The 54,825-nt window shown below is 66.0% G+C and carries 58 protein-coding genes, 1 tRNA gene and 1 pseudogene (2 of these 60 running past the window's edge); 25 read left to right on the forward strand and 35 right to left on the reverse strand.

The window, feature by feature from the left end; all coding sequences use genetic code 11:
- Both C477_RS13125 and C477_RS13130 read left to right on the forward strand, forming a co-directional pair.
- Positions 1 to 334, forward strand: partial view of a hypothetical protein gene (locus C477_RS13125; protein ID WP_152423323.1) — the 3' portion only. It extends 53 nt beyond the left edge of the window; only the last 334 of its 387 coding nucleotides appear in the window; its start codon lies beyond the left edge, outside the window; its stop codon occupies positions 332 to 334.
- A gap of 6 nt (positions 335 to 340) precedes the next feature.
- On the forward strand, positions 341 to 547 hold the full coding sequence (locus C477_RS13130; RefSeq protein WP_008894984.1) for a helix-turn-helix transcriptional regulator: 207 nt from the start codon (positions 341 to 343) through the stop codon (positions 545 to 547).
- Positions 548 to 577: 30 nt separating this feature from the next.
- Here the strand turns inward: C477_RS13130 and mobA are convergent, their stop codons facing one another.
- From mobA to C477_RS13145, 3 genes are read right to left on the reverse strand one after another with little or no spacing between them, the layout of a single operon-like run.
- A complete protein-coding gene (gene mobA, locus C477_RS13135) occupies positions 578 to 1,240 on the reverse strand; it encodes a molybdenum cofactor guanylyltransferase (protein WP_008894985.1) in 663 nt (220 codons plus the stop codon).
- 59 nt (positions 1,241 to 1,299) lie between these two features.
- A complete protein-coding gene (gene yqeC / locus C477_RS13140) occupies positions 1,300 to 2,094 on the reverse strand; it encodes a selenium cofactor biosynthesis protein YqeC (RefSeq protein ID WP_008894986.1) in 795 nt (264 codons plus the stop codon).
- 47 nt (positions 2,095 to 2,141) lie between these two features.
- A complete protein-coding gene (locus C477_RS13145) occupies positions 2,142 to 2,846 on the reverse strand; it encodes a glycosyltransferase (protein WP_008894987.1) in 705 nt (234 codons plus the stop codon).
- Between the two features lie 167 nt (positions 2,847 to 3,013).
- On the opposite strand from C477_RS13145, the gene C477_RS13150 reads away from it, so the two are divergent.
- Positions 3,014 to 3,625: an HD domain-containing protein gene (locus tag C477_RS13150; RefSeq protein WP_083870285.1), complete on the forward strand. Its 612-nt coding sequence runs from the start codon at positions 3,014 to 3,016 to the stop codon at positions 3,623 to 3,625.
- A gap of 685 nt (positions 3,626 to 4,310) precedes the next feature.
- Positions 4,311 to 4,904, forward strand: a complete 594-nt coding sequence (locus tag C477_RS13155; protein WP_008894989.1) for a GNAT family N-acetyltransferase — start codon at positions 4,311 to 4,313, stop codon at positions 4,902 to 4,904.
- 468 nt (positions 4,905 to 5,372) lie between these two features.
- On the opposite strand, the gene C477_RS25035 is transcribed toward C477_RS13155, so the two are convergent.
- Positions 5,373 to 5,546, reverse strand: a complete 174-nt coding sequence (locus tag C477_RS25035; RefSeq protein ID WP_449404400.1) for a hypothetical protein — start codon at positions 5,544 to 5,546, stop codon at positions 5,373 to 5,375.
- A 212-nt stretch (positions 5,547 to 5,758) separates the two neighbouring features.
- On the opposite strand from C477_RS25035, the gene C477_RS13160 reads away from it, so the two are divergent.
- From C477_RS13160 to C477_RS13180, 5 genes are all read left to right on the forward strand, one after another.
- Entirely contained in the window at positions 5,759 to 6,745 is a 987-nt protein-coding gene (locus C477_RS13160; RefSeq protein WP_008894990.1) for a beta-ribofuranosylaminobenzene 5'-phosphate synthase family protein, read from the forward strand.
- Between the two features lie 266 nt (positions 6,746 to 7,011).
- On the forward strand, positions 7,012 to 7,848 hold the full coding sequence (locus tag C477_RS13165; RefSeq protein ID WP_008894991.1) for an RAD55 family ATPase: 837 nt from the start codon (positions 7,012 to 7,014) through the stop codon (positions 7,846 to 7,848).
- Between the two features lie 80 nt (positions 7,849 to 7,928).
- A complete protein-coding gene (locus tag C477_RS13170; RefSeq protein ID WP_008894992.1) occupies positions 7,929 to 8,846 on the forward strand; it encodes a hypothetical protein in 918 nt (305 codons plus the stop codon).
- Positions 8,843 to 9,322 carry a hypothetical protein gene (locus tag C477_RS13175; RefSeq protein WP_008894993.1) on the forward strand — a complete coding sequence of 160 codons (480 nt, stop codon included), beginning with the start codon at positions 8,843 to 8,845 and terminating at the stop codon, positions 9,320 to 9,322. The genes C477_RS13170 and C477_RS13175 overlap by 4 nt, the downstream gene beginning before the upstream one ends.
- Before the next feature lie 56 nt (positions 9,323 to 9,378).
- Positions 9,379 to 9,708, forward strand: a complete 330-nt coding sequence (locus C477_RS13180; RefSeq protein ID WP_008894994.1) for a transcription factor S — start codon at positions 9,379 to 9,381, stop codon at positions 9,706 to 9,708.
- Here C477_RS13180 and C477_RS13185 read toward each other — a convergent pair.
- Positions 9,699 to 10,112 carry a DUF5518 domain-containing protein gene (locus C477_RS13185; RefSeq protein WP_008894995.1) on the reverse strand — a complete coding sequence of 138 codons (414 nt, stop codon included), beginning with the start codon at positions 10,110 to 10,112 and terminating at the stop codon, positions 9,699 to 9,701. The two genes, C477_RS13180 and C477_RS13185, sit on opposite strands and share 10 nt — an antisense overlap.
- 240 nt (positions 10,113 to 10,352) lie before the next feature.
- Between C477_RS13185 and C477_RS13190 the strand changes: the two genes are divergently transcribed.
- Positions 10,353 to 11,105, forward strand: coding sequence for a cupredoxin domain-containing protein (locus C477_RS13190; RefSeq protein ID WP_008894996.1), 753 nt, complete (start codon positions 10,353 to 10,355; stop codon positions 11,103 to 11,105).
- Positions 11,106 to 11,197: 92 nt separating this feature from the next.
- Here C477_RS13190 and C477_RS13195 read toward each other — a convergent pair whose 3' ends face one another.
- A complete protein-coding gene (locus C477_RS13195) occupies positions 11,198 to 12,535 on the reverse strand; it encodes a 4Fe-4S ferredoxin N-terminal domain-containing protein (protein WP_008894997.1) in 1,338 nt (445 codons plus the stop codon).
- Between the two features lie 269 nt (positions 12,536 to 12,804).
- Here C477_RS13195 and C477_RS13200 point away from each other — a divergent pair, with 269 nt between their 5' ends.
- From C477_RS13200 to C477_RS13210, 3 genes are all read left to right on the forward strand, one after another.
- On the forward strand, positions 12,805 to 13,230 hold the full coding sequence (locus tag C477_RS13200) for a high-potential iron-sulfur protein (protein WP_049914528.1): 426 nt from the start codon (positions 12,805 to 12,807) through the stop codon (positions 13,228 to 13,230).
- Between the two features lie 91 nt (positions 13,231 to 13,321).
- Complete coding sequence (locus C477_RS13205) at positions 13,322 to 14,665, forward strand: DNA polymerase Y family protein (RefSeq protein ID WP_008894999.1); 1,344 nt, start codon at positions 13,322 to 13,324, stop codon at positions 14,663 to 14,665.
- A gap of 143 nt (positions 14,666 to 14,808) precedes the next feature.
- The gene (locus tag C477_RS13210; protein ID WP_008895000.1) at positions 14,809 to 16,080 is read left to right on the forward strand and encodes a J domain-containing protein; all 1,272 of its coding nucleotides are present in this window, start codon (positions 14,809 to 14,811) and stop codon (positions 16,078 to 16,080) included.
- Positions 16,081 to 16,186: 106 nt separating this feature from the next.
- On the opposite strand, the gene C477_RS13215 is transcribed toward C477_RS13210, so the two are convergent.
- From C477_RS13215 to C477_RS13230, 4 genes are all read right to left on the reverse strand, one after another.
- The gene (locus tag C477_RS13215; RefSeq protein WP_008895001.1) at positions 16,187 to 16,387 is read right to left on the reverse strand and encodes a DUF7534 family protein; all 201 of its coding nucleotides are present in this window, start codon (positions 16,385 to 16,387) and stop codon (positions 16,187 to 16,189) included.
- A gap of 100 nt (positions 16,388 to 16,487) precedes the next feature.
- Entirely contained in the window at positions 16,488 to 17,120 is a 633-nt protein-coding gene (locus tag C477_RS13220) for a uracil-DNA glycosylase family protein (RefSeq protein ID WP_008895002.1), read from the reverse strand.
- Between the two features lie 103 nt (positions 17,121 to 17,223).
- Complete coding sequence (locus tag C477_RS13225) at positions 17,224 to 18,540, reverse strand: TIGR00341 family protein (protein ID WP_008895003.1); 1,317 nt, start codon at positions 18,538 to 18,540, stop codon at positions 17,224 to 17,226.
- A gap of 213 nt (positions 18,541 to 18,753) precedes the next feature.
- Complete coding sequence (locus C477_RS13230) at positions 18,754 to 19,602, reverse strand: helix-turn-helix domain-containing protein (protein WP_008895004.1); 849 nt, start codon at positions 19,600 to 19,602, stop codon at positions 18,754 to 18,756.
- A gap of 186 nt (positions 19,603 to 19,788) precedes the next feature.
- Between C477_RS13230 and C477_RS13235 the strand changes: the two genes are divergently transcribed.
- Positions 19,789 to 20,280, forward strand: coding sequence for a metal-dependent hydrolase (locus tag C477_RS13235; RefSeq protein WP_008895005.1), 492 nt, complete (start codon positions 19,789 to 19,791; stop codon positions 20,278 to 20,280).
- A gap of 44 nt (positions 20,281 to 20,324) precedes the next feature.
- Here the strand turns inward: C477_RS13235 and C477_RS13240 are convergent, their stop codons facing one another.
- Positions 20,325 to 21,200 carry a COX15/CtaA family protein gene (locus C477_RS13240; RefSeq protein WP_008895006.1) on the reverse strand — a complete coding sequence of 292 codons (876 nt, stop codon included), beginning with the start codon at positions 21,198 to 21,200 and terminating at the stop codon, positions 20,325 to 20,327.
- A 182-nt stretch (positions 21,201 to 21,382) separates the two neighbouring features.
- Between C477_RS13240 and C477_RS13245 the strand changes: the two genes are divergently transcribed.
- Positions 21,383 to 22,495 (forward strand): M24 family metallopeptidase, encoded by a 1,113-nt coding sequence (locus C477_RS13245; protein ID WP_008895007.1) that lies wholly within the window; start codon positions 21,383 to 21,385, stop codon positions 22,493 to 22,495.
- Between the two features lie 57 nt (positions 22,496 to 22,552).
- Here the strand turns inward: C477_RS13245 and C477_RS13250 are convergent, their stop codons facing one another.
- The 3 genes from C477_RS13250 to C477_RS13260 all read right to left on the reverse strand — a co-directional run bounded on the left by C477_RS13250 (position 22,553) and on the right by C477_RS13260 (position 26,207).
- Complete coding sequence (locus C477_RS13250; RefSeq protein ID WP_008895008.1) at positions 22,553 to 23,251, reverse strand: helix-turn-helix domain-containing protein; 699 nt, start codon at positions 23,249 to 23,251, stop codon at positions 22,553 to 22,555.
- Positions 23,252 to 23,370: 119 nt separating this feature from the next.
- On the reverse strand, positions 23,371 to 24,459 hold the full coding sequence (locus C477_RS13255; RefSeq protein WP_008895009.1) for a glutamate--cysteine ligase: 1,089 nt from the start codon (positions 24,457 to 24,459) through the stop codon (positions 23,371 to 23,373).
- A gap of 155 nt (positions 24,460 to 24,614) precedes the next feature.
- On the reverse strand, positions 24,615 to 26,207 hold the full coding sequence (locus C477_RS13260) for a fatty acid--CoA ligase (protein WP_008895010.1): 1,593 nt from the start codon (positions 26,205 to 26,207) through the stop codon (positions 24,615 to 24,617).
- A gap of 408 nt (positions 26,208 to 26,615) precedes the next feature.
- Here C477_RS13260 and C477_RS13265 point away from each other — a divergent pair, with 408 nt between their 5' ends.
- Entirely contained in the window at positions 26,616 to 27,149 is a 534-nt protein-coding gene (locus C477_RS13265; RefSeq protein ID WP_008895011.1) for a DUF7282 domain-containing protein, read from the forward strand.
- A 156-nt stretch (positions 27,150 to 27,305) separates the two neighbouring features.
- Here C477_RS13265 and C477_RS13270 read toward each other — a convergent pair whose 3' ends face one another.
- The 3 genes from C477_RS13270 to C477_RS13280 form a co-directional block, all read right to left on the reverse strand.
- Positions 27,306 to 27,899 (reverse strand): hypothetical protein, encoded by a 594-nt coding sequence (locus tag C477_RS13270; protein ID WP_008895012.1) that lies wholly within the window; start codon positions 27,897 to 27,899, stop codon positions 27,306 to 27,308.
- Positions 27,900 to 28,102: 203 nt separating this feature from the next.
- Positions 28,103 to 28,834, reverse strand: a complete 732-nt coding sequence (locus C477_RS13275) for a fibrillarin-like rRNA/tRNA 2'-O-methyltransferase (protein ID WP_008895013.1) — start codon at positions 28,832 to 28,834, stop codon at positions 28,103 to 28,105.
- Complete coding sequence (locus C477_RS13280) at positions 28,827 to 29,714, reverse strand: NOP5/NOP56 family protein (RefSeq protein ID WP_008895014.1); 888 nt, start codon at positions 29,712 to 29,714, stop codon at positions 28,827 to 28,829. Before C477_RS13280 ends, C477_RS13275 begins: the two co-directional genes overlap by 8 nt.
- A 226-nt stretch (positions 29,715 to 29,940) precedes the next feature.
- Here C477_RS13280 and trkA point away from each other — a divergent pair, with 226 nt between their 5' ends.
- Positions 29,941 to 31,275, forward strand: coding sequence for a Trk system potassium transporter TrkA (trkA, locus tag C477_RS13285; RefSeq protein WP_008895015.1), 1,335 nt, complete (start codon positions 29,941 to 29,943; stop codon positions 31,273 to 31,275).
- A 1-nt stretch (position 31,276) separates the two neighbouring features.
- Here trkA and C477_RS13290 read toward each other — a convergent pair whose 3' ends face one another.
- The 5 genes from C477_RS13290 to C477_RS13315 all read right to left on the reverse strand — a co-directional run bounded on the left by C477_RS13290 (position 31,277) and on the right by C477_RS13315 (position 36,600).
- The gene (locus C477_RS13290) at positions 31,277 to 32,824 is read right to left on the reverse strand and encodes a TrkH family potassium uptake protein (RefSeq protein ID WP_008895016.1); all 1,548 of its coding nucleotides are present in this window, start codon (positions 32,822 to 32,824) and stop codon (positions 31,277 to 31,279) included.
- Complete coding sequence (locus tag C477_RS13295) at positions 32,821 to 33,579, reverse strand: potassium channel family protein (RefSeq protein WP_008895017.1); 759 nt, start codon at positions 33,577 to 33,579, stop codon at positions 32,821 to 32,823. Before C477_RS13295 ends, C477_RS13290 begins: the two co-directional genes overlap by 4 nt.
- An 8-nt stretch (positions 33,580 to 33,587) precedes the next feature.
- Entirely contained in the window at positions 33,588 to 33,890 is a 303-nt protein-coding gene (locus C477_RS13300; RefSeq protein ID WP_008895018.1) for a hypothetical protein, read from the reverse strand.
- A 311-nt stretch (positions 33,891 to 34,201) separates the two neighbouring features.
- Entirely contained in the window at positions 34,202 to 35,749 is a 1,548-nt protein-coding gene (locus tag C477_RS13310; RefSeq protein ID WP_008895020.1) for a TrkH family potassium uptake protein, read from the reverse strand.
- Entirely contained in the window at positions 35,746 to 36,600 is an 855-nt protein-coding gene (locus C477_RS13315; RefSeq protein ID WP_008895021.1) for an NAD-binding protein, read from the reverse strand. Before C477_RS13315 ends, C477_RS13310 begins: the two co-directional genes overlap by 4 nt.
- 297 nt (positions 36,601 to 36,897) lie before the next feature.
- Between C477_RS13315 and C477_RS13320 the strand changes: the two genes are divergently transcribed.
- Positions 36,898 to 37,641, forward strand: coding sequence for an Lrp/AsnC family transcriptional regulator (locus C477_RS13320; protein WP_008895022.1), 744 nt, complete (start codon positions 36,898 to 36,900; stop codon positions 37,639 to 37,641).
- A gap of 213 nt (positions 37,642 to 37,854) precedes the next feature.
- Here the strand turns inward: C477_RS13320 and C477_RS13325 are convergent, their stop codons facing one another.
- The gene (locus tag C477_RS13325) at positions 37,855 to 38,070 is read right to left on the reverse strand and encodes a hypothetical protein (RefSeq protein ID WP_008895023.1); all 216 of its coding nucleotides are present in this window, start codon (positions 38,068 to 38,070) and stop codon (positions 37,855 to 37,857) included.
- 198 nt (positions 38,071 to 38,268) lie between these two features.
- On the opposite strand from C477_RS13325, the gene C477_RS13330 reads away from it, so the two are divergent.
- Complete coding sequence (locus C477_RS13330; RefSeq protein ID WP_049914539.1) at positions 38,269 to 39,807, forward strand: TrkH family potassium uptake protein; 1,539 nt, start codon at positions 38,269 to 38,271, stop codon at positions 39,805 to 39,807.
- Positions 39,808 to 39,826: 19 nt separating this feature from the next.
- Here the strand turns inward: C477_RS13330 and C477_RS13335 are convergent, their stop codons facing one another.
- The 3 genes from C477_RS13335 to C477_RS13345 form a co-directional block, all read right to left on the reverse strand.
- Positions 39,827 to 40,771: a glycoside hydrolase family 43 protein gene (locus C477_RS13335; RefSeq protein WP_008895025.1), complete on the reverse strand. Its 945-nt coding sequence runs from the start codon at positions 40,769 to 40,771 to the stop codon at positions 39,827 to 39,829.
- Positions 40,772 to 40,854: 83 nt separating this feature from the next.
- Positions 40,855 to 41,979: a DUF63 family protein gene (locus C477_RS13340; RefSeq protein ID WP_008895026.1), complete on the reverse strand. Its 1,125-nt coding sequence runs from the start codon at positions 41,977 to 41,979 to the stop codon at positions 40,855 to 40,857.
- Between the two features lie 146 nt (positions 41,980 to 42,125).
- Positions 42,126 to 42,950: an inositol monophosphatase family protein gene (locus C477_RS13345; RefSeq protein WP_008895027.1), complete on the reverse strand. Its 825-nt coding sequence runs from the start codon at positions 42,948 to 42,950 to the stop codon at positions 42,126 to 42,128.
- 180 nt (positions 42,951 to 43,130) lie between these two features.
- Between C477_RS13345 and C477_RS13350 the strand changes: the two are divergent.
- Positions 43,131 to 44,090: pseudogene (locus tag C477_RS13350) on the forward strand (formate/nitrite transporter family protein); the annotation flags it as partial.
- A 146-nt stretch (positions 44,091 to 44,236) separates the two neighbouring features.
- Here the strand turns inward: C477_RS13350 and C477_RS13355 are convergent.
- The 4 genes from C477_RS13355 to C477_RS13370 form a co-directional block, all read right to left on the reverse strand.
- Complete coding sequence (locus C477_RS13355; protein ID WP_008895029.1) at positions 44,237 to 44,452, reverse strand: dodecin family protein; 216 nt, start codon at positions 44,450 to 44,452, stop codon at positions 44,237 to 44,239.
- A gap of 257 nt (positions 44,453 to 44,709) precedes the next feature.
- Positions 44,710 to 46,059 (reverse strand): ribonuclease J, encoded by a 1,350-nt coding sequence (locus C477_RS13360; protein WP_008895030.1) that lies wholly within the window; start codon positions 46,057 to 46,059, stop codon positions 44,710 to 44,712.
- A gap of 200 nt (positions 46,060 to 46,259) precedes the next feature.
- Entirely contained in the window at positions 46,260 to 46,670 is a 411-nt protein-coding gene (locus tag C477_RS13365; protein WP_008895031.1) for a universal stress protein, read from the reverse strand.
- Between the two features lie 148 nt (positions 46,671 to 46,818).
- A tRNA-Leu gene (locus C477_RS13370) sits at positions 46,819 to 46,901 on the reverse strand.
- 105 nt (positions 46,902 to 47,006) lie between these two features.
- Here C477_RS13370 and C477_RS13375 point away from each other — a divergent pair.
- Positions 47,007 to 47,234: a DUF5795 family protein gene (locus C477_RS13375; RefSeq protein WP_008895032.1), complete on the forward strand. Its 228-nt coding sequence runs from the start codon at positions 47,007 to 47,009 to the stop codon at positions 47,232 to 47,234.
- A gap of 132 nt (positions 47,235 to 47,366) precedes the next feature.
- Here C477_RS13375 and C477_RS13380 read toward each other — a convergent pair whose 3' ends face one another.
- The 3 genes from C477_RS13380 to C477_RS13390 form a co-directional block, all read right to left on the reverse strand.
- Positions 47,367 to 47,828 carry a hypothetical protein gene (locus C477_RS13380; RefSeq protein ID WP_239641877.1) on the reverse strand — a complete coding sequence of 154 codons (462 nt, stop codon included), beginning with the start codon at positions 47,826 to 47,828 and terminating at the stop codon, positions 47,367 to 47,369.
- Between the two features lie 60 nt (positions 47,829 to 47,888).
- Positions 47,889 to 48,200 (reverse strand): DUF4242 domain-containing protein, encoded by a 312-nt coding sequence (locus C477_RS13385; protein WP_008895034.1) that lies wholly within the window; start codon positions 48,198 to 48,200, stop codon positions 47,889 to 47,891.
- A gap of 79 nt (positions 48,201 to 48,279) precedes the next feature.
- Entirely contained in the window at positions 48,280 to 49,113 is an 834-nt protein-coding gene (locus C477_RS13390; RefSeq protein WP_394295432.1) for a UbiA family prenyltransferase, read from the reverse strand.
- 209 nt (positions 49,114 to 49,322) lie between these two features.
- Here C477_RS13390 and C477_RS13395 point away from each other — a divergent pair, with 209 nt between their 5' ends.
- From C477_RS13395 to sucD, 3 genes are all read left to right on the forward strand, one after another.
- Positions 49,323 to 49,907, forward strand: coding sequence for an Rrf2 family transcriptional regulator (locus C477_RS13395; RefSeq protein ID WP_008895036.1), 585 nt, complete (start codon positions 49,323 to 49,325; stop codon positions 49,905 to 49,907).
- A 221-nt stretch (positions 49,908 to 50,128) separates the two neighbouring features.
- A complete protein-coding gene (gene sucC / locus C477_RS13400; RefSeq protein WP_008895037.1) occupies positions 50,129 to 51,277 on the forward strand; it encodes an ADP-forming succinate--CoA ligase subunit beta in 1,149 nt (382 codons plus the stop codon).
- Complete coding sequence (sucD, locus tag C477_RS13405; protein WP_008895038.1) at positions 51,277 to 52,149, forward strand: succinate--CoA ligase subunit alpha; 873 nt, start codon at positions 51,277 to 51,279, stop codon at positions 52,147 to 52,149. Before sucC ends, sucD begins: the two co-directional genes overlap by 1 nt.
- A 492-nt stretch (positions 52,150 to 52,641) precedes the next feature.
- On the opposite strand, the gene C477_RS13410 is transcribed toward sucD, so the two are convergent.
- A complete protein-coding gene (locus C477_RS13410) occupies positions 52,642 to 53,466 on the reverse strand; it encodes a hypothetical protein (protein WP_152423324.1) in 825 nt (274 codons plus the stop codon).
- A gap of 454 nt (positions 53,467 to 53,920) precedes the next feature.
- Positions 53,921 to 54,604 carry a J domain-containing protein gene (locus C477_RS13415; RefSeq protein ID WP_008895041.1) on the reverse strand — a complete coding sequence of 228 codons (684 nt, stop codon included), beginning with the start codon at positions 54,602 to 54,604 and terminating at the stop codon, positions 53,921 to 53,923.
- 183 nt (positions 54,605 to 54,787) lie between these two features.
- On the opposite strand from C477_RS13415, the gene C477_RS13420 reads away from it, so the two are divergent.
- Positions 54,788 to 54,825: the beginning of a DUF3054 domain-containing protein gene (locus tag C477_RS13420; protein WP_008895042.1), read on the forward strand. It continues 394 nt past the right edge of the window; 38 of the gene's 432 nt are visible here — the first part of the coding sequence; its start codon is at positions 54,788 to 54,790; the stop codon falls past the right edge of the window.

Consider the following 54,825-nt stretch of genomic DNA (forward strand, 5'->3'; position numbering starts at 1 on the left):
CGTCGGAATATTCGGGGCCAGCGAGGCCAACGCGTCGCTTGCACTGGGCGGCGGGATCGTCGGCGCGGCGGCCCTCGGATGGCATCAACATGGAAGTGCCAATCGCGAGAACGACGAACGGCAGATGGCGATTCACTATCGCGCCGGCTACGTTTCCTTCTGGGCGCTGTACTGGTTCCTGTTTATCTTCGCGATAGCTGGTATCGACGTGACCGAGAGCGGCGATATGAGCTACGCGCTTCCGACGTGGGGGTATCAGGTCGTGCTGACGTCCTGGATACTCGGGACCGTCTCGATGGCGGTAACGAGGCTGTGGTACAAACGACAGTTCTGAGGACCCATGGAAAATAATCTCAAGGTCTGGCGGGCGAAGGCCGACGTCACGCAGGCCGAACTCGCCGAGGAGGTGGACGTCTCCCGACAGACGATCAACGCCATCGAGCGCGGCCGGTACGATCCGAGCCTCGAGTTGGCCTTCGAACTGGCCCGCTACTTCGACTGCCGAATCGAGGACATCTTCACGTACGACCCCGCAGACGGCGACTGACGGCCGATTCAGTTCCGAACCCGACGATCCTCAGCTCTCGGACTCCTCGAGCCAGCCTTCCGCCTCCGCGAGCGCCTCTTGGGTGTCGATCCCCTCGAACGTCCGCTCCGAGACGCCTTCGAGGGCCTCCTCGCCGACTTCCGCGACGTCGATGCGCTCGAGGGCGGCGACGATCCGCTTGTCCTCGGAGTCGAGGGTCTCCGCGCAGGCCTGGGCCATCGCGTCGGCCCGGTAGACCGCCTGGGTCGTCTGGTACCAGCCGTCCTCGAGGCGGACCACGGCCCCGTCGCGACCGCGGGCGCGCTCGCGGAGCGCCTCGAGCAACGCGGGATCGACGAAGGGCATGTCGCAGGCGACGACGGCCGCGTACTCGCGGTCGACGGCCTCGAGGCCGACCTGAATACCCGCGAGCGGCCCCCTGTCCGGGACGGGGTCGGTCGCGTACCGGGGCTCGAGGTCGCTGCCCGCGAGCGCGTCTTGAATCGCCTCGAGCTGATCGTCGCGGCAGTTGACTACGAGGTCGTCGGTCACGGTCTCGAGTCGGTCGACGACCCAGCGGATCATGGGCGTTCCCGCGAGGTCGGCGACGGCCTTGTCCGACTCGCCGAAGCGCGTGGAGTAGCCGCCGGCGAGGACGACGCCGCCGAGCGAGCGTTCGCTGGTCACGGTCGGCGATAGGACCAGCGATCCCATAAACTACGCCCTCATTCCGTCGCAGCTGGGGACTCGAGGACGGGGCGGGATCGGCGGCGTCACTCGAGGACGTCGACCAACGGCTCGTCGGCGATCATGCTCGTCAGGACGACACGCGGGATTCGACCGTGTGCGGCCTCGCTGGCGTCCGCGCTCCGCTCGAGAATCCGCGTCGCGATCTCGCGGGCGACCGCGCGGTCGTCGGCGTCGTCGACCATGTTGAGAACCGGCACGTACGTCGCGTCCGGCGGCACGTCCTTCAGCCCGCCGTCGGGGCTGGTGAGGATCGTCGCGACGTCGTCCGGACGGATGATCTCCCCGATCTCACGGCCGGTGACCGCGGCGACGCGTTCCGGCCGGTGGACGGCCCCCTCGTCGAGGGGTCGGCCGACCGCGTCGACGCTGGCGATCGCGAGCACCGTCTCCGCGGCCGCGGGCAGTTGGGGCTCGCGCTCGTTCGGCGCCTTCAGCAGCCGCGTTCGCGCCCCGTCGGCCTTGACGAGGACGTGATCGACGCTCGAGGACGCCGCGATCCGATCGACGACGTCCGTGTCGTACCCCAGGTAGCGATCGTCTCGCTCCTGTTCCGGGACCAGGCCCAGCGGCCACTCGAGGTCGTCCGCGGCGCCGTCGGGCTCGTCGGCGTCGGCCCGCTCGAGCAGCGAAATGGGGTCCTCAGTGACTCGCACCGCGGCGACCTGCCGGTCGAAGATCGGAATGCGGACGGTCGCCGTCACGACGGCGCGCTCGAGGTGACCGGCGAGTTCGTACAGCGTCGATTTCTTGCCCCCGGCGCCGACGACGCAGGTGAGCGAAGCGTCGGCCGCGAGGGCGTCGACGAGATCCGAATCCATAGCCGTCGATACGACGACCGACGAGAAAGAGCCGGCGGTCGGCCCCGCTACGAGAAGTGGTCTCGCGTCGGGGACCGGTTCGGCAGCGCGTACTCGAGGTAGCCGACGAGGTACGCCAGCAGGAGCGGGAGATACCCCTCCCGCTCGTGGCGTCGAACCGACGTCCGAACCGGGCAGTCGGGGTCGTAGACGACGGATCCCGCCTCGCACAATCGCAGGGAAAGGTCGGTATCCTCGAGGAAGGAAAGCGACTCGTCGAAGCCGTCGATCTCCTCGAACGCCGACCGGCGCACGCTGCAGTTCGGCCCCGGCTGCTGGACGAAGCCGACGGGCCAGCTGGCCCGGTACCACCAGTCCGAGAGGAGTCGGAATCGGAAGCGGTGGGCCAACCCGCCGGCGAGCGGCCGGAGCGGGCCGCCGACGCCGACGACTGCCGTCGTCGCGTAGTGGCGCCAGTGGCGTCGCACCCACGTCGGCGGGACGACCGTGTCGGCGTCGGTAAACAGCAAGACGTCGCCGGTCGCGGCCGCTGCGCCCCGGTTGCGTGCCGCGCCGGGACCGTCGCAGCGGTCGTCGGCGAGCACGCGGTCGACCGCCCCGTGTTCGCGAGCGACCCTGCGGGTCGCCGTTCCGCTGGCGACGACGATTACCTCGAGTCGCCCGTCGAACGACTGCCGGGCGAGGGACGCCAGCGTGCGCTCGAGGCGCTCCCCTTCCTCGCGGGCGGGGACGACGACCGAGGCGGTGTCCATGCGTAGCGACTGTCGACGCGATCGATATAACAGTGCTCTTTACTCGTGATATGAAGTGAGAGTGAGTCTCCAGATTCGATAACTACGTCTGCGAACGTACCGGAAATGCGTTTGCCACTCGGCAGGCTGTAGTCGTTAACTTGAACTGTTAGCCGGCGTTCTACTCGATAATGGCTGATGAGCTCTCTTTCCTGCTCGAATGGTTCGAGCTGAAAGATGAACTCCGTACAGGATGGGTTCTCCGGAATATCGATTCACCGGAGTCCGTCGCGGCACACACATGGGGAACGGCGATACTTTGTCTGCTGTACGCCGAGCGAGAAGATGTTGATCGCCAGAAGGCAATGACGATGGCATTGGTCCACGACCTCGGCGAAGCTCGCACAGGTGACATCGCCACCCGTGCGGAAGATGGTCGTCAGACCGTTACCACCTCTGAGAAGGAAGCAGCCGAACGGAGCGCAGTAACCGATCTCGTTGCGCCCTTCGATAACAGTGACCTGCTGTTGCTGTGGGAGGAGTACGAAGCCCGTGACACACCGACTGCACAATTTGTCAAGGACATGGACCTGGTTGACAACTGTCTTCAGGCGCTCAAATACGAACGCCAGAACCGGTACGACGATACCAAAACGAACGACCACTTCTCCGAGTTCGAGAATCTAGACGAGTTTTTCGCTACGGCCGCACCACGCTTCCACACGGAGCTCGGGGAGGAGTTATTCAAGCAAATCAAAACGGAATACGAGCGAGAAATCGGAAGACCCTGTCAACTCTGAATGTCTCTCCACCCTAATGGCCAATCAGGTCGGTGTACGCTCTGAACGTAACGATAGCCTCGCTCTGCCGATCAGCGAAAGCTAACCAGCTTACATCGGGCTGCATACTTATCGAAAATCGCGTAGGCGTAGATACACTCCACTGAAAAGGAAAATTGTTGCCACCAGCAATAGACCACCGCTCAGCACGTCTCTAAGGACTCCGGAAACTCCGGGATTTTCAACAATGCCAAAGGTGCCTTGAAACACTACCGACTGAATTACCAAAGCTAGTCCTCCAATCGATATCAACAGTCGTGAATTCTCCACCTTCCGATCGGTACTCATACCTCTAAAATAGAGGGTGAGATGGTAAAATTTTGTAGTGTCACTCCGTTCGGTTAGCCCCCATACTTGTCGTGGGTCTCTTGTATGGTTAAAGAGAGAAATTCCGTTACGCTCTCCTGTGACTCCAGTTCTGCAGTACCTCGCGGGTCGAACTCGACAGACGCTTCTAAGTCAGGATCGACGGTATCGTACCTTTTCGAATTCGTCGACCCTCGCTTCGATCAGATCAGAGTCCTCGAGTCTACGCAATTTGTTAAGTATGAGTGCCTATTGATTGGATCATTCAATCAGGATAGTCTGCAACAAAACGGGGCCGCTATATACCGGAATTATTGCTTCCGACAGCGGATGATACAGTATGTTCCCTGAGCGCATCGAGACAGACCGACTCACCTTCGAACGAATTTCGCACGACGCTGTCGATGTATTCGCTCTTCACGAACTCTACTCCGATGGAGACGAGACGGAGAGAATGTTCGAGTATTGGGATTCGTCGCCCCATGAGACGGTGAAAGAGACATATGATTACGTAGACGAAGCTGAGGAATTATGGGACGATGTCGAGGGTGCGAAATACGTGATTCGACCGGATGAGGGGGAAGACGGGGCAGGCGTCATCGCTGGAACGACAGGACTGTATCCACATTGGGAAAAACGGTCCGCCAATCTTGGTATCCTTCTTGACGAGCAATTTTGGGGGCGCGGATATTCCGCTGAGCGAGCTGATGCCTTCCTCTCCGTGGCATTTGACCGTCTTGATCTTGAACTCGTCGTTGCCGCCCATATCGACGGGAACAAGAAGTCACGACGGGCAATCAACAAGTACGTCGAACGGTACGATGGCCAATACGAGGGACTTCTGCGGAATTGGCTTCCGCTGGACGATACTGTTGCGGACGTGCATAGATATACGATTTCACGAGAGGAATACTTCGAGGCGACCGAACGTTAGGTAGCACACCTGTATATAACACTCGCCGCGGTCAACATAATCGGTACGCGGGCCATTCTATGACACCCTCTTGTTTTCTTTTCCCAGTGACAGAGTAACTTCACCAGCCGTTGGTTTTATTCACAAAGGAAGCTCCGAATTATGGGTGTTGGGGACTCGTGTATGATACACCCTGTGAATGGATTATTCGAAGATGAAGTGTGAGTTCTTCTCTATGAGGGGCCACGAATTCACAGATCGGGCAGGTGTACTCTTGTTGATTGGGCATCCTTACTTCGGATGCTTCTGAACTCAGTAGTAGTCCAGAATTCGTGGTTTCACCGGAATACTGGGACATCATTCTCATACTTGGAGCTTAGTAATATGTCTGCTTCTAGGAGGATTGTGTATTGGTCTATATCAGTACTGAACGGTATAGCCCATAGATCGTGTCATACGAATTGAACGGTCGATAGAAGGAAAGTTTGGCTAGCAGTAGTAGACCCAGAAGGAATGTTCGTTCGAACACTCGATTTCCGTGTGCTCGCCGAACGCGGCGACATACGGGCTAACTTTCAGCTCCACGTCCTGTTCTGGGACTGGAACGCTACTGTTCTCCCCGCATTTCGGACACGCGACTTCCCGAGTTTCTTGGATTTGCATCAGCACTGATCGTGGACTCTACGTCACGAGTGGTAATGAATGACACCCGTCTTTATTTGATAGACTCACGGGCACTATATTCCCTGTACTGAGCGCCACATTCACCAGAGACATTGAAGAATTAATCAGTTTACTGTCTGTCAATACCGTCTGCGACGACAGTCGTTGCCAGCGTCGAAACCCCCTTCCCGGGGGCCTTCCTACGGCCGGGCATGACGACCGCGACGGTCAGCGCGGGAGCACGACTCCACGTCGGCTTCCAGAACCTCTCGCTCGCTCGCAGACGACTCTACGGCGGGATCGGCGTCGGACTCGAGGAGCCCCGCGTGACGGTCACCGCCGAACCCGCGTCCGGCGTCGAGAGCGACGATCCGCTGGGCCGGGAATACGCCGCCCGCGCCGTCGAGGCTCTCGACGTTCCGGGGATCGCGGTCACGATCGAGGAGCGGCTTCCCCGCCACGTCGGCCTCGGAAGCGGGACCCAGCTGGCCCTCTCGGTCCTCACCGCGACGGCGCGGGCCCACGGCCTCGAGCCTCGAGTCCGGCCCCTCGCGCCGGCGATGGGCCGGGGCGGGCGCAGCGGCGTCGGCGTCGCGACCTTCGAGGACGGCGGCTTCGTCGTCGACGCCGGCCATCCGACCAACCGCTTTACCACCGAGCCGCCGGCGGAAGGTGACTGGACGGTGCCCCCGGTCGTCGCCCGCCACGACCTCCCCGAGGATTGGCGCTTCCTCGTCGCGGTTCCCGACGCCGACCCCGGCCGCAGCGGCGACGACGAGGACGCGAGCATGCGCGCCGTCGTCGAGCGCGCCGACCCCGCCGTCGCGGACGAGATCGCCGGCGTCGTCACCCGCAAACTGCTGCCCGCCGCCGCGGAAGGGCGCCTCGAGGCCTTCGGCGAGGCGGTCGCCGAGATCGGCCGCAAGAACGGCGCCTGGTACGCCGACGCGCAGGGCGGCGTCTTCCGCCCGCCCGCCGGGACGCTCGTGGAGGCCCTCGAGGACTGCCCGGTGCTGTCGGGCATCGGCCAGTCGTCGTGGGGCCCCGTCGTCTACGGCGTGACCGACCGAAGCCATGCTGCCGAGGCCGAGTCGGCGGCCCGCGATTCCCTTGCGGACAACGGGCTCGAGGGACGCGTTATTCTATCGAAGCCGGCAGCGGAAGGCGCTCGAGTGCTGTCCGATGGCGAGCGATCGTAGCCGCGACCCGCGCGAGCGAGTATGCAGCGGCGCGCGATGTCGATCGTATCCGAGCAGTGGCGAGGATCGATCGACGATATCGCGCGAGGGATGAGCGAACACAGTGAGCGAATCGGGTGGGGAGGACGTGGCAATTCCCCTTGCCAGCGTCAGTAGCGTAGCCGTCGTGATCGACCGTGTAATCCGGTCCAAACCGTGATCGACGCCTCTTAGAAGTCGCTCGGATCGCCATAATACGTAAACGGGCACGCTTCGACTGGCGCGATATGAAACGACTTCCTCTCGGAATCTCGAGGCTCGACCGGATGATCGGCGGGGGCGCACCCGCCGGCAGCGTCGTGTTGCTCGCGGGCGAAGCCGGGGCCGGAGCGCGGGAGTTCGCCTACACGAGCGCGGTGTTGAACGGCCTCGCGGATTCGGCGCCCGGCGAGTTCGATCGCTACTATGGCGACCTCGAGTCGGGGACCGAACTCCCCGGCGCGGTCCACTACATCTCGTTTACGGACGAACGGGCGGCGATCGTCGACGAGATGGGACTGGTGATGGACGCCGACCTCGTCGACGCGGGGATGGACGCCGTCTCCGTCGTCGAACTCGCGGAGCCGTACTTCCAGCTGACGCCGGTGCCGACGGACTGGTACGCCGAGCGCGCGACCGACATCACCGAACTCGGCAACCGGACCGATCGCAGCGACGTCCTCGAGGCGCTTGGCGAGTACCTGACCGAGCACGCGGCGGGGAGCCTCGTCGTCGTCGACTCCGTGACCGACCTCGTCGCGACGGCCGACGACCGGCTGGCCTGGGCCGATCTGACCGTCCTGTTGAAGGGGCTCAAACGCGCCGCCCACCGCTGGGGCGGCGTCATCCTGCTGCTGGTCAACGCGGAGGCCCTCGAACCGACGGAGCTGGGGCGCCTGAAGGAGGCCACCGACGGGACCCTGCTGTTCGAGTGGGAGAGCGGCGGCTCCGAGCGCGCGCGAACCCTCGTCGTCGAACAGTTCCGCGGGGTCCTCTCGCGACTCGAGGACGAGGACATCGTCCGGTTCGAGACGGCGATCAACGACAGCGGATTCGACATCAGTAACGTTCGAAAAATCCGCTAACAGGCCCTCTACCGCGCGTATCGAACGGTGAGTCCGAACCAACCCTTAAGCCCGCTTCGACCGAACCGTAGATCGAACAAATGTCGAGCGAAGACGACGGCGGTATCTCGTTCGCCCCGCCCGGCGAGGTCGACGACTGGCTCGCCCGAGAGGCCAGCCGGCGCGGCGAGAGCCGCGACGACGTCTGCCGTCGTCTGGTTACGGCGGCCCACGCCGTCGCGACCGACGACGACATCGAGCCGAGCGATCTCGACGACCTCACTGCCGTCCAGGCCCGGATCGACGCCCAGCGCGACGAGTTTATGGAATTACTCGAGGACGTCCGGAGTCGCGTCGTCCAGGTCAAACGCGAGACCGACGCCAAGGCGCCCGCCGACCACGACCACGCCAACTACGTCGGCGAGGACGAGTTCGCAGCCGTCCGGGAGGAACTCGAGACCCTCGAGGCGACCGTCGACGACGGCTTCGAGAACTTCGAGACCGTCCTCGAGTCCCTCGTCGACGAGACGGCGGCGCTCGACGATCGGACGACCGCGCTGGCCGACGCCGTGCTGGACCTCCGCGACCGCCGAGACGCCGTCGCCGAACGGGAGCGCCGCCGGGCGGCGGCCGATCGGCTCAAACGCGCGGCCAACCGGCTCGGAATTCGCACCGCCGTCTGCGACGCCTGCGACGCCGCGGTCGACCTCGCGCTGTTGACCGAGCCGGCCTGTCCCCACTGCTCGACGGTGATCACGGACGTCGCCGAGAAGACCTCGTTCTTCGGTTCCCACACGCTCGTGACCGGCGAGCCGCCGGCGCTCGATGGACGGGTCGACGACGCGCCGTCGTCACCGGCGTCGGCGGAACCGACCTTCGACGCGCTCGAGGCGGACCCGGCGGACCGCGACCGAACCGAACGGGACGGTGCGGACCGCGAAGCCGAGGGAAACGAACGGGCTGACGACTCGAGCGCGTCGTCGACCCTCGACTTCGATTCGGAGGAGACGATCCGATGACCGAGGATGCGCCGTCGGACGGGGCGCTCGAGTCCGACCGGTCGATCGAACTCGAGCCGGACGCCGCGGACGGTTCGACCCCGTCGGAAGCCGACGGTATCGACCGAACCGGCCCCCTTAGCGATCTAGCTGCGGCGGTCGACGAGCGACGGGACGCGGCCGGAGACGACGACGCCGAGATCGACTTCGACGAACTGTTCGACCGCGAGGACGCCACGGCTCTCGACCGCGACCGACTCTGGGAGCGCCTCGAGAACGACGACGCGCCGGGGGCGCCCCCTCGCGACGAGGAGCGAACGATCCGCGAGATCGAGACGGACGGCTACTGCCACCGGTGCGAACACTTCGCGTCGCCGCCGACCGTCGCGTGTACCCGCGAGGGAACCGACATCCTCGAGATGCCCGTGCTGGGTCGGTTCCGGGTCGCCGACTGTCCGGTCGTCTTGGAGGACAAAGCGCTCGAGGGCCGCGAGTAATCGCCCGCGGGCCCGCGAGAGATGCACTTTTCCTGCTCGATCCGCTACACCCGGTTATGCAGTTCTGCGACGATTGCGGCTCGATGATGAAAGCTCAGGGCGATCGCATGGTCTGTACGAACGACGACTGCGGCGCCGCGAGCGAACGCGACCGCGAGCAGGAGGACGCGTTCGTCACGACCGAGTCCCAGACCGACGACGACGTGATCGAGTCCGACGAGAACGCCAACTTCGAGGGGAAGCCGAAGGCGACGGACGTGATCTGCGACGAGTGTGAGAATCAGGAGGCGTGGTACACCCTCAAACAGACCGCCTCGGCCGACGAACCGCCGACGCGCTTTTTCAAGTGTACCGAGTGCGGCCACCGCTGGCGCGGCTACAACTGAGTCCGCGATCGGTTGGATTCGCTCTCGAGGACGGTCCCGATCACCGCGCCGACGATACTCAGGACGAGGGTGTACGCCGCGATTCCAAGCAGGAAGAGGACGATCACGGCCCCGAAGCCGCCGGGTCCCAGAATCCCGAGAAACCAGAGCGCGACCAGTCCGAACAGCAGTTTCGGGACGAGCATGACGAGCCCCGCAAGCGCGCCGACCCGCAGTCCCTCGTCGGTCCCGCCGCCCTCGAGGTAGCCGGCGACCGCTCCGCCGAGAACGGTCGAGCCCGGGAGGAACGACAGCACGATCCCGACGCCGCCGCCGAACATGGCGTTGACGATCCGGTTCGAATCCGAGCTCGCGTCCGAGTCCGTCCCGTAGGAGTCGATCGGCGGCGGCGTGTCGGAGTCCATACCGCGCGATACTGTTGCCGAGGCAAAAAGTGTTCGCCGACGATACGACCGCGCGGGATCGAGCTCGGACCCGCGGTCGCGCCGCTCGACGACTCCGTCGGACCGCCCGCCGGTGCGGATTTCGCCCCGCGAATCGACGCGGGAGTAATCTCCAACTGGAGATGACGGTTTCTCCACAAGAACCGTTTATCAGCGCAATGTCACCTCATAACTAATCCGGAATGGGGGCAGGTGGCCGCCATGGATCGCAGACAGATCCTCAAGGCGGCCGGCGTAACGTCGACGATTCCCCTCGCGTCCGGGCTCGGCGCGGCGCGCAGTGGCGAGCACAAGCGGGGCAACGGTCGAGATCGCGGACAGGCGCGACGGGAGTGTGCCCAATCGCAGTGTATTCACCCGGTGCTCGGCTACTCGGGTCTCGAGGGCGAGGAACGGGTGCCGTCGCCGCTCCAGCCCGAGTACGAGGTCGATCTGATCACGCGACCGCCGGAGGAGGGAGGGGGACGGCCGCTACCGGAGTTCTTCTTCCAACCGACCGGCCTCGCCGTCGAGCCCGGCGACGTGGTCCGCTTCAACCTGGAGACGCCCGACCACACCGTCACCGCGTATCATCCGCAGCTCGGCCGGCAACGCCGCGTTCCCGAAGGGGTCCCGGCGTTCTCGTCACCGGTCCTGGGCACGGGGACGTTCTGGCTCTACCGCTTCGATAAGCCTGGCGTCTACGACGTCCTGTGTGCGCCCCACGAGATCTTCGGGATGGTCGCGCGGATCGTCGTCGGCGACCCGCCGGCCGAACCGGCGTTCGGTCCGTCGGGACCGGTCGAGATGAACGGCGAGGAAGTCGAGCTTCGACCGCCGGCGCTCACCGCGGGACTGGTGTACGAGGATCCGCTATTGGAGCCGTCGACGATCGTGCAGCGAGGGAGCGTCAGTTGGGACGAGCTCGCAGCGGAGAGCAAAGAGGTATTGGTCGAGTTCCCCGAAGAAGAGTAGTCGACTCGAGGCGCGATACCGGGCCGGTATCGCGCCGTCCCGCCACGGCTCGTCCCGTCTATTTCACCGCTCGAGCGCGCTTCGAGCGCCGGTCAGTCGGGCAGCTCGAGTCCGACGGTCCCCTGGTCGAGGACGTCCTTTCGGTTGTCCACGTGGCCGACCTCGTCGTAGTCGATCGGCCCGTCGACCTGGTGGGCATCGGCGCTCGGCTCGTCCCCGATATAGACGATGTTCGGTTCGGTCCCGATATCCTCGAGGAGCCGGAACGTCGACTCGGCGGTGCCGGCCTCGGCTCGAACGAGCGTTCGCGCCTCTTGTTCGGTCAGTCCGTCGTCGCCGTCCCCGGCCGGATCGGTCTCGCCGGTGAGGACGGCGATCGCTTCCTGCAACTCGTCCTCGGACGGGTTCCGCGCTCGCACGCGAGCCAGTTCGGGATCCTCGAGGTACCGTCGCGTGTCGCTTTCAGGGTCGTTCATGTCGCCGAACTGGATCGCCTCGGGCGGACAGGCGTCCTCGCAGGCGGTCCGACCGACGAACTCCTCGCCCTTGGTGCCGTCTTGGCGGGTCGCACAGAACGTACACTTCTCCATGACGCCCCGCGGCGCGCGGCTCCCGACCGGGCGCCCGCGGGCGTCGTAGACGTGATCGTCCTCGAGTTCGTCCGCCGAGACGCCCGGATCGTCCCACTGGAAGTAGTTGACGCCGTAGGGACAGGCGACCTGACAGTACCGACAACCGATGCAGACGTCGTAGTCGGTCAGTACGAGGCCGTCGCTGTCCCGCGTGTGCCGAGCGGTCGTCGGACAGACCTTCTCGCAGGGCGCGTCCGTGCAGTGTTGGCAGGGTCGAATGAGCCGGTTGTGGCCGTCGGACGCGCTGTCCTCGTAGTCGAGGACGTACATCCAGTTGGCCCCCCGCTCCCAGTTGTGTTCCTCGGCGCAGGCGACGACGCAGGAGAGACAGCCGTCGCACTGCTCGAGATCGAGCACCATCCCCCACTGCGTCCCCTCGTCGTCACCCTCGGGTGCCTCCGCCTCGGTCGCCGACGGCGCCGGATCGTCGTCCGCCGTCGCGGCCCACGCACTGAGTCCGACGGCTCCCGCCCCGGCGCCGACCTTGCGCATCACGCTGCGACGCGATTCCTCGTCGACGCCGAACGGCGAATCCGTCCCCGCGTCGCGCCCGTCGTCCGGCCGCTCAAGCGGTCGGTCGTCCTCGCCGAACTCCGCGACCACGGCCTCGTGGTACCGGTCGTAGAACTCGGCTTCCGAGAGCTTTCCCGCCGTGACTCGCCGGGCGTCCCGCGCCATCTCGAGCCCGAGCTCCGCGTCGTGGTCGGCGTCCTCGAGCATCCGTTCGAGTTCCGTCCGTCGGTCACCCTCGGGCCATCGGCTCGGCCCGTCGTCGGTTGCGTTCTCGTTGTCACCCATCGTAGCCACCCACCGTTGTGTGGTTCCTGATCGCGTTTCGTGCTAGCTAACACCACGAATACGGCTTGGGATGGAATAACGGACGCCCTTGTACTCGCCGGGGCGTCGAGACGGGGCGACGATTTGTTCGGGGAGGGGACGGTATCGCACGGGTTTCGGGTCCGTCTCGAGCGCGGTGTCGGACTCGAAGGGTCGGAACCGCCCGGCGCGACGGAATGTCCGAATCGCCGTACACCGAACTTTTGACGTGGTAACACATAGCAAATAGTATGGCAGACGGGGAATCAGGGGAGTCGCGGCGCCGGGTGCTTCGGGCCACGGGATGTGGATCGGCGATCGTGCTCGCCGGGTGCGTGTCCGTGGGCGAAGACACCAGTCAGGCGGGCGGCGAACCGGCGCGCGACCGACCGGCCGACTGGTGTTTCGACCGGTTGGACGATACCGTCCCGGACGTGGAGGCGAACGCGGTGAGTATCGACGGGGTCGAGCGGAAGCCGGAGGGCGAGTTAGCATCGAAGGAGGAAGCCAGCTACCAGTGCGGGCCCGCGGACGGGGACCACTGTGGCACCTGTACGTACTACATCGACGACCGTGACGGCGACGCAGTCGGGGCGTGTACCGAAGTTGCAGGCGAGGTCCGGTCGGCGGACTGGTGTGCGCTCTGGGCGCCGCGGGAGGAGCTCCAGGACGAGTAACCGCGATCGGCGCCCGCGTGTCGCCGACCGGACGACGGACGAGCGCGGACACAACGTTCACAACGATTCGCGCGAACCCCCCAGTAGACGAATGTCCGAGGGGCCGCGGCTGCCGGGCGTCGAGGCGGACGAGGACGAGGAGGACCGCATCGTCTGTCACGTCGACGCCGACTGCTTCTACGCCTCCTGCGAGCGACTGCGCGAGCCCGAACTGCAGGGCGAACCCGTCGTCGTCGGCATGGGCTACGAACCCGGCGAGACCGTCGGCGCCGTCGCCACCGCCAGCTACGAGGCCCGCGAGTTCGGCGTCGAGAGCGCCCAGGCCATCTCGACGGCCCTCGAGAACCTGCCCAGACGCGCCGCCTTGGATCCGGACGCCGCGGACCACGACCCCGATCTCACCCGCGAGGAGACCGGCTTCTACCGCCCCGTCGACATGGACTACTACGAGTCGGTCGCGAGCGAGGTCCGCGAGATCCTCCACGACTGCGCCGACGTCGTCCGGGAGGTGAGCATCGACGAGGCCTATCTCGACGTGACCGAGCGCACCGCCTGGGAGGTCGCCGACGGCTTCGCTCGCCACGTCAAGGACCGTATCCGCCGGGAGGTCGGCGTCACCGTCAGCGTCGGCGCCGCGCCGACGATGAGCGCGGCCAAGATCGCCAGCGACTTCGACAAGCCCGACGGCCTCACGGTCGTCCGCCCCGGAGAGGTGCGGGAATTCCTGGCCCCGCTCGAGGTCGACCTGCTCCACGGCGTCGGCCCCGTCACGGCCCGCGAGTTACGGGCGATGGGCCTCGAAACCGCGGCCGACGTCGCCGCCGCCGATCCGGAGCCGCTGGTCGAGGCCTTCGGCGAGCGCGGTCGGGAGCTGTACGACCGCGCCCGCGGCGACGACGACCGTCGGGTCGAGCCGAAGGGCGAACCCAAGAGCTTCTCGCGCGAATCGGCCTTCGCCGACCCCGTCTCGGAACCCGAGCCGAAGTACGAGCAGATCGAGACGCTCGCGTCGGCGGTCGCCGACCGCGCCCGGCGCGAGGGGGCGCTGTACCGTACCGTCGGCGTCAAAGCCGTCCTGCCGCCGTACGACGTCAACACGCGTGCGAAATCCCTCTCCGGGCCAGTCGACGACCCCGACCTCGTCGAACGCATCGCTCGCGACCTCTTCGCCGAGTTCGAAACCGACCCCGTCCGCAAGGTCGGCGTCCGGGTCGCCAACCTCGAGTTCGCGGCCGCCGATCAGGCCAGCCTCGACGGCTGGGAGCGACGCGCCGACGAGCAGCGCACCGACGGCGGCGGGGCGACCGACGACGACTCGAGCGACGGCGCTGAATCGACGCCCGACTCGAACGACGGCGACGAACCGGCGTCGCCGGACGCCTCTCGAGACCTCGAAGACGGGCAGTCCTCGCTGACTGATTTCGCGAATCGGTGAACGTCTCCAGTCCAGACAGGTCACCGCAGCCGAAATAATCAATTAGGTGGAGCGACGAGAGATACCATCCTGCACCGAACGACACGATAATTATATGCCGAGCCGACAACTCACACCAGATAACACGATCCCGTGACTCTCACATGACTGAGGATTTCTACGACCTTCTCGACGTTCCTGACGACGCCTCCCAGGACGAGATCAAGACCGCCTACCGCGAGCAGGTGCGCGTCTACCACCCCGACCACAACGACGACGACCGGGCTCGAGCGCAGTTCACGGCGGTCAAGAAAGCCTACGACATCCTCGGGGATCCGGTCGAGCGCCAAGCCTACGACCGCCTCGGTCACAAGGACTACGTCGCGAAACGAACCAGCGGCCTCCCCTCGGCGGACGTCTGGCGGTCGAGCGACTCGGACGACGAGGCGTCGGACGTCGAGGAGGAACCGCAGCGAGCGACGGCGACCGCGGGTGCGGGCGCGTCGGCGGCCGGAACGAGCGGGTCGACGACGAACTCGCGCTCGAGCGCCGGCTCGAGTTCGGGCACCGCCTCGAGCGCGTCGACCGCGAGCGCGGGCGCGACGTCGAGTTCGAGCACCGCGGGAACGAGCGGGACGACCGGAACCGGTTCGACCGGGACGAGATCGGCGGGCCGAACGACGACGGGAACGACGGAGTCCACGGGAACGTCCGCATCGAACGCCGACGCGAGCGCGGAGTCCGAACCCGGCGGGGTCGGCGACAACGCCGTCGTCCGCTGGTGGCGCCGCCAGAACTTCTCGTTGCCGTTGATCTGGCTGTCGGTCTTCGTCTACCTCTCCGGGCTCGGCCACTTCGCGTCCGCCAACCGGTCGGCCCTCGAGGCCCTGCGAGCCGAACTGGCCGCCGCCGGCACCGATCCCGACGCCCTCGCGACGACGCTCTCGAGCGGGCGCTACGGGATCGACTCGAGCGTCGCGTATCTGACGGCGTTCGAACTCGTCGCACCGCCGCTCGCGGAGCCGCTGTGGTACGCCGCGCTGGCCGGCGCGGTCGGCCTGACGCTCTTGGCGCTGCTCGGCGTGCGCGCCTATCGAGACGGCGACACCTGGGGGCCGGTATCGATCGACGAGACGATCGTGGTCGCGCTCGCGGTCACCGCGACGACCGTCCCCGTCGGCGGGCCGCTGCTGGCCGGCGCGGTGCTCATGCCGATACTGTTCGCCGTGATCGTCCGCCACACCCGGCGCGGTCCCGGCTGGAAACCGTCGTACCTGTACGTCGTTCCCGTGCTCGCCCCGCTGGTCGGCGTCGGGCTCGCGGCCGCGGACGCAGCGACGCTAGGGAGCGATCTCGTGGCGCTCGTCGTCCTGCCGATCGTCGGCGGCCTGGGGCTGCCGCTGCGGGCGACGATCCGGAAGCACTTCGGCTGGTGACTCGAGCGGTCGATCCGTTCGCTCGAGTACCGACGTGCGAACCGTTCCGTTCCTCGGTCGGTATCCACCGAATCCGCTCTTGTTCGAGCCTGCGAACGGGCTCCGGTCACCGATCCGTTCGGAGAGCGTCGAACCCGTCGCCGTACGTGAGGAGATACGAGATCGCTGGTGCGAGTAGCAACAGCGGAACGGCGTACAGAAGCATCGTGAACGGGTCCGGCGGCGAAAGCAATCCTGCGATCAGGACCGCGAACAGACACAGTGACAGCGTCGTCTGGAGAAATCGAACGAGAACGAGCGCTCCCATACGCCCACTGGTGTAACTGGAATGATATTTGTTACGATCCGCGCTCGCGCAGTCCGGATCGGACGTCTCTCAGAATCCGCGACCGATGAACGAACCGTCCTCAGCCGACCAGCGTCGCGACGCCTTTCGTCTGGCGATAATCGCGTCCCAGGATCGCCTCGAGTCGCGCGACGATCGCTTCGTCGTCGGTGTCTTCCCACTCGGTCGGCTCTCGAACCGGGACGATCAGGAAGCCCCTGCCGCGGATCTCGGTGGCGTGGAGGGCGGCCATATCGAGGTCGAGTCGGTGCCGTTGCGTGGTGTATTCCCGGAGGACGTGATCGGTCACCCGCTCACCGACCGGTAGCAGGATGTGGGCGTTGATCGCCCGGAGTTCGGCGTCGAAGAACCGCTCGAGGTCGGCGTAGGATTCGTCGCTCGGCGTCTCTCCGGGCGGCAGACAGCACATGTGGATGTAGCTGCAATAGAGGTTCTCGAGGTCGGGGCGGTCGAACGGGCCGCCGGCGAAGTCGACCGCGCGAGCGACCTCCTGAATCCCGACGCCGGACTCGGTTTCGGTGAACGGCACGCCGGTCGACCGCCCGCCGTGGACGCCGGGGTGGTCGCCGATCAGGTGGAAGTCGGCGTTGGCGTCGCCGTAGCCGAAGACGGCGGTCCGCTCGTCGGGCCCGGTCCGATCGAACGGCGGTCGTAGTCCGAACGGGTTGCTCGTCCGCTCTGTGACGTTCTTCACGCCTATCGAAAGCTCATCGAGCGGCTTAACCGCCCCGGTTACTCGCAGGCGATGCCGCAGGCTCGATCTCGAGAGCGTCCCTCGCGGCGCGAGCGCATCGAATCTATCCCCGCGGAATGTAGTAGACGACCACCTCGGCGCGGTGGGCGTCGACGAGCGGCCCGGTCGGCAGGTGAAACGCCGACTCGGCGCGGACGCTCCCTCGGGATTCGATTTCGTCGCTGATCCGTGGCGGCTCGGTGCCGACCGGATAGCCGACCCGAACGACGACGCGTTCCGGCTGGCGGAGCGGGACCGGATCGGTGTACTCGACCGTGACGTCGATGAGCGTGAGTTCGGCGTATTCGGGCGAATCGAGCACGGCCGCCACGTCCTCGTTGACGTTCCCCTCGTAGACCCCGGTTCGGTAGGTGTCGTAGGTCACGGCGCCGAGAAATCCCGAAAGGACGACGATCGTAACTGCGAGTGCGACGGCGCGTTTTCTCGTGGCGACGCGGGCTTCGTCCTGTTGGAACCAGCTGTCCGGCCGATACCCCTTGTACCGGAGCACAGCGAGACTGGTGATGTTGATCGTGAAGATGTTGACGAGGACGAGGACGCCTGCAGCAAGCGCGACCTCCGGAAGCCCCCACGCGAGACCGATGCCGACGACACCCAGTGGCGGAACGAGCGCTGCAGCGATCATGACGCCGACGAGGGCGGCTGACGTGCCGGCGGTGAGCGTCCACGCCCCCGCGACGCCGGCGCCGGCCGCGATGACGAGCGAGAGCATATCGGGGGTGAGACGCCCCTGAATCTCCGAGATTTCGAAGACGTCGAGCATCGGCGAGACGAGTCCGGTCGTCCGAGCGACGAACGCGAAGGCGGCGGCAGTGACGACGCCGACGCCGAGTCCGAGCACCTGAAGCTTGATCCCGCGCCGGAACAGCGCGCGGTCGTTGATGACCGTGCCGACGCTCGCGCCGAGCGCGGGACCGATCAGCGGTGCGATCACCATCGATCCGACGACGACCGACGGCGAATCGAGTAGCAGACCGGCGGTCGCGACGAGCACGCTCATAATCGTCATGACGAGGTACGTGCTGAACCGAGGGGTGAGGTCCTTCGCTTGGGACTGCAGCTCCTCGCGAGAGATCCGGGCGGTGTCCTGGGCGTATCGCTGTTCGAGTTCGTCGTACCGTTCGGAGACGACGGTTTCCGCCTCGACGATCACGGTGTAGGAATCCTCGTCGAGTCCCGCGTCCCGCAGTTCGTCGAGGACGGATTCGACCGCGGGCGCGGGTAACGGGAACGTGATGACGACCGAGGGGTCGTCGCGGCTCTGCTCCTCGACGAGAGTGAAATCGAGACCTTCGTTCTCGAGCGTCTCTTCGACGGTTTCGCGCTGTTGCTTCGGAATAAGTACTTCCACGAGCCGCATGGGGTCACGTCCATCATACCGTGGATAAACGTTCGTCCTCCGACCGGCCGCAGCGACGCGGAACTCGAGGGGAGATCGGAGACCGCTGCACCCCTGCGGACGCGGATACGGACGTCGCCGAACGCCTGCTTCACGACGATCCGAGCCGAAGAACCCGCGTTCCGCCGATGGGACAGCGGCGGCGAGACGGCCGCCGCCCGCTCGAGTTGCGAGTCACGGATCCGACTGCGTTTCGACCTCGAGTTCCTCGTCCAATCGACGCGAGAGCGACGCCGTTTCGTCGTCGGCATCGACCGCGATGGTCGAGCCGATGAGCGCCGCGAGGCCGCGACGCAACCGCTGTGAGACCGCCGAATCGGACACGTCGAGTCGGTCGCCCAGTTCGACCAGCGTGGTTCGCCGCGGGACGTCGAAGTAGCCGGCCTCGTAGGCGGCGACCAGCAGTTCCCGCTGGGCCGTCGTCAATCCGAACCCGCGATCGCCGCTCGGTTCGTCCGTCTCGTGGAGGCGGACGAGTTCGATCGAGATATCCCGCTCGAGGCAACTGCTGTAGAAGGCCGACAGGTCCTCGGAGGACGGAAACCGAAGGCGGAACGTCCAGCGGGTCTCCGTGCCGACGGCGCTCGTGACGATCACGTCGCGCTCGCGGATCGTCTCGAGGACGCCGTCGACCCGATCGTTCCACGCGATCTTGACGAGGACGTGATCGTCGATTTCGTCGACGATCGAGACGGCGGCGACCGTCCGTTCGGACTCGAGGGTGGCGACGATCGAGTCGGCGACGTCGGCCGGCGCCCAGACGTACGGGACGACCGACTCGCTGGTCGGGACCGTCGTCTCGACGGTCAGCGTCACGTCCTCGTCCATGTCGAGCAGCGACCCGAGCGGGAACTCTGCCGCCGGAACCACGACCGTCGCGACGAGACTCATCGTTCGCTCCGCACCGCTACCGACGGGCCGACGCGGCCGGTACGGTCCCGTCGTCGAACTCGATTCGGCTGCCTCGATGCGCTCGCCGCCCGTCCGGTAGCAGGGTACATGGAGGGATCGTCGGTGAAACATCCACAGGTGCTTACAAGAATTGGCGGGTTTGCTATCGAAGCGGTTTAAATGACGGTAGCTATCGGACGGAGGCTCGAGGCGATTAGCGGACGGATCCGTCGGTCGCGATCGAATCTGTCCGAAAACGGCGGACGAGAGCCCTCGCAGCGGTGTGTTTATTGTTCGTCGCGGAATGTCATCGAATATATGTATCAGGTCGGCCATTACGGGACGGCGCTGCTGGCGTACGCGCCGCTTGGCACCGCCGTCGCCCTCGCCGGACACGAGACGGCGGCGCTACTCGGCGCGCTCGCCTGCGTCGCGCTCTCGACGCTCCCCGATTGCGACCAGAAAGTGCCGCTCGTCGAGCACCGCGGCCCGACCCACTCGCTGGTGTTCGCCCTGTTAGTCGGCGCCGGGCTCGCCGGGATCGCCGCGACGTTCGCCGGCAGCGGTTCCCCCCTTCTCGGTGCCGGCCTCGTCGGTTTCGCCTTCCTCGTCGGCGCGCTCTCGATCTGCTCGCACCTCTTCGCGGACGCGCTGACGCCGATGGGGATCCGTCCCCTCTGGCCCCTCTCGAGTCGCCGCTACACGCTCGCGGTGACCCGGACGGCGAACCCGCTGGCCAACTACGTTCTGTTGGGCCTCGGGGTCGCGGCGGTACTCGTGGGTGCGGGAATCGTCGCGACGCTCGGCTGACGGCGTAATGTGGCGACGAACGGCAGAACGAATTGTGAACGCCGTTATCGGGACGCCGGCGTCCGCGACGTCCTCGAGGCGCGGCGCGTCAGGCCGACGCCCGCGAGGAACGCGACGAAGAGCAGTCCGGCGCCGACGGCGTAGAGGGTTTCGAACGCGGGGTTGACGGCCTGTCGGCCGAGGTAGGCGACGGCGAGTGCGAGCACCGCCGTCGCGCTCAGGAACGCGGTCAGCCGCCTCTCGTCGAACCGGCGGCGACCGATGATCGTGGCGACGATGACGGACGCGAGGATGACGAGCGTGACGCCGTACTGGAACATCTGCATCGACGGTCCGTACGTCGTGACGTCGCTGATCACCGTCGGACTGATCACCACGTGGGCCGGGAGCGCGACGGCGCCCACTACGAGCGCGCCGGTGACGTGATCCGCCGTCAGCCGCGGCGCCCAGACGAGGACGGTCGCGACGGTAAACACCACGAAGATCGAGATCGCGGTCCAGAAGTGAAGCCCGAGAATGTCCATCGTGTACGTCGTGACGGTTTCACGACCGAGGACGACCTGAATCGGCGTCAGCACCAGTCCGGCGACGACGAGCCCGGCGACGCGACGGTCGACGTCCGGCAGGCGGACGGCGGCGATGGCCGTCCCGATGATCGCGAAGCCGGCGAACATGGCGACGAAGCGGTGGAACCACTCGTAGAAACTCGGGAGGTTCGCCGGGAACAGGTTGTACGGGCCGGCGTCACACTGGGGCCAGTTGGCCTGGCAGGCCAACCCCGACCCGGTCGCCTTCGCGGCGATGCCGAGCAGGATCGTCGCCGCGACCATCACGAGCGTCACCGCGAGCAGATGCGGAAAGCCGAACCGTTCGATCAGCGGACGAACTACCGGACGAGAGGTCTGACTGTTGGTCGACACGGACGTTCGACGATGGCTTAGGACGGCCCGTACTTAGGTTACCCGAGTCGTTCTTACCGCGCTGGAATCGAGCCGCTGACCCCCGGGCGGATTCGATTTACGGCGCCCGCCGAACGGACGCTCGCCGCAGCCGACGGTTTCGCGTTCGCCGCATTCAAGAGTCGGCCACGCCAGCACTCGACATGGAGAAACGCGAGCGCCTCGAGACCTACCTCGAGTCGAACGACCTCGATTCGGTCTGGTTCGCCCGGCCGAACTCGTTCGCCTGGCTGACCGGAGGGAACAACGTCGTCGACCGCGAGACCGACGCCGGCGTCGCCGCCGTCGGCTACGACGGGACGACCCTCCGGATCGTGACGGACACCATCGAAGCCGATCGAATCACCGCCGAGGAGCTGCCGGACCTCGACGCCGACGAGGTGTCGATCGAGCAGTTCCCGTGGCACGACTCGTCGCTCGAAGCGGCCATCGCCGCCCGCGTCGGCTCCGACGAACGGGCCGCCGCGGACGTCGACGTGCCGGGCGTAGAGCGCGTCGATCCGACGCCGCTCCGGCAGCCGTTGACGAAACGGGACCGCGAGCGCTACCGGCGGCTGGGACAGGAGACGGCCGCCGCCGTCGAGTCGGTCTGTCGGGAACTCCGGGCCGAGGACACGGAACACGAGGTCGCGTCGGCCCTGCGGGTCGCCCTCTCGGCCCGCGACGTCGAGGCGCCCGTCGTCCTCGTCGGCGGTGCCGAACGCGCCCAGCAGTACCGCCACTACACGCCGACCGAGGCCGAACTCGGCGACTACGCGCTCGTCTCGGTGACGACCCAGCGGGCCGGCCTCCACGCGAGCTGTACTCGGACGGTCGCCTTCGACCCGCCGTCGTGGCTCGAGGAGCGACACGCGACCGCGGCTCGCGTCGAGGCGACGGCGCTGGCGGCGACGCAAGCGGCGGTCGGCGACGACGGAGCCGGGGCGACGGCCGGCGACGTTTTTGCGGCGATTCAGGACGCCTACGACGCGCTCGGCTACGCGGGCGAGTGGGAGAAGCACCATCAGGGTGGCGCCGCCGGCTTCGCGGGCCGGGAGTGGATCGCGACGCCCGACCACGAGGCCCCGGTGACGGCGCCGATGGCCTACGCCTGGAACCCGACCGTCGAGGGCGCGAAGAGCGAGGATACCCACCTCGTCACCGCGGACGAGGTCGAGTCGCTGACGGACACTGACAACTGGCCGACGACGACCGCCAGCGCCGTCGGATTCGAGCTGGAACTCGAGCGACCGGCCGTGCTGACGCTCGAGGGCTGAGCCGAGAAATCGAGAGAACCGGGGCGACGAGTGGCCGGTGACGGTTTCGCGCCGTCGTTACGTCTCGGAATCGGGATCCGACGACGACTCGGTCGCGTCGTCTTCGTCGGCCGAGTCGGCGTCGCGCTCTGTGGAGGTAGTGTCCTCGGATTCCGAGCGCGCCGTCTCGGACGCTTCGGTCGCGGCGGGTTCCGGTGGCTCGGTGTCGTCGACGGTGATCGTCACCGGTTCGTTGGCGCCCTCGAGACCGGGATCGGACGCGCCGTGGCGATCCAGGAGCCGATCGAGCGTGAAGATTGTGTTCAGTTCCTGCTGGACCTGATCGACGACGCCGCCGACGAGTTCGCTCGGCTGAATGGCCGTGTACTCGTAGGGGTTGTTGCCGGCGCCCTCGCTGGCGCGTTTCTCCCGGTTCACGCGCTCCTCCTCGTGGAGTTCCGCGAGAGCTTCTCGAACCGTGCTCGGATAGAGGCCGGTTCCCGTGGCGACCTCCTCGGAGGTGCTGCCCGGATTGGCCAGCAGGTAGACGTAGATCTTCGCGCGGGTCTCCGTATCGAGGATCCACGAGAGCAGATCGACGATCCGGCCGTCGACCTCCTCGACGGCGGCCGTTCGATCGCTCTCGTCTCGAGGCACAGCCAGGTCGTCCGCGCCGGACTCGAGGGGCGATTCGTCGAACTGATCGTCCGATTCGTCGCGCTGCGGGCGGCCGCTCTCGTCGCCTCCCCGGCGCTCGTCAGTGTCATCTGAAGCCATATGTCCTCTCGTCCGGGACGAGGCTTCCCACAGGGGTAAACCTTTGCGGGAATCACTATCACGAACTGTTTCCGGTCGATACGAACGGTCGAATCGGGCACAAACGGGCGGCGGCGCGCTCACTCGGTTCCGAGCAGCAGCGACTCGCAGAGGGCGTCGGGACCCTCCTCCTCGAGCAGGCGCCGCTGTCGCTCGGCGCCGCTGTCGCGCTCGTAGACGCGCTTGATGCCGTCGATCCCCAGGCGCTCGCACTCGCGGTCGACGAGTTCGCCGAGATCGATCGTCCCCTCCATCTCGCGGTCGATGAGGGTTGCCTCGTGACCGTGGCGGATCGCCCGCCACTTGTTCTCGTCGAGCAGTTCGCGCCGGTGGTCCCGACCGTAGCCGTCGGCGCCGTCCTCGTACTCCTCGGCGAGCGCTTCCACGAGCGCGTGGGCGTACTCGACGAACGCGAGGACGATCTCGGGATCGGCCTGTCCGTCGGGCGTCCGCAGTTCGACGGTCCCGTGGGCGGTATGGGGCCGCACGTCGTACCAGAGTTCGCCCCGGTCGCGGATCGACTCGGTCTCGAGCATCCGTCGTTCGAACCGGTCGAAGGCCTCGTAGTCCTCGAAGTAGGTCGGCATCCCCGTGTTCGGCAGCGCCTCGAAGATCTTCGCGCGGGCCGACTGGAGCCCGGTGTCGTACCCGTTCCAGTACGGCGAGTTCGCGGAGAGCGCGAGGATGATCGGGACGAACCAGCGCAGTTCGTTGGCGATCCAGACCGCCTTATCGGCGTCGTCGACGCCGACGTGGACGTGGACGCCCGCCGTCGTGTTCCGGTGTTGCGGGTACTGGATCCGGTCGAGTTGCGACCGATACCGCGGCTTCTCGGCGTGCTCGAGCTCCTGCCACTTCGCCAGCGGATGCAGCCCCGCTGCGGCGATCCGGTAGCCGTGGTCGGTGGCGTGATCGACCAGCGCCCGGCGAATCTCGAGCAGCGTCTCTCGGGCGTCGGCGGGATCCTCGATCAGCGGCGTCTGAGTCTCGATGACGAACTTGAACAGTTCGTGATCGAGCCGTCCCTCGAGGATCTCGGGCGGGTCGTACTCGTAGACGAGATCGTCGGTGCCGCTCGTGGGGCGACCGTCGTCGTCGACGACGAAACACTCCTCTTCAATCCCCAGCGTGCCCATGCGCGTAAACGAATCCCGGGACCCGCGTTCCATCGTCTGCCGTTTTCGCCCGCGACGGTAAATACCGTACGGACTTGAGAGCGTCGGTCCCTGCCGCCGTTCGAACCGCGCAATTCGCAGATCAGCGGCGACTGCGGTCTCGAGACGTCCGTTCGATTCGTCTCGAGTCGCCCACCGTCACGCGTCGATCACGACGCCACGGTCTCGCTTTCGGGATCGACGTCGGCCTCGTCCTCGCGGAGCTTGAACTTCTGGATCTTGCCGCTTGGGTTCTTGGGCAGTTCGTCGACGAAGTAGTACGTCCGCGGCCGCTTGAAGTCGGCGAGCCGATCGCTCTCGAGGACGAACTCGTCGAGGGCGGCCGCGTCCCCATCGTCGGCGACGACGTACGCGACGACCCGTTCGCCCCACTCCTCGTCGGGTTCGCCGACGACGGCCGCCTCCTCGACAGCGTCGTGATCGAACAGCACGTCCTCCACTTCCGCGGGGTAGACGTTCTCGCCGCCCGAGACGATCATGTCGTCCTTCCGGTCGACGACGAAGAGGTAGCCGTCGGCGTCGCGGTAGCCCAGGTCGCCGGTGTAGTACCACGTCGTCCCGTTGGCCTCGCGTAGCGACCGCGCGGTCGCCTCGGGGCGGTTCCAGTACTCGCGCATCGCACACGGACTCGAGATCAGGATCTCGCCGATCTCGCCCTCGTCGACTTCGGCGTCCGGATCGGCGTCCGGTTCGACCACGCGGGCGCGGTGGTTGAGCGCGGGCAGGCCGGCCGAGCCCTGCTTCGGAATCTGGTCTTCCGGCGGCTGGAAGACCCCCGCGGGACCGATCTCGGTCATCCCGTAGGCCTGGACGTAGTCCTCGCAGAGGTGGTCCATGCAGTTCTCGAGTACCCGCTCGGGCATCGGCGCCGCGCCGTAGAGGCCGATCCGGAGCGAGGAGACATCGACGTCAGACTCGGCGGCGGTCAGCGACAGCGCGTTCCACGCGGTCGGCGCCGCGAAGAGGACCGTGACGCCGTGGTCTTCGATCGCCTCGAGGGCCGCTTCCGGTTCGAACTCGTGGTGGATGACGTTCGCCGCGCCGCGGTGGACCCGCGCGAACAGGCTACAGTGGAGTTCGGCGCAGTGGTACAGCGGCATCACCGACAGCCCGACGTCGTCGCGGGTGAGGTCCAGTTCCGTGATACACAGCAGATCGTGTTCGACCATGCTGCGGTGCTCGTGGACCACGCCCTTCGGCCGCCCCGTAGTCCCCGAGGTGTAGATGAAGGCGTAGACGTCGTCCTCCTCGACGACCGCGTCGGGCCGCTCGGCGGTCCCCGACTCGAGGAGGTCGTAGAGCCCCGTCGCGTACTCCGGGACCACCTCGCGGTCGTCGTCGATGAACACGTACTCCGCGACGGTCTCGAGGCTCGGTCGCGCCCCCTCGACCGCCTCCCGTGTCTCGGATTCGAACAGTACCAGTTCGGCTTCGGCGTCGTTGACGATGTACCCGATCTCGCCCGCCGGCAGGCGGAAGTTCAGCGGCGTGAAGACGGCGCCGAGCTTCGCGCACGCGTAGACGGCAAGGGCCATCTCGGACCCGTTGTACAGGACCGTCGCGACCCTATCGCCCTTCTCGATCCCGAGATCGCGAAGCGTGTTCGCCAGCCGGTCGACGCGCTCGTCGAACTCGGCGTAGGTCCACCGCTGGTCCTTCCGCGGGTAGACGATCGCGTCGCGGTCGGGATAGCGCTCGACCGTCTGCTCTAAGGTGTCGCCAATTGTGGGGTGCTGTGACATACCACGGAAGCGTACAACGAAATCGCTTATATTCTTTGTCGGATACGCCACCGTTCGCCGCCGTGACCGGGCGACCGCGCTCATCGAGGGCGCAGTACTCCCGAACTCGGTGCGTCCCGACGCCGCGCTCTCTCAGCGATCACGGGGCCGATCGGAACGCCCGTGAGTTCCGCCGGAGGATACATGCCACTCCTGACCCACTCAAACCCGTCTCGAGCGCTGCTGTGGATTCGAGACTCCCTCGAGGCGTCTCCGCAGTAGAACCCGATGTTACGCTACTGATTGCGAGACTAACGGTCGGAACAGCCCTCTTACCTCGATCGTCCCGTCGGGCGAATTCGGACGTTTCCACTCGTGAAACGCTCGAACGAAACGTCCGGTTTTTGTCGAATTACGACGGTGACATCGATGATTCCGATGCCACGTACACGAACGATCGGCGTCGCGGTCGTCGCGGCGCTCGTCCTCCTCTCGGGGGCGAGCCTCGCGTTCGCCGCGACCGACGCCGGCACGATCCAAGAGAACGAGACGGAGAACGAAACAGCCACAGTGACGTTCGAAAACCAGACGTCGAACGGGACGGCGGTCGTGGTCAACAACACGACGCTGCCCGAGGGCGGCTTCGCCGTCATTCACGCGGCCGCGCTCACCGACGGGGACGAGAACGAGACCGTCACGAACCTCTCCGAGGAGTACGAGCCCGGAGCGGTCCTGGGTAACTCCACCTACCTGGACTCCGGCGAGCACGAGAACGTGACCGTCGAACTCAACGAGTCCATAGAGGAGAGTCAGGTGTTGATCGCGATGGCCCATCAGGACACCAACGACAACGAGACGTACGAGTTCCCCGAGGCCGACGATCCCTACACGAGCGACGACGAGCCGGTGATCGACGACGCGATGATCACGCTCGAGGACGAGATGAACGAGACGTCCGAGTAACCGAGAGACGTCGAAGCGAACGAGACGAGGGATCGCAACTCCGCTCTCGTTCCCGTTCGCCACTGGGAGCGGACGCGATAGCTGTTCGGTCGGGATCGGACGATCGATTCGCGGTTACCCGGTGTAAGACCGTTCGAACGGACCGGTTCGCTCGTCTCAGTCCGGACCTCGACCGTACCGGACGTCCCACGGACACGGGAGCGTATCGGCGACCGACTGGGTAGCCGAGATTCCGTCGTCGCTCACCGTGACCGACCCGTCGAAGTGCGAGTCGCCGATCCGAAACCCAAATTCGTCCGTCGCTTCGTGTCCCGTCAGCGCTCGAGCCGTCAACTCGTAGCTTCCGAACGCGTCGGTCGCCTCGAGTTCGCACGTTTGTCCCGGCTCGAGCGAAACGGTTTCGGCGACGATGGTCTCGCCGTCATCGGCGGTCAACGCGACGCGTCCCTCGTGGTCGCGTTCGGCTCCGTTACTGACGCTGATAACTGCGGGCTCGGGCAGCCTGACGACGTCGACCGGCTCGAGTTCGAGCGTCGCCGTCTCACCGTCCGCATCGACGCGAGGATCGTAGGGCGCGTCGTCGACGACGAGAAACGACCGCTCGGGATCGACGGCGTCGTCGAACAGGAGCGCGTCGGACTCGTAGCGGCCGTCTTCGAGCGCCGAGTCGACCGCCGATCGGATCGCGTCGGGAAGCGACTCGTGGTCGACGGAGACGAGGTGGCACCGTTCGAGTTCCGCTTCCGTCACCTCCGCGGGTCCGTCATCGGACGGGTCGTCGAAGCCGTCTCCGGGCGAACTCGAGTCGATCGGAGCGTCCGACCCCAGACACCCGGCGAGCCCGCAGCCGACGGAAACCCCCGTCGTCGCGAGGATCGTTCGTCGCTTTATATTGGGTACGTGACCCGTCTGCCGAATAAGCCTTCCCGAAGGTCACACGTTCGTTTCACTCACTATCGCGGCCGCGCCACGACGCCGAGGTGGTCCGCGTGATACGCCTCGAGGCGTTCGGTCTCCACAATCTCGTACCCGTCCTCGAGCTCCTCGCGCACGTCCGCGAAGACGTCGTCGGGGTCGCGCGTGACGTCCTCGCTTCTGGCCTTCACGGCCAGCAACAACCGCCCGTCGTCGGCCAGGNCCTCGCGCACGTCCGCGAAGACGTCGTCGGGGTCGCGCGTGACGTCCTCGCTTCTGGCCTTCACGGCCAGCAACAACCGCCCGTCGTCGGCCAGGAAGCGCCGGTTCTCGATGGCCACCCGCGCCTGCCCTCGGGTGGCGACGTCCTGAACGAGCACGTCCACGTCCGACTCGACGACGTGGGCGTACGTCTCGGGCTTCCGGGCGTCCTTGAGAAGCGGGAAGAGCCGCGGCCGGCTCTCCGCCGCCTCGAGCAAGTCCCTCGTCGGCCGGGCGGCGAACTCGACGGCGTAGGTCGGGCCGGCGAAGTCCGCGACGTGACTCACGGTCGTTCCGCTCGCGGCGCCCAGATAGAGGACCGTCTCGCCGCCCTCGAGGCCGGTGTCCATCCCCAACTCGAGCATCGCGCCGAGCTTCGAGCGGTTCGGGTTCCACGCGCGCCACTCCCCCTCGGTCGGTTCGCCGTAGACCGGCTCTCCCCGCGTCGCGAGTCGCTCAGTGCCGTCGAACGCGCGGCGCTCGACGCCGTCGGGAAGCTGTTCACTCATCGTCGGCACCTCCGTCGCCGGCGTCGCCGCCGTCGCCGATCCGCGCCTGAATCGTCTCGATGCGCTCCTCGAGTTCGGCCTCGAGTTCGGGCTTCAGCTCGCCGGAGTAGTGATCGACCCGGGCGGCGATGGCGAGTTTCCCGGCCACCGCGCGGGCCGCCGAGCCGCGCTCGTCGGGGTGGGTTCCTCGGACCGCGTCGTGCGTATAGATGATCCCGTGTTTGGGCGAGGGCGCGTGCCCGCGCAGGTGGGCGAAGAGCGCGTCCTCGGCGCCAAGCACCTGAACCGTGCCGCTGGGTTTCTTGGCCAGGCTCTCGAGGCCGCCGGCCAGCGAGAGCAGCCGCGCCGCGAGGACGGGGCCGGCCATCGCGGCGAGGTTGGGCGCCACCGTCGGCGCCGTCCGCTCGACGTACTCGCGCAGTTCGTCGGCCTCGTTGGCGAGGCCGGCGACGCGCTCGGCCAGCGAGACGAGCGCGTCCGGCGCGGCGTCAGGCGTTTCGTCTCGGCTCGCCAGTTCGCGGGCGTAGCCGACGCCCGTGCCGGCGTCGGGATCGACGGTCCCCGCCCACTCTGCCAGCCGTTCGGCGAGTTCGTTCGCGGTCCGCGTACAGTCGTCCATTGCCCGCACCGCGTGGACGAGCTGGCGGTCGTCGGCCGCCTCGCGCTCGGTCACCGCCGCCCTCGCCGCCGCCGTCGTCGCGGCTCGTAGGGCATCGTAGTAGTCGTCCTCGTCGTCGACGACCCCCGCCTCGACCGCGAGCGCGGGCCAGTCGCGGGGCTCGTCGGCGGCCCCCTCGCGAACCGCCGTCGCGGCCGCCTCGGGACCGTCGGACGCGAGGGCCCCGAACCAGCCGTCGTCCGCTCCGGAACTGTCAGTCATGTCTCTCCCTTGGAGGCCGCGGTCGTATATGCGTTCTCGAACGACGCCGACCGGTCCACATGTACGCCCAAGCAGTACGCGAGCGGAGACGGCGCGTCGCGATCCCTCGAGCGGAGGGGTTCGACCCTACTGGAGACGTTCTAAAGCGGTGACCGATCGTCGAAACGCCTATCGGTCCGCCCCGAAAACGTCCGGGAAGGATGTACAAGCGACGGAGGTCCCAGCCATGTACGTACTGATCGTCGGCGCGGGACAGGTCGGCCAGATGATCGCCGCGAACTTAGCGGACACCCACGACGTCGCGGTGGTCGAACGCGATCCCGAACTCGCCGACGAGATCACGTACACGTACGACGTGCTCTCGGTTCAGGGCGACGGGACGGAACTCGAGACGCTCCGGGACGCCGGCCTCGAGCGGGCGGATCTGGTCGTCGCCTGTACCGACAGCGACGAGACCAACATCGTCGTCTGTGGCACCGCCAAGACCGCCAGCGAGACGTTCACCATCGCGCGCGTCCGGCGCCGGACGCTGTTGAACACCTGGGAGGGGTCCCGGGGCGCCTTCGGCGTGGATTTCATGGTGTGTACGGACCTGCTGGTCGCCCAGACGATCTTCCGGATCTCCGGCTTCCCGCGGGCCCAGGACGTCGAGACGTTCGCCGGCGGCCTCGTCAGGATGGCCGAGTTCGAGATCGGTCCGGAGAGCCCGCTGGTCGGCAAGCGCGTCGAGGAAGCCGACCGGTACGACTCGATGACGTTCGCCGCCGTTTTCCGGGAGGAGCAACTGATCGTCGCCCGCGGCGACACCGAGTTCCGCGCCGACGACCGGATCGTCGTCATCGGGAGCCCCCATTCCGTCAAGGAGTTCGCCATGGCGATGGTTCCGGACACGACCTCGAGCACCGACGACGTGGTCATCGTCGGCGGCAGCGAGATCGGGTTCCAGGCCGCCCGGGAGTTCGAGGCCCACGGCTTCGAGCCGCGGCTGATCGAGCGGGACCAGGAGCGCGCCCGCGAGATGGCCGAGGCGCTGCCGGACACGTTCGTCATGCAAAGCGACGCGACCGACACCGACTTCCTCACCCGCGAGCACATCGACGAGGCCGACATCGTGGTCGCCGCCCTCGACAGCGACGAGAAGAACCTGCTCGTCTCGCTGCTGGCCCAGCGGGTCGGCGTCGACCGGACCGTCGCGATCATCGAGAACACCGAGTACACCGACCTCTTCGAGGCCGTCGGGATCGACGTCGCGATCAACCCTCGAGAGGAGACCGCCGAGGAGATCGTCCGCTTTACGCGGACGGATCAGACCGAGAAGATCGCGATGTTAGAACACGACCGCGCCGAGGTCATCGAGGTCGAACTCGACGACGACAGCGCCCTGGTGGGCCGGGAGATCGCGGAGTCGATGGAAGGGCTCCCCGACTGCGTCGTCATCGGCGCGATCTCTCGCGGCGGCGACCTCGTCACGCCCCGCGGGACGACGGTTCCCCGCGCCGGCGACCACGTCGTGTTGTTCGTCGACGCGACCGTCCTCGACGAAGTGTCCGCCGCGCTGTGAGTCATCGATAGAGGCCGATCCGTCGGAAGACCGCGCTCAGCAACACGGCGACGGGGATGATCTCGAGGCGGCCGACCCACATGTTAATGATCAGCATCGCCTTCGCGGTGTCGGGCATTCCCGGTCCGGTGATCCCCGAGTCGAGCCCGACGTTGCTCTGGGCGCTCATCACGTCGAAGATGACGTACTCGACGGGATGTGCCGGCGAGAGCGTCCGCAGGAGGACGGTCACGCCGACGGCGAGGAACGTGATCCAGAGCAGGAAGACGACCGCCGCTTCGGTGTACTCCCGCTGGAACTGGTCCTCGCTGAGACTCCGTTTGCCGATCCGGAATCGACGAATCGCGCTGTCCGGCTGGAAGACCGAGCCGATCTGCCAGGCCGTTCCCTTGACGAGCGTGACGACGCGGACGAGTTTGAGACCGCTGACGGTCGACCCCGCCGCGGCGCCGGTCAGCATTCCCAGACACGTCACGAACGTCGCTCCGGCCGACCAGACCGGTTCCGTGCCTTCGCCGACCGTCGCTGTGCCGAAACCGGTGTTCGACGTCGCGGAGACGAACTGGAACAGCGAAATCCGGAACGTCTCCTCGAACGTCTCGTACTGTCCGTTGGCCCAGAGGATCGCGGTCAGGGCCAGCGACCCGATCCCGAACCAGAGGAAGACCCAGCGCGTCTGGATGTCCGTGTAGAAGTTCTCGAGTTCGCCCTTGAAGATCAGGTAGTGGATCGGGAACGCGATGCTGCCCGCGACCATCACCGGGACGACCGCATACTCGATGAGGGGACTGGCGTAGTGACCGATCGAGTCGGCGTGGACGGAGAACCCACCGGTGGCGATCCCCGTCATCGCGTGGTTGATCGCGTCCCAGGCCGGCATGCCGACGAGGAGGAACAGCGCGATCGAGCCGAGCGTCAGCCCGAGGTAGATCTTCCAGATCTCCGTGACCGTATTGACGATGCTGGGGTGGATCTTCTCCGACCGGGCCTCGCTCTTATAGAGGGTGAGCGACCCGCTGCCCGGCCGGGCGAGGATGGCGACCGTCAGCACGATAACGCCGACCCCGCCGATCCACTCGGTAAAGGAGCGCCACCAGTGTAACGACCGCGGTAACTTCTCCTCGACCGCAGCGACGGTCAGCCCCGTCCCGGTGAAGCCGCTCATGCTCTCGAACACCGCGTCGAGCGGGTTCAGGAAGATGTCAGTCGTGTCGTCCAGCGGCGGCGTGTTCGCCCACGCGGGGTACGGGTCGATCGCGATCGTCCACGCGATCAGTAGGAACGGGAGCCCGCCGAGGACGCCGACCGCCGCCCAGGAACTGGCCGCGGTGATCATCGCCTCGAGCTTTCCGGGGTCGGCCGCGCCGCGGTATCGACGAGCGAGCGCGACTCCGAGCCCGGCCATCACGACCGCCGAGAGGAGGAACGCGGGGATCGCGTAGAACTCGCGGTGGACGGCGGCGATCGGGACCGAGACCAGCAGCATCAGGGAGACCACCTGAAGGATCCGGCCGACGTCCCGCCCGATTACCGGGTAGCGGGCCGTCATGGCTGCTCGCCGGTAAACGCCCGGACGGCGTCGTTCAAGGTGGCGTCGTCAGTGAACACCGTCACGTGATCGCCGGCGCGGACGGTCGTCCCGCCGCGAGGCGCGCGAATGTCGCCGTCGCGCTGGAGGGCGACGACGAGACAGCCCTCGGGGAGCGCGCCGGCTTCCTTCGCCGAGGAGAGCGGTTGGCCGGCCATCGGGGCGTCCTCGGTGACGGTGAGTTCGACGAGTTCGGTCTCGTCGTCGAGGTCGATGAAGTCGGTGACACCCGGATACCGCACGGAGTGGTAGAGGTAGTCGGCGATTAGCCGCTGGGGGTTCTCGATTAAGTTGACGCCGATTTTCTCGAAGACGGGCAGGTTCTCCGGGTCGTGAACGACGCTAACGAGGTTCGGGACGTCGTGTTCCTGGGCGAGCAACATCACCATGATGTTGACCGCGTCGACGTCGGTCGTCGAGATGACCGCGTCCGCCCGGTCGATGTCCGCGTCCCGGAGCGTGTCGTGGTTGGTCGCGTCGGCGTTGAGTACGAGACAGTCGTGCGTCGAAGCCACGTCGTTCGCTCGCCCCTCGTCGCTCTCGATGACGACGACGTCGTTGCCGTCGCGGACCGCGAGATCGATCAGGTTCGAGCCGATGCTTCCGGCGCCGATNCCCTCGTCGCTCTCGATGACGACGACGTCGTTGCCGTCGCGGACCGCGAGATCGATCAGGTTCGAGCCGATGCTTCCGGCGCCGATAATGACAATATACATCGTTGAATCTAGGTCTCCTGCGAACCCGGTCGAGAGAAAACGACGACCGGACGTTCGCTCTCGGTGAGCAGTCTGTACGAATCGGATCCCGACAGCGGTCGGCGGCGGTGACCGCCGGACCGTGGTCGACTCCCGACGGCCGTCGACGCGACGGCCGCGGCCGCGGCGACGATTTCGCCGACGACGTCCTCGAACACGAGCGGAACGCCCGCGTGCGCCGTGCTCGAACCGGTCGTCGGGATACCGCCGCGACCGGACCGGGCGCTCGCGGCGCCGCGGTCCCGTCGTCGCCGTCGGCATCGTCGCATCATTGGACCCGTTTCGGATTCAGTAGTATAAACCTAGCACATTTACTCATTCCGTACCGGGATTAAGAGTGGAAATTTCGATAGACGTCAGCGTCCGGGTCGTCACCTCGTATCCTCTCCCACCGGTCGCGGCCGGTGGACTCACCGTTCGTCGTGCGCGAGATCGTCCAGATCGATCGAATGCCGCCGAACGCGATCAACGACGATGCCGAACGACGTAGGATCGAGCGGCCGTCGACGGGGCCGCCCCTCGGCTCGAGGGCGGGCGGCCGTCGGCACCGTCGGCCGCTCGGTCCGAAGACGACCGGGCGACGCTACCGATAGAGGTCGAGGTTCTGGAAGAGCGCCCCCAGCAACACGGCGACGGGGATGATCTCGAGGCGGCCGATCCACATGTTGAAGATCAGCACCGTCTTCGCGGCCGTCGGCATCTCCGGCCCGGTAATCCCCGTGTCCAGGCCGACCGTGCTCTGGGCGCTCATCACGTCGAAGATGACGTACTCGAGGGGATACTCCGGCGGCAGCGTCCAGAGGAAGACCACGATCCCGACGGCCAGGCCGGCGAGCCAGAGGACGAAGACGACGGTCGCTTCGGTGTACTCGCGCTGGGCTTGGGACTGATCGAGCGTTCGCTCGCCGAGACGGAGGCGCCGGATCGCGCTCGCGGGAACGAAGACGCTCCGGATCTGCCAGACCGTCCCCTTGATGAGCGTGATGACGCGGACGAGTTTGAGACCGCCGACGGTCGACCCCGCCGCGGCGCCGGTCAACATGCCGAGACAGAGCAACAGCGTCGGTCCGGCGGTCCAGACGCGCTCGGTGCCGCCGCCGATCGTCGCCGTCCCGAAGCCGGCGTTCGACGTCGCGGAGACAAACTGGAACAGCGAGATCCGGAACGTCTCCTCGAGCGACTCGTACTGGTCTCCGGTCGCGAGTAGCGCCATCAGCAGGGCCGATCCGACGGCGAACCAGATGAACACCCACCGGGTCTGGAGATCGGTGTAGAAGTTCTCGAGTTCCCCCTTGAGTAGCAGGTAGTGGATCGGGAACGCGATGCTGCCCGCGACCATCACGGGGATGACCGCGTACTCGATAACGGGACTGCCGTAGTGACCGATCGAGTCGGCGTGGACGGAGAACCCGCCGGTCGAGATGGCCGTCATCGCGTGGTTGATCGCGTCCCACGGCGGCATCCCGGCGGCGAGGAACAGCGCGATTCCGGCGAGGGTGATCCCGAGGTAGATCTTCCAGATCTCCGTCACCGTCGAGACGATGCTGGGGTGGATCTTCTCCGACCGGGCCTCGCTCTTATAGAGGGTGAGCGACCCGCTGCCCGGTCGGGCGAGGATGGCGACCGTCAGCACGATAACGCCGACCCCGCCGATCCACTCGGTAAAGGAGCGCCACCAGTGCAGCGACCGCGGCAGCTCCTCCTCGACGGCGGCCATCGTCAGCCCGGTGCTGGTGAAGCCGCTGACGCTCTCGAAGATCCCGTGGAGCGGATGGCGAAAGGTGGCGACCGTGTCGGTCATCGCCGGCGTGTTCGCCCACGCCGGGTACGGATCGAGCGCGATCGTCCACGCGATCAGCAGGAACGGGAGCCCGCCGAACACGCCGACGGTCCCCCACGCGGCCGCGGCCGTGACCATCGCCTCGAGTCGACCGGTGTCGGACACGTCCCGGTATCGCCGCGCGAGACCGAGCCCGATTCCGCCCATCAGGAGGGCGGAGCCGACGAAGGCGGGGATCGCGTAGAACTCGCGGTGGACGGCGGCGATCGGGATCGAGACGAGCAACATCAGCGAGACGACCTGCACGATTCGGCCGAGGTCTCGCCCCACCGCCGAATACCGGACTTTCATGGATGGTCGCCGGTGAACGCCCGGACGGCGTCGTCCAGCGTGGCGTCGTCGGTGAACACCGTCACCTTGTCGCCGGCGCGGACGGTCGTCCCGCCCCGCGGGGCCCGGATCTCACCGTTTCGCTGGAGGGCGACGACGAGACAGCCCTCGGGGAGCGCGCCGCCTTCCTTCGCTGTCGAGAGCAGTTGGTTGTGCATCGGGGCGTCCTCGGTGACGGTGAGTTCGACGAGTTCGGTCTGATCGTCGAGGTCGATGAAGTCGCTGACGTCGGGGTACCGCACGGAGTGGTAGAGGTAGTCGGCGATCAACCGCTGGGGGTTCTCGATTAAGTTGACGCCGATTTTCTCGAAGACGGGCAGGTTCTCCGGGTCGTGAACGACGCTAACGAGGTTCGGGACGTCGTNCCGCTGGGGGTTCTCGATTAAGTTGACGCCGATTTTCTCGAAGACGGGCAGGTTCTCCGGGTCGTGAACGACGCTAACGAGGTTCGGGACGTCGTGTTCCTGGGCGAGCAACATCACCATGATGTTGACCGCGTCGATGTCGGTCGTCGAGATGACCGCGTCCGCCCGGTCGATGTCCGCGTCTCGGAGCGTGTCGTGGTTAGTCGCGTCGGCGTTGAGCACGAGACAGTCGTGCGTCGAGGCCACGTCGTTCGCTCGCCCCTCGTCGCTCTCGATGACGACGACGTCGTTGCCGTCGCGGACCGCGAGATCGATCAGGTTCGAGCCGATGCTTCCGGCGCCGATNCCCTCGTCGCTCTCGATGACGACGACGTCGTTGCCGTCGCGGACCGCGAGATCGATCAGGTTCGAGCCGATGCTTCCGGCGCCGATGATGACGATATACATCTTCAGTATCCCTCGGGGAATCGTTCGTGACGCAATTCGAGAGTATGACAACAGCTTGTTCGTTCTCGGTTATAGTCTGTGCGACTCGGTTGTGAACAGAATCCGGCCGACTCGAGCGGGTCGTCCTTCACCAGTGCAGTGTTCACAACCACCACGGGAACGCTGGCGATCTGTGGTCGGACGGTCCTCCCCGAGCGCTACCTTTCGACTCGGCCGGAGCACAGTTACGCCACCAGTAGCGTTTCGACGAGCGATCAAAAAGCAGGAGCCTTCAGTCCCGTGGCCGTAGTCGGGGGTATGAGCGTTCGTCTCGACGAAGTGAACAAACGGATCATCCACGCGCTGATGGACGACGCGCGGAACACGTCCGCCCCGATGATCGCCGAGGAGGTGGGCGTCTCGCCGGCGACGATTCGAAACCGGATCAATCAGCTTGAGGACGCCGGAATCATCAGCGGCTATCACGCGAACGTGAACTTCGACGCCGCCAACGGCATGCTCACGACGCTGTACGTGGCGACGGCGCCCGTCGAAGAGCGCGCGCGCCTCGCCCAGCAGTCGCGGACGATCGCCGGCGTCGTCAACGTTCGGGAGTTCGTCGCCGGCCAGGAGAACCTCCACGTCCTCGCCGTCGGCGACGACGTCGACGCGATCAACGACATCGGCCGGGAGCTCGCGGCGCTGGGCCTCGAGATCGACGACGAGAAGATGGTCCGAACGGACCAGTTTCAGTCCTACCAGCCATTCGGCCCGGCCGAGACCCACCAGCAGTTCTCGGACTACGTCAGCCTCACGGGCGGCAACGAGGTCGTCGAGCTGACCGTCGACGACGACGCGCCGATCGCCGGCATGACCCTGGAACGCGCCGGGGAAGAGGACGTCCTCGAGGACGGCGTGCTCGTCGTCTCGATCGAACGCGACGACGCCGTGCTGACGCCGACCGGCGAAAGCGAGATCCGGGCCGGCGACATCCTGACCGTCCTCTCTCGAGGCGAGTTCACCGATTCCACGCTCGACGCGTTCGAAACCGATCGCCGCTAACGGGAACGGAGAACGCTTCGCCGTCGAGCAGCACCGGTAGTCGCGTATCGTTCCGCTCGAACTCCTGCAGTACGAGGGCTGTTTGTTCCCGTAAAATAGCGCGCGAGTCCGGTTACTTCGGGTCAGCCCGCGTCACGGATCGGCTCGGAACGACGTAACCGGCCTCGAGCGACCGTAGCGGCTCCCGTCCGATCGGTACCGTCTCGAGTTGCGTCACCGCTGGGAACTGCGGACCGATTCCTCGAGGATCCGGTTGATGGCCCAGGCGACCCAGCCGAAGACGAGCACGGTGAAGACGGCCATCTCGATGCGGACGAACGTCCCGTGCCAAACCGTCAGCACCGCGGCGACGACGACGATCGACACGGCGGTGACCGTAAAGACGTCGAAGAACGAGGCCGGGTGCCGAACGCTCGGGAGTCGAGACATGCCGAGTGTACCTACGCGACCTGTGCATATAGATGATCGGCTGACATGGTCGGCGGCTCGCGTCCCGGTCGCGGCGTCGACCAGCGACGTCCGGCGACGCCGTCGGTCTCGGCGAGCGGACCACTCCAGTGGAATTATGTACCGACGTCGAGTTTCCCCGACCACGATTCCGGCTCGAGCGAAGCCAGACCTGAGAGTATGAATATACGTGTCGATTGGCAGGCGAGCGTCGCGCTGACTGGAACCGTTCTCAAGTATCTCGCCCTCACGCTGTTCGTCCCGGTCGTCGTCGCCATCATCTACGGGGAACACTTCCTCGTGTTCGTGGCGACGATCGCGCTCACCGTCGCGATCGGGTTCGGCCTCGAGCGACTCGAGCCCGATCCCGACCTGCAGCCCCGAGAGGCGCTGTTGCTGGTCGCGCTCTCGTGGCTGGCCGTCGCGGTCGTCGGAGCGATCCCGTACGTCTTAGCCGGCTACGGAACCGAGTCCGCGCTCAGACATCCGGTGAACGCGCTGTTCGAGTCGATGTCCGGGTTCACGACGACCGGGGCGACCGTGATGGCCGAGATTTCCGTCGAGAAACACTCACACGCCCTCATGATGTGGCGTCAGCTGACCCAGTGGCTCGGCGGGATGGGGATCATCGTGTTGATGATCGCGATCCTGCCGGAGCTGGCGGTCAACGGCGCGCAGCTGATCCGTTCGGAGGCGCCGGGACCGGAGCTCCAGAAGCTGACGCCGAAGATCGCCGAGACGGCCCGCATCCTCTGGCTCGTCTACTTCGGATTCACGATCGTCTACATCGCCCTACTGTACGGCCTCCATCTGGCGGGGATGGCGCCGAACATGGACTTCTACAACGCGGTCGCCCACGGCTTCACGACGCTTCCGACCGGCGGGTTCTCGCCCGAGGCGAACAGCGTCGCCGCGTTCTCCGCCGCCGTGCAGTGGCTCGTTATCCCCTTCATGGCGATCGCCGGCACCAACTTCGCGCTGTTCTGGTACGTGTTAGACGGCGAGCCCAGAAGGCTCTTCCAGAACACCGAGTTTCGCGCCTACGCGGGTGCGATCGCCGTCGTGACCGCGATCGTCGCCGCGTTACTGTACAGCGGCAGCGCCCCGCCGCTCGGCGAACTCGGCGGCACGACTGAGGGGTACGGCGAGAGCGCCCTGCGTCACGCGGCCTTCCAGACCGTCTCGCTGTTGAACTCGACGGGATACGCGACGAGCGACTTCGCGGAGTGGGGGCCGGTCTCCCAGACCGTCCTCCTCGTTGCGATGTTCATCGGCGGCTGCGCCGGCTCGACCGGCGGCGGCGTCAAGATCATCCGCTGGCTGGTCGTCCTGAAAGTCGCCCGTCGGGAGCTGTTTACCGCCGCCCACCCCGAGGCGGTCAAACCGATCCGCCTCGGCGGCTACGTCGTCGACGAGGACGTCATCCGCGGGGTCCTCGGCTTCACCCTGCTGTACCTGTTCATCTTCGTCGTCGCGACGGTGTTCATCGCCGTCGATTCGACCCGCGGCGCGGTCTCGCTCGAGCCGATCGACGCGATCAGCGCCAGCATCGCGACGATCGGGAACATCGGACCGGGCTTCGGCGAACTCGGTCCCTTCGGCAGCTACCGCGAGTTCCCCGACTCCTCGAAGCTCGTGATGATCTTCCTGATGTGGATCGGCCGCCTCGAGATTATCCCGGCGCTCGTCCTCTTCACCGGCGCGTTCTGGCGGCGGTGACAGTGGCCGTCGAGCGCGCCTACCGCTCCGACGGATCCTTCTCGTAGGCCTTCAGGCGGTCGTACTCCTCGCTCGTGATCGGCAGCACCGTGCCGTGTTTGAACCCGTAGGGAAACGAGAACTCGTCGTCGGCGCGCACGAACTCATCCTCCAGCGACTCGGCTACGAACGGAACGTAGCCCTGCGTCTCCGGGCTGCCGCCGAAGTAATCGACGAACAGACACCACCGGCCGTCCTCGAGTCGCACGGCGGTCGGCGCCTCGTATCGCTCGCCCTCCAGACCCTCCATGGTGCGGTCGAACGCCGTCACTCGAGTGAACGGCCCGGTCGGACGCTCGGCCTTCAGCAGGATGATTCCGGCGGGGTTCGCTTCGCTTTTCACGAAACAGTAGTACGACCCGTTCTCCTCGTACATCGCGGAGTCGATGACACCGCCGTCCGGTTTCCGGTACAGCAGCTCCGGTTCCGAGAACTCCTCGAACGACTCGGTCCGCGCGTAGTAGATCGCTTTTTCCTCGAAATCGTCGCTACGGTGGGCCGACGACCAGTGGACGACGTACTCGGCGTTCTCGCTGTCGTAGGTGATATCCGGCGCCCAGAGGCAGCCGAACGCCTCGTCGCCGAGTTCGACCATCCGCTGATCGGACCAGTCGACCAGGTTCTCGGATTCCCACATCACCAGCGAGTTACTCCCGTTGCGCGTGATCTCCGCCCACGAGCCGTCGTACTGATTGGGCATCCCGTAGGCCAGGCTGAGGTCCGTCCCCAGTATCACGAACCTCCCGTCCGCCGTTCTGGTGATCGTACAGTCCCTGACACCCTTGTCGCCCTTATAGCTCCAGAGGACGGGGTCGCCGCCGTTTACCGCCTCCCAGTTGAACCCGTCCTCGCTGATCCCGAAGTACACCTGCTCACCGTCCGGTGTCCGCTTCTCCCTGAAGTGGACGAACACGTAGGCCTGCATCACTGCTCGAACGGTTGTCAGGTGGTGCCGTAGCTGTTTCCGTTTCGTCGCTCGTCGAGAAGGCGATCGAGTCGCCGCGGCGCCTAGACCCCGAACGTCGCCCGGAGCATGTCCCGCGTCCCGGGTCCGAGGCCGACGGCGACGACGGTGATCAACATTAGGATGGCGAAGCGCGGCTGTTCGTCGAAGATCTCCTCGTTGAAGACCCAGACGACGAACGTGGCCGCGACGAGTTTCACGAGCAGGAACGGCCAGGCGGCGCCGATCGCGTCGACGACGTTGGGGGGTAACACCGAGCCGGTGATGTCGACGATCGCCCCGTTGATGGGGTGTTTCGGCGAGAGATTGTGCTCGAGGCCGAAGGCGGTCGCCCAGTCGAGGCCGATAACGTTCGCGACGCCGTCGACCGCGTGCGCCCAGATGACGACCACTCCCATGTACTCCGTTCCCCGGTTGATCTCGGGGGCGAACCGTCCGATGAGGAGCCAGGTGACGGCCGTGGCGAGGGTCGCGCCGACGAGCGTCGTCACCAGAAGCAGCGGATGGAAGTCCGCGTACGGCTGCGTCGACGCGTACACCAGATAGGCGAGCGTGACCGTCAGGTAGGTCGTGCCGATCGCCGCGAGCGGGTACTCGTAGCCCGAGACGCGGTCGGTCCGGTCGAGCCAGACCGACGCGACGACGGCGATCACCGTGAGGAGGGCGACGGTGAAGTAGATCAGCGGGCTGATCAGGAAGCCGATCCACGGCAACTCCATCATGAGTTCGCCCGTCTGCCGGTAGGCGGCGACGCTCGTGTCCTCGACGACCCGCAAGGCGCCGCCGAAGAGCATGAACGGGAACAGCGCGAAGAAGCCCGCGCGGTAGCGCTCGATCTCGAGGCGGCGAACCAGGAAGAGGACCCCGATCGCCATCAGGATGAGCGTCGGGATGTAGCCCGCGTAGGAGACGAACGTGTAGCCGGGCTCGGCGGTCGGACCGGCGTTGGCGCCGGCGTTGCTGCAGTGTATTTGCTGGCCGTCGGCCCAGGCGATGCAGCTCCAGCCGTGGGCGTCGGCGACCACTGGTCCCCAGTAGTACTGCCAGATCAGATCGACGTAGACGGGCTGATAAAAGAGGGAGGCAGCGAGCGCCACGCCGGCGGCGAGGAGAACGACGGCCGCGGCCCAGATTCGCTCGGCCCCGTACCGTTCGATGTACTCGTCCATGCGAGAGTAGCTGTACGGGGGCCGCTTACCGTTTCCGATTTTTTTGCATTGGACGCCGGTCGGATCCCGACGCTCGTTATAGTAGCCACTGAAAGTCAATGCACACCCGATCGCGAGACGGCTTTGCGACCGGTGTGTGATTCGTTTCAGTGGCTACTACAGTCGCCGTCCCCGTCGATCGCCCGCGCGGCGGCGCGGAGCTCGTCGTGGACCGCCCCGTTCGAGGCGACCAGCCCCTCGCTGTCGTGGCGCCAGCGGTTCCCCTCGAGGTCGGTCACGGTCCCGCCGGCCGCCCGAATCAGCGCGACGCCCGCGACGGTGTCCCACGGGTTGGCCCGCAGGTTCGTGATCGTTCCCTCGAGGGCGCCCGACGCGACCATCGCGAGCTCGAGCTGGGCGCAGCCGAAGCGGCGAACGTCGCCGAAGCGGTCGGTGAGGCCGCGGACCGCCGCGGCGTACTGATCGCGCTGGTCGAAGTTCCACCAGTAGGTGGGGCAGACGGTCGCGGCCTCGGGATCGGCGCAGTCACTGACCGAGAGGGGCTCGTCGTTGCGAACGGCGCCCGTCGGCCCGACGCGGTAGGTGTCCCCCAGCGCAGGACAGACGGTGGCCGCGGCGACGGGGTCGCCGTCGCGGACCGCCGCGACGGCCGTTCCGAACGCGCGGATCCCGTTGACGTAGTTGTTCGTTCCGTCGATGGGGTCGACGATCCAGGCCGGCCCCGTCTCGGGGACCGCCTTCAGCGCGTCGTCCTCCTCGCCGACGATCGGATCGTCCGGATAGGAGGCCTCGATCACGTCGATCACGCGCCGCTGAGCCTCGCGGTCGGACTGCGTGACGACGTCGGTCTTGCCGTCCTTCCGGTCGACCTCGAGCTCGCCGCGAAAGGAGCCCGCGGCGACGTCCGCCCCGGCGCGGGCGGCGTGGACCGCGACGCTCGCGCGCCCGCCGTCCCCGTCGTGTTTGCTCATGGTGTTCGTCGGGGCGACGGCGTCAAAAGGCGTTACCCTTTGGGTCTGGCTCGAGCCGCCGGCGCCGCGACGAACGCGCGGCCTCGGCGACCGACTCGAGTTCGCCGCTCTCGATGGACAGGGTTGTTCATTTCATCCGTGTGACGACAGCTTTATTCGGTCCATCGCGTACTCGCCACCATGAGCGCCGATGAGCGGTCCCGGGAGAAGCGGGGGCGAGACGAGTCGGAAGCGCAGGAGGCACTCGACGACGAGACGATCCGAGAGGCCGTCGAGCAGTCCTCGCGCGGGGTTCCGGCCGCCGGGGCCGTCGTCCGCGACCGGTTCTCGGCGGACGAGATCTTCCACCGGATCGTCGCCGCGGCCGACGACGAGATCACGACCGGGATCCGGGAGCTGTTCTTCAGCGCGCTGGCGGCGGGCTTTGCGATCACGCTGACGTTCATGCTCTACGCGTCGCTGACCGACGGGACCGGCGGCGCGCCGATCGTCGGCGCGCTCCTCTATCCGCTGGGCTTCGTCTACATCATCATCGGCGACTACCAGCTGTTCACCGAGAACACGCTGCCGCCGGTCGCGCTCGTCCTCGAGCGACTGGCGAGCGTGCCGGCGCTGCTGACCGTCTGGACGATCGTGCTGTTCGGCAACCTGCTCGGCGGCGCACTGGGCGCGTACGTGCTGGCGAACACGGGGGTCTTCTCCCCGTCCGTCATGTCCACCGCGGTCGGGATCGCCGAACAGGGGGTCGCAACGCCGTGGTCGAGCCTGTTCTTCAAGGGGGTGTTCGCCGGCCTGATCGTCGCGGGCGTCGTCTGGCTCGACTACGCGTCCCAGGACACGACCGCGCGGCTGGTACTGGTGTACGTCGCCTTCCTCGCGATCCCGCTGGGCGACCTCTATCACGGCGTGGTATCGGCAACCGAAGTGCTGTTTCTCGTCTTCCGGGGGGAACTGGCGCTCGTGACCGGCGCGATCGACTTCGCCCTCCCCGTACTCCTCGGAAACGCCGTCGGCGGCGTGTTGCTCGTAACGGTCGTCAACTACTTCCAAGCGGTCGAACGCGAGTACCAGGAGCAGAACTACGTGCTCACGTTCCGCGAACTCTGTTTCGGCAGGTTCGCCCGCGGCGATTACTCGCCACCGCCGCGGGACGATTGAACGCGGTCGCGGACCCGCCCGCGACCGGTCCGAACTAGTTTCTGCTCTTCGAAGCGATCGAAAGCGATCGAAAACGAGCCGGCGGCGCACGGAACGCGACGACGCCGAGCGACCGGCCGACGACGCCTTCAGTTCTCCTCCGGGTCGAACGAGGCCTCGAGCGTGACCACGTACCGTTCGGTCTCCCCGCCCTCGCGATCGGTCTCGGTCGGCTCCGAGTCGATCTCGACCCCGCTGATGTGGTCGATCGTTCCGTCGGCAGCGTCCATCGCGTTCTGTACGGCGTCCTCCCACGATTCGGTCGAGCTCCCGACCAGCTCGACGATTTCGGCTCGCTCACCCATTGCCGTCCCGATTGACGCCACCAACTGGTAAATGATACGGCCCGTCCAACCGACGGAGAAGACGCTCTCGAGTCGCGTAATTGCGAAGACAAACCGTCGTTGTACCGACCGACGGCCGGTAGAACCCGGCGTTTACATCCGCGATGGAGGGGGTCGCTGCAGCGGCTCGTCCGAGCGGACGAGTTCGCGTCGCTCGAGCGGGAAGTACCGAAGCGCGATTCGAGAACGTCTCGCGCTCGAGGGCGCGGCGGCCCCGATCAGACGAGCTGGATGAGGTTCCCGTTACACGTGACGTGGAGGTCGCGTCCGAGTTTGTATCCCTGGTTCGAGGCGAGGTCGACGTACCCCGAGAATCCCTTCATGTTCTGGTGAGCCGGGATGACGTGCTGGGGCTGGAGCGCGTCGAGCATCTCGTAGTGGCCCTCCTGGCGGAGGTGACCCGAGACGTGGATGTCGGAGTAGATCCGCGCGCCCTGCATGCCGAGCAGTTTCTCGGCCTGATAGCGTTGGCCCTCGTTGGTCGGCTCCGGAATGATGCCGGCCGAGAAGACGACCTTGTCGCCGTCGTCCAGTTCGTAGGGCGTCTCGCCGCGGCCCATCCGGGTGAGCATCGCGCGGGGTTCGCCCTGGTGGCCGGTGACGACCGGCAGGTAGTCTTCTTTCCCCTCGTTCATGATGCGCTCGAACGTGCGGTCGACGGAGTTTCGGTGGCCGAACATACCGAGGTCGTCCGGGAACTCGGCGAAGCCCATGCGTTCGGCGGTGCCCGAGTACTGTTCCATCGAGCGGCCCAGCAGGACGGGCTGGCGGCCGATGTCCTTCGCGAACTCGACTAAGCTCTTCACGCGGGCGATGTGACTCGAGAAGGTGGTGGCGACGATGCCGCCGTCGTAGTCCTCGACGCTGTAGAGGACGTCCCGGAGGTGCTCCCGGGCGACCCGCTCGGACTGGGTGCGGCCCTTCTTGTTGGCGTTGGTACAGTCCTCGATGTAACAGAGGACGCCCTCGCCTTCGCGACCGATCTTGCGGAACCGCTTCATGTCGATCGGATCGCCGATGACGGGCGTGTGGTCCATCCGCTTGTCGAGTCCGTAGACGACCGCGCCTTCGGGCGTGTGGAGGACCGGGTTGATCGCGTCGATGATCGAGTGCGTGACGTTGACGAACTCGAGTTCGACCTTGCCGGAGTCGCCGATGGACATCGTCTCGCCGGCGTCCATCTTCACGAGGTCGTTCCCGCTGTCGAACTTCTGTTCGTCCGCGAGTTCGCCCTTGACGAGTTCGATCGTGAACGGCGACGCGACGACCGGCGCGTCGTACCGGTGGGCCAGCTTCGAGATGGCGCCGATGTGGTCCAAGTGGCCGTGGGTCGGGACGATCGCTTTCACGTCGCCCTCGAGGTCGCTCATGATCCGATCGTCGGGGATCGCCCCCATGTCGATCAGGTCCAGGCTGTGCATCCCCTCCGTGCGGAGGTTGTCGTGGATCAGCACCTTCGACAGGTTCAGTCCCATGTCGAAGATGACGATGTCGGTTCCCGCGCGGACGGCGGTCATCTGCCGTCCGACTTCCTCGTAGCCGCCGATTGTTGCGATTTCGATTTCCATAGGAAACGCCGATCATAGCGGCCTGTCACAGATGCGGTAGTCGAACTCGACTGCCGTGCGACTCCGTCGGCGGACGCGAACGACGCGTTCGTTCCTGCTCCCGACGCAGTGTGTGAAAGACAGCGCGTCTTTCGGTCGTCCGTACAGTCGACCCTCGGACGTATATACCCGCGGTTCGCTCGAGGTCGAGCGTCGAACCGCTACTTGACGGCCGTGACGGGCGACGAACTCTGCCGGACGACGGTTTCGGCGACGCTCCCGACGACGATTCTGGCGATCCCCGTTCGGCCGTGGGTCCCGATAACGACGTGATCGACGTCCGCGGTCTCCGCGTACTCGGTGATCGTTTCGCAGGTCGGGCCGATATCGGCGACGCGGCGGATCGAACCGCCACACTCCTCGGCGATCGCGTCGGCGGTTTCCAGCCGCCGCTTCGCGCTCGCGAACAGTTGCCCCGTCTCTTCGGCCTCCGCGTACTCCGACTCGCGCCCGACCTCGTCGATGACCGTCAGCACCGTGATCTCCGCGCCCGGAAAGTTCTCGAGCGCGTGTTCCAGCGCGTGACGGGCGGGCGCCGATCCGTCGAACGGGACGAGAACGTGATCGCTCATGGGTGGTCTACGTTATCAATGAGCATAGCTATTCCGCACGAGCGCGTCGGACGAGTCCCTACAGTCAGAGTCGCGGCTGGTCGTTTCGAGCGGCGCGGAGAAGTTTGCGAGGGAAGATCGCTCCGTGTTGATCTTCCGCATCTTACGATGCGAGGGAAGGGAATCGAACCCTTGAACGTCTACACGAGCGGATCTTGAGTCCGCCGCCGTTGGCCGCTTGGCTACCCTCGCACGCAGTGGCGGATTGTCCCCTCTCCGGGTTAAATCGTCCGATTCGCACGCGGAGCGCGACCGGCGTTGAAAACGCTTAGGGTCCCGCACCCGGTAGCGCCGACCGTGAGCGAGAACCGCGTCGTTCAGGGGCGAATGGTTACGGCCGAGAAACTGGCCGAGATGGTCGAGGGCGACTCCGTCATGGAGGTCGACTCCATCCAGGAGGCCGACCGAGACTGTCCGGACTGCGGCGGCAACGTCCTCGAGGTGACCTACATGCCGTCGGTCACCGAGCTGGTCACCGGCTGGAAGTGCCAGGACTGCGACTGGAGCGAGGCAGACCGGGACTGAGCGGTCCGTCGTCGGTCGCAGGCGGCTCGAGCAGCGACCGCGTTTTCGATCGGTAATCGGGAGCTAGGAGGCGTTTCATTATTCAGAACACCCCTGAGAATGCGTTTGACGATTCGGCGACCGGCGTCCGAATTACCCGATTCGTGGGTCACGACCGTGATCCGTACCGGATACCAAGCGTCGTTTGAGAACGCCACCGGCGCCGACGAGAACGAAGAGGAATCCGCTGGCGAGCAGCAGGTACAATCCGACTTCGACCGCATACTGCTCGACCGTCCAGTAGTTCCGAAAGACGGCGCCGAACACCCAGAGCAACAGTCCGCCGGCACCGACGAGCGCGATATCCGGTCGCCAGGGTCGGTATCGGGCTAGTACGGCGACGCCGACGACGGCCACGACGAGTAAAATGATAAATGGGTCGATACCGCGAAGGCCGGTCTCCATGCCCGACACGTATTCTGCGGTGTAGATCGCCCGCCCGTCCCTGTAGCCGACCGGACGCTTCCGGACCCACGGGAGCCACACTCCGAGAACCCCCAAGGCTGCCGCGACGACCGTCGCGACGAGAGATGCCGGTGACAGGTTGGTTGGCATACAGTGTGCTTCCTCCAACGTTGGTAAGTTTCTTCCCTCTACTGAACGCGCGTTTCACACCTATTCGCCCTCGAGGGGCTCTCCACGCCGATCGATGCGCGTCGCCGGCAGCCCGGCTCGATCGGCGTGTTCGCGGATGGCATCCTCGCTCTCGGCTCGGTAGTGACAGAACGTGCCGGTGACGTCGCCGTCCTCGGTGGTCAGGACTTCGGATTCGACCCACCGGATGCCGACACCCTCGTCCCGGAGAGTCGACAGCGCCTCTCCGGATTGCTCGCCGGCCGCCTCCAGTTCAGCCTCGGTGATCGGTTTGTCCAATTCGCGGAGGATGAGGAAGTCCTCCAGCTCTTGCTCGCGATCGTGTTCGGACATGGTGTCTCAAGCGTTATCATACACCATGACGGATCATAAACCCGGAGGAGCCGGTCCGTGCTAGCGGCCGGGCCACCGCTTACCAGATTAGCCAGTCGAGTCCGACCACGACGACCGCCAGAAAGACGTGCTCGCCGTCGACGACGAACCCGTAGTACAGCGGTCCGCGGTCGGGCGTCGCGAAGGGGACGTAACAGGCGACGTAGCCGTTCATCGCGAGCAAGGAACAGAACTCGAGGTGGAGGTCGCTCCCAGCGACGACGGCGACGACGGCCGCGGCGATCGCGAGGTTCGCGGCCTGGGAGTACCGACGGGTCGTGGCCGTCCCGAACCGGTTCGGAACGGTCGCGATCCCCTCCTGTCGGTCGCCCTCGATGTCCTTGATATCGAAGATGGCGGCCGCGACGGTGATCATCGCGGTCAGATACACCGCGAACGCGAGGATCTCGAGCGTCCAGAGGCGGCCGTAGTAGTAGCCGACGCCCAGCGGGATACCGCCCCAGGCGAACCCGACGAACAGGTTCTTCACGAGGAAGACCCGCTTGATCCCGCCGACCGAGTAGAGAAGGATGATGACCGGCGGGAGGAGGAGGTAGACTGCGCCGGGGAGCCCGAGGATAACAGCGACGCCGATGGCGGTAACGTACAGGCCGACGCCCGCGGCGAGCAGCAGTCGGCCGTACCGTTTCGTAAACGAGGCGCGCTCCGGAACGTTTTCCTCGTCCTCCTCGAGGTCGGTGAACCGGTTGACGGTGTAGACGAACAGCGTGGCTGCGAAGACGATAAAGAGGGGAAGCGGCTCGAGGGACAGATTCGCGAGCAGGATCGTCGTGACGACGACGCTCGTCGTCGCCAGCGAGATGAAGAGGTTGCTGTGGACGAACAGGCGGAGGGCCGACTCGAGCGACGACATCCAGCGTCGGGTCCGGTGCGATGCGATCGAGTTGCTCACGAGTTCGGCCACGACCGTGGGAAAACGTGGGGTGGAAGACGCTTGAATGCTGCGTTGGTACGGACTGAACGACCCTCGAGGTGGGATTGATCGGCGCGACTCGAGGGGTCGTTTCGCTCGGTATCCCGGTACACCCGCAGGGATAAGTAGCGGCGTTGACTACTCCCGGTATGGCAGAGATTACGTTGACGACGGCGCAGCGGCGGGCGGTGACTGCGCTGGTCAACGAGTATCAGTCGGACGAGTCTCCCGTTCGGGCGAAAACCATCGCGGCGGAGCTCGGACTCGAAACCGAGAGCGTCCGCCGACAGATGGGTCACCTTCGAGAGCTGGATCTGGTCGAGGGGGTCAGGGGGCCGAAGGGCGGCTACCGGCCGACCGATATCGCGTACTCGGTGCTCGGTCGACAACCGGACGCGGATCCCGAACCGAGCGTGCTGGCTCGCGACTTCGACCGCGCCGACGCGGTCGTCGACGAGGTCCGCTTCACGAACGTCCATCACCCGGACCTGTGCCGGGCGCACCTCCAATTCCAGCAGTCCCTCCAGGAGTTCGACGAGGGTGACACGATCGCGGTCGGGATCTCTCTCGGAACGGAACTGCTGCTGGCGGGCGTGATCGACGCCATCCAGCCGACCGACAACGTGTTGATCGTCGACGTCGCGCGGCTGGAGACGCCGGGGGCGGGCGCGAACGGAGACGGCCGGAATTACAGCGCTTCCCCGGTCGACGAGTCCACGTCCGCCGACGATTGATCGAATTACAAAATCGGGTACTCGAGGGAGGAAAGTGCCGGTGAGTTCGGACGAGTGGAAAGCAGTTTACCGCCCCTAGTTGAAAATCTCCACAAAGGAGTCGGCTGGAAACACGTTCGGCCCGGACGAACGCGATGGAGTTTCCGGTCATCGATCGATTTTCCGTCGCGAGTGGAAACTAACAGGATTTAAGCAAGGTCGGAACGGCCGTTCGAATGGCTATGAAATTGCACGAGTACCAGGCGAAGCAGGTCTTCGCCGACGCCGGCATTCCGACGCCGGCATCAGAACTCGCCTCCGACGTCGACGGCGCGGTCGCCGCGGCCGAGGAGATCGGGTATCCAGTCGCGATCAAGGCGCAGGTACAAGTCGGCGGCCGCGGCAAGGCCGGCGGGATCAAACTCGTCGAGGACGAGGACGAAGCGCGTGAGGCGGCCGACGAGATTCTGGGGATGGATCTCAAGGGCTACCACGTCGATCGCGTCCTCGTCGAGGAAGCGGTCGATTTCACTAACGAACTCTACGTGGGGATCACGATGGACCGCGGCGAGGGCAAACCCGTCGCGATGGTCTCGACGAAAGGCGGCGTCAACATCGAGGAGGTCGCCGAGGAGGACCCCGACGCCATCGCGCGCGAACACATCGATCCCGCCTTCGGAATGCATCCGTATCAGGCCCGAAAGGCGGTCTACGACGCGGGTGTCGATCAATCGATCGCACGCGACGTCTCGAGCGTTCTCACTACGCTCTACCAGCTCTGGGACGACCGCGACGGCTCCGACGCCGAGATCAACCCGCTGATGGTCACCAGCGACGACGAGGTCATCGCAGCCGACGCCGTGATGAACATCGACGAGGACGCGCTGTTCCGCCAGCCCGAACTCGCCGAGATGGAAGAGGAGGCCGCGGGCGGCGACGAACTCGAGCAGAAGGCCGACGAGTACGACTTCGACTACGTCCGTCTGGACGGGAACGTCGGCATCATCGGCAACGGCGCCGGTCTCGTGATGACGACGCTCGACCTCGTCGATCACTACGGCGGCGAACCCGCCAACTTCCTCGACGTCGGCGGCGGCGCGAAGGCCGAGCGCATCGCGAACGCGCTCGATATGGTGTTCTCGGACGACAACGTCGATTCGGTCGTCTTCAATATCTTCGGCGGGATCACGCGTGGCGACGAGGTCGCCCGCGGGATCAACGAGGCGTTAGAGCAGTTCGACGAGATCCCCAAGCCGGTCGTCGTCCGTCTGGCCGGTACCAACTGGGAGGAAGGCATGGAAATTCTCAACGAGGACCTCGTGACGGTCGAACAGACCCTCGAGGACGCGGTACAGCGTGCCGTCGAGTACGCTGGGGAGGTGAACGAATAATGAGCGTTCTAGTCGACGACGACACGCGCGTCGTGGTACAGGGCATCACGGGCGGGGAAGGCAAGTTCCACGCCCAGCAGATGATGGAGTACGGCACCAACGTCGTGGCCGGTGCAGTCCCCGGCAAGGGCGGCCAGGAGGTCGAAGGCGTCCCCGTCTACGACACGGTCCACGAGGCCGTCGAGGAGGAGAACGCCGACACCTCGGTCATCTTCGTCCCGCCGGCGTTCGCCGGCGACGCCGTCTTCGAATCGCTCGACGCCGATCTCGACCTCGCGGTCGCGATCACGGAGGGCATTCCGACCCAGGACATGGCCCGGGTCAACAAGCGCCTCTCTGAGACCGACACCCGACTCATCGGTCCGAACTGTCCGGGTCTCATCACCCCCGGCGAGGCCAAACTCGGCATTCTCCCCGGCAACATCTTCGCCGAGGGGAACGTCGGTCTGGTCTCCCGCTCGGGGACGCTGACCTACCAGGTCGTCGACAGCCTGACCAACCGCGGCATCGGGCAGACCACCGCCATCGGCATCGGCGGCGACCCGATCATCGGCACCGACTTCGTCGACGCCCTCGAGCTGTTCGAGGACGACCCCGACACCGACGCCATCGTCATGTGCGGCGAGATCGGCGGCGAGGACGAGGAGGAGGCCGCCGCGTTCATCGACGACTACGTCGACACGCCGGTCGCCGGCTTCATCGCCGGCCGCACGGCGCCGCCGGGCAAGCGAATGGGCCACGCCGGCGCCATCGTCTCCGGCTCCGGTACCGGCACCGCCGAGAGCAAGATCAACGCCTTGAACGACGCGGGCGTCCCCGTCGGCGACACGCCCGAGGAAGTCGCCGACCACATCGAAGAGTTCCTCGCGTAACGCCGCGACCGGTCGGACGCCTCTCGAGTCGCGACTCGAGGGCCGACCGGCGTCGGTTTCGGCCGTCGTTTTTTCGAGCGTTCCGTCACGTGTCGACCGAGCAGTCGCGCAGCCCTAGCGCAGTCACCCCGTCGGAACGCGCAGATCCCGGCAGCACTCCCTTGCGGGAGCCGATCGTCCGTTCGCGCATGCCCGTCAGCATCGTGTGTGACGAGTGTGGAACCGCGCATACGATCCCCGAACGACCGGATATGGACCGCGGCGGGACCGGCTGTCCCGAGTGTGGGAGTCGCCCGTTCACGGTCCGCCGGGAGGACGTCGTGTGGTATCCGGAGTGTTAACGGCGCGTCCGCGGTCGTGGAAAGTCGAACGAAGCGTCCGAAGCGATCGACTCGAGAGCGAATCACGTCGAGAGTGAAGCACCGACCGGATCGAAGCGCACGCCCCGTACTGCCGGCGTCGTGGGGGGAAAGCCGGCCGAGCAAATCGGATTTAGAACAGGCCGCCGAGCTTCGAGCGCAGCCAGCCGAGCAGGCCGCCGGAGCCGCCGTCCTCGTCCGTCGTCGCGGGAACGTCCGTGTTCTCGTCGGAGTCGAGCGAGGCCTCCTCGACGTCCGCCTCGTCGTCCGCTTCATCCGCGGCCGTCGACTCGGCGGATTCGGCCGCCGTCTCGGCCTCGGTGTCCACCGCTGCTGCGGCCTCGTCGGCCGTCGTGTCGTCGGCGTCGACGGCCAACGACGTCGAGCCCGAAACGGTGGCTCGAGCGTCGTCAGCGTCGCTCCCGTTGTCGTCGGCTTCGGTCTCGGTCGACGCGGTATCAGCGTCGTGTTCGTCCGTCTCGACGGCGCTATCGACACCGACGTCATCGGACGCATCGGTCGACGACTCGTCGGTTTCGTCGTCTTCGGTCTCGACCCAGAGGAACTCCTCGTCTTTCGTCCGATCGGTCAACAGGAGATCCGCGAGTTCGCTCTCGTCGACGAGCAGGTCGTCGTCGACCGATTCGGCCTCGGGCTCCGGATCGTCCGCGCTCGCGATGATGTCGTCGGGACTCTCGTCCTCGAGCACGTCGTCGATATCGTCGGTGTCGGTCGCGGCGTTCTGTAGTTCTCCGAAAACCGCGGCGGCCGTCCGATCTTCGACGGTCTCGGATTCGTCCGCCCCGTTCGACGACTCCTCGGCCGTCTCGTCGATCGCCTCCCCGTCGTCGGCCCCCTCCTCGAACGATTCCTCCTCGAGGTCGCCGAACAGCTCGTCAGCCCCTCCGACGTCGAGCGCGCCCTCACCCGAATTTGCGTTCATCGTACTATCAGTCATGAAGTTCTTCTCTGAACGTACATAATCGCATGACTTTAACTTTCGGAATTTTTTCGTTCTCGGCGAACCCCGTCGAAAGCGTATTAGCGTGACGGCCGTCGCCGGTCAGTTCACGGTAGAAAGTTGGTAAATATACAGTTATACCACGTGGGGGAAGACAGTTCCAAAAATCAGGCGGCGAGACAGATCACGGTGCCGGTACGAACGCCGCGGGACGACAGCTCGCGTGCGAGAAGAGACCACGAGTGGAGCCGGGAGCGACGAGAGGACGGTCTCCTCGAGTGACGTCACCACGCGGGCGTGAAAACGGTTCAAACGGCTCCCTCGCCGAGTCTCGAAGGCGGTTCGCTCGAGTCCGATGCCGATACCTAGGAGAGCGAGCGATGGGACTCGAGAAGGGGAAGTCGAGACGCCGGATAACGCGACCGACCGTGCCGCTCCGGTTCGACGGTCGTCAGTCGTCTTCCGTCAATCGCTCGTAGGCCTCTCGGACCAGTTTGAACGCCGACTTGCTGCCGCTTTCCCGATCGGGATGAGCCCGCTTGACCTGTCGGTGGAAGGCCGTCTTGAGCTCGTCGTCGGTCGCGTCGGCCTCGACGCCGAGGACCTCCCGGGCTTTCGTCTTCCGCATGTCGACGTCCTTGACGATGCCGTCCGCTTCGGCGCGTTCCTTGCAGGTCGGACAGAACTTCTCGGTCCGGTCGTCGACGGTCGTCACGCGGAACAGTTCGGCGGTAACCCACTCGTTGCACTGCAGACAGAGGGTTTCCTCACTGCTCCCCTCGGCCTCGTCGCCGCAGTCGGCGGCCGCGCGCTCCCCGTTTTCCGCGCTTGCCGCGCCGGCGTCGCCCTCCGGTGCCTCCGTCGCACAGGACGGACAGCACGCGAGCACCGTTCCGTCCTCGAGGACGACGTCCTCGAGTTCGGTCTCGAGGTAGGTGCCGGTACAGCCGTCGCAGGCGGCCCGCCGCTGGTCGAGCGACGAGCACTTCCGCGCGGCCTCGCGTGCGTGTGGCTCACAGCGGGGACAGCACGCGACCCGCTCCCCGTCGGGCATCGTCACCGTCGTCAGGTCCTCGAGCGGCACCGTTCGGCCACACCCCTCACAGCCAGCCTGACGGTCGTCGGCCACAGCCATTGGCGAAACCTTCGTATTCACCCTTAATTAGTTTTCTTTTGACAGACCGCCGGCGAACGGGCCGATCGTCGGTGACGCTGCCGAATCCGTCGCTCCCATGCAATTGGTCAGAGTGCGAGACCCGTCTCGCGACGGCGCACCGCAACCGGGAAATCAATAGTGGTTCGGCCGCGAGAGGGACCTATGGACACCGCAGTTCGAACGGACGGCCGGACCGAAGC

It is taken from the genome of Haloterrigena salina JCM 13891 (assembly GCF_000337495.1).
Classification (GTDB): domain Archaea; phylum Halobacteriota; class Halobacteria; order Halobacteriales; family Natrialbaceae; genus Haloterrigena; species Haloterrigena salina.

Excerpts from the sequence above, each read along its gene's own strand:
- C477_RS13130 (WP_008894984.1), top strand. The coding sequence starts at position 341 with ATGGAAAATAATCTCAAGGTCTGGCGGGCGAAGGCCGACGTCACGCAG.
- mobA (WP_008894985.1), bottom strand. The coding sequence starts at position 1,240 with ATGGGATCGCTGGTCCTATCGCCGACCGTGACCAGCGAACGCTCGCTC.
- yqeC (WP_008894986.1), bottom strand. The coding sequence starts at position 2,094 with ATGGATTCGGATCTCGTCGACGCCCTCGCGGCCGACGCTTCGCTCACC.
- C477_RS13145 (WP_008894987.1), bottom strand. The coding sequence starts at position 2,846 with ATGGACACCGCCTCGGTCGTCGTCCCCGCCCGCGAGGAAGGGGAGCGC.
- C477_RS13155 (WP_008894989.1), top strand. The coding sequence starts at position 4,311 with ATGTTCCCTGAGCGCATCGAGACAGACCGACTCACCTTCGAACGAATT.
- C477_RS25035 (WP_449404400.1), bottom strand. The coding sequence starts at position 5,546 with ATGCAAATCCAAGAAACTCGGGAAGTCGCGTGTCCGAAATGCGGGGAG.
- C477_RS13160 (WP_008894990.1), top strand. The coding sequence starts at position 5,759 with ATGACGACCGCGACGGTCAGCGCGGGAGCACGACTCCACGTCGGCTTC.
- C477_RS13165 (WP_008894991.1), top strand. The coding sequence starts at position 7,012 with ATGAAACGACTTCCTCTCGGAATCTCGAGGCTCGACCGGATGATCGGC.
- C477_RS13170 (WP_008894992.1), top strand. The coding sequence starts at position 7,929 with ATGTCGAGCGAAGACGACGGCGGTATCTCGTTCGCCCCGCCCGGCGAG.
- C477_RS13175 (WP_008894993.1), top strand. The coding sequence starts at position 8,843 with ATGACCGAGGATGCGCCGTCGGACGGGGCGCTCGAGTCCGACCGGTCG.
- C477_RS13180 (WP_008894994.1), top strand. The coding sequence starts at position 9,379 with ATGCAGTTCTGCGACGATTGCGGCTCGATGATGAAAGCTCAGGGCGAT.
- C477_RS13185 (WP_008894995.1), bottom strand. The coding sequence starts at position 10,112 with ATGGACTCCGACACGCCGCCGCCGATCGACTCCTACGGGACGGACTCG.
- C477_RS13190 (WP_008894996.1), top strand. The coding sequence starts at position 10,353 with ATGGATCGCAGACAGATCCTCAAGGCGGCCGGCGTAACGTCGACGATT.
- C477_RS13195 (WP_008894997.1), bottom strand. The coding sequence starts at position 12,535 with ATGGGTGACAACGAGAACGCAACCGACGACGGGCCGAGCCGATGGCCC.
- C477_RS13200 (WP_049914528.1), top strand. The coding sequence starts at position 12,805 with ATGGCAGACGGGGAATCAGGGGAGTCGCGGCGCCGGGTGCTTCGGGCC.
- C477_RS13205 (WP_008894999.1), top strand. The coding sequence starts at position 13,322 with ATGTCCGAGGGGCCGCGGCTGCCGGGCGTCGAGGCGGACGAGGACGAG.
- C477_RS13210 (WP_008895000.1), top strand. The coding sequence starts at position 14,809 with ATGACTGAGGATTTCTACGACCTTCTCGACGTTCCTGACGACGCCTCC.
- C477_RS13215 (WP_008895001.1), bottom strand. The coding sequence starts at position 16,387 with ATGGGAGCGCTCGTTCTCGTTCGATTTCTCCAGACGACGCTGTCACTG.
- C477_RS13225 (WP_008895003.1), bottom strand. The coding sequence starts at position 18,540 with ATGCGGCTCGTGGAAGTACTTATTCCGAAGCAACAGCGCGAAACCGTC.
- C477_RS13230 (WP_008895004.1), bottom strand. The coding sequence starts at position 19,602 with ATGTTTCACCGACGATCCCTCCATGTACCCTGCTACCGGACGGGCGGC.
- C477_RS13235 (WP_008895005.1), top strand. The coding sequence starts at position 19,789 with ATGTATCAGGTCGGCCATTACGGGACGGCGCTGCTGGCGTACGCGCCG.
- C477_RS13245 (WP_008895007.1), top strand. The coding sequence starts at position 21,383 with ATGGAGAAACGCGAGCGCCTCGAGACCTACCTCGAGTCGAACGACCTC.
- C477_RS13250 (WP_008895008.1), bottom strand. The coding sequence starts at position 23,251 with ATGGCTTCAGATGACACTGACGAGCGCCGGGGAGGCGACGAGAGCGGC.
- C477_RS13255 (WP_008895009.1), bottom strand. The coding sequence starts at position 24,459 with ATGGAACGCGGGTCCCGGGATTCGTTTACGCGCATGGGCACGCTGGGG.
- C477_RS13260 (WP_008895010.1), bottom strand. The coding sequence starts at position 26,207 with ATGTCACAGCACCCCACAATTGGCGACACCTTAGAGCAGACGGTCGAG.
- C477_RS13265 (WP_008895011.1), top strand. The coding sequence starts at position 26,616 with ATGATTCCGATGCCACGTACACGAACGATCGGCGTCGCGGTCGTCGCG.
- C477_RS13280 (WP_008895014.1), bottom strand. The coding sequence starts at position 29,714 with ATGACTGACAGTTCCGGAGCGGACGACGGCTGGTTCGGGGCCCTCGCG.
- trkA (WP_008895015.1), top strand. The coding sequence starts at position 29,941 with ATGTACGTACTGATCGTCGGCGCGGGACAGGTCGGCCAGATGATCGCC.
- C477_RS13290 (WP_008895016.1), bottom strand. The coding sequence starts at position 32,824 with ATGACGGCCCGCTACCCGGTAATCGGGCGGGACGTCGGCCGGATCCTT.
- C477_RS13300 (WP_008895018.1), bottom strand. The coding sequence starts at position 33,890 with ATGATGCGACGATGCCGACGGCGACGACGGGACCGCGGCGCCGCGAGC.
- C477_RS13310 (WP_008895020.1), bottom strand. The coding sequence starts at position 35,749 with ATGAAAGTCCGGTATTCGGCGGTGGGGCGAGACCTCGGCCGAATCGTG.
- C477_RS13320 (WP_008895022.1), top strand. The coding sequence starts at position 36,898 with ATGAGCGTTCGTCTCGACGAAGTGAACAAACGGATCATCCACGCGCTG.
- C477_RS13325 (WP_008895023.1), bottom strand. The coding sequence starts at position 38,070 with ATGTCTCGACTCCCGAGCGTTCGGCACCCGGCCTCGTTCTTCGACGTC.
- C477_RS13330 (WP_049914539.1), top strand. The coding sequence starts at position 38,269 with ATGAATATACGTGTCGATTGGCAGGCGAGCGTCGCGCTGACTGGAACC.
- C477_RS13335 (WP_008895025.1), bottom strand. The coding sequence starts at position 40,771 with ATGCAGGCCTACGTGTTCGTCCACTTCAGGGAGAAGCGGACACCGGAC.
- C477_RS13340 (WP_008895026.1), bottom strand. The coding sequence starts at position 41,979 with ATGGACGAGTACATCGAACGGTACGGGGCCGAGCGAATCTGGGCCGCG.
- C477_RS13345 (WP_008895027.1), bottom strand. The coding sequence starts at position 42,950 with ATGAGCAAACACGACGGGGACGGCGGGCGCGCGAGCGTCGCGGTCCAC.
- C477_RS13355 (WP_008895029.1), bottom strand. The coding sequence starts at position 44,452 with ATGGGTGAGCGAGCCGAAATCGTCGAGCTGGTCGGGAGCTCGACCGAA.
- C477_RS13360 (WP_008895030.1), bottom strand. The coding sequence starts at position 46,059 with ATGGAAATCGAAATCGCAACAATCGGCGGCTACGAGGAAGTCGGACGG.
- C477_RS13365 (WP_008895031.1), bottom strand. The coding sequence starts at position 46,670 with ATGAGCGATCACGTTCTCGTCCCGTTCGACGGATCGGCGCCCGCCCGT.
- C477_RS13380 (WP_239641877.1), bottom strand. The coding sequence starts at position 47,828 with ATGCCAACCAACCTGTCACCGGCATCTCTCGTCGCGACGGTCGTCGCG.
- C477_RS13385 (WP_008895034.1), bottom strand. The coding sequence starts at position 48,200 with ATGTCCGAACACGATCGCGAGCAAGAGCTGGAGGACTTCCTCATCCTC.
- C477_RS13390 (WP_394295432.1), bottom strand. The coding sequence starts at position 49,113 with ATGTCGTCGCTCGAGTCGGCCCTCCGCCTGTTCGTCCACAGCAACCTC.
- C477_RS13395 (WP_008895036.1), top strand. The coding sequence starts at position 49,323 with ATGGCAGAGATTACGTTGACGACGGCGCAGCGGCGGGCGGTGACTGCG.
- sucC (WP_008895037.1), top strand. The coding sequence starts at position 50,129 with ATGAAATTGCACGAGTACCAGGCGAAGCAGGTCTTCGCCGACGCCGGC.
- sucD (WP_008895038.1), top strand. The coding sequence starts at position 51,277 with ATGAGCGTTCTAGTCGACGACGACACGCGCGTCGTGGTACAGGGCATC.
- C477_RS13410 (WP_152423324.1), bottom strand. The coding sequence starts at position 53,466 with ATGACTGATAGTACGATGAACGCAAATTCGGGTGAGGGCGCGCTCGAC.
- C477_RS13415 (WP_008895041.1), bottom strand. The coding sequence starts at position 54,604 with ATGGCTGTGGCCGACGACCGTCAGGCTGGCTGTGAGGGGTGTGGCCGA.